Genomic DNA, 55,478 nt, shown 5'->3' on the forward strand with positions numbered 1-55,478 from the left:
GATGCCGCCCGCGTGGTGCAGGGCCCCGAAGGTCACCCATGCCACCGCGCCGTTCAGCGTCACGATCCACACGGTGGAGCGTTCCTGCTGGAGCAGGATCGCGAAGGTGAACACCAGCACCATCGAGGCCGCGATCTGGATCAGCGGCCGTTCGGTGATCTGGAGGACCTCCTCCGGCCTCGGGGAGGCGTCGAACTGGAGCCCGATGTAGAGCACGACCAGGACGCCCATGATGATGCCGATGAAGAGGTACATCACCTCCAGCAGCCGGGCGGACGCCGTGATGTAGTAGCCGGTCAGGCCGTCCTGCACGGCTGCGACCAGGGCCCGCCCCGGGAGCAGCGCGAACAGCCCGCCGGTGATCACGGCGGAGGCGCGTACGTCGATGCCCGTCATGTTCAGCGCGACGCCGATCGCGGCCGGTGGCATCGCGGCGACCACGAACTGGTAGAACTCCGGCAGCCCGCGCCCGGCGCACAGCCACGCCAGCCGGTCGCCGAGGACCGCGCCGAGTGCGGCCGCGAAGAAGACCAGCACCCCGCCGCCGACCAGGACGGACGCGGCCCCGGCGAGCAGCCCGGCAGCGGCCGTGAGGACCCAGGTGGGGTACGGGTGCCGGTTGCGGCGGATCTCCGCCAGGCGCCGGTACGCCTCCTCCAGCGACACGTCGATCTCGTGCGCGCTGATGTCGTCCACCAGCCGGTACACGGCCGCCAGCCGGTTGTAGTCGGTGCCGCGGCGGCGCACGGTCCGGCTCGCCGACACCGGGTCGTCCACCAGCGAGGGCTGGTGGCTGATCGAGAGCATGGTGAAGGTGACGGTGGGCTCGCAGCGGTCCAGCCCGTAGGAGTGCGCCACGGCGAACATCGCGGCCTCCACGTCCTCGGAGCCCTCGCCGCCCGCGAGCAGCAGTTCGCCGATGCGCAGGGTCAGGTCGAGCACGCGGCCCACGGCGGGGCCGGTCTCGCTCTGCCGCTGCACGAGTTCCGGTACGGGGCGCACGTCGACCGGCATGCGCAGCATCGTGCGCATGCGGTCCTGCCAGGGGGATTCCTTCATCCGGGCGACGGGGAAGCCCTGGCCGGGGGTGTGGGCGGGCGGGGAGTGCGCGGCGCTGTAGGTGGCCGGGGTCGCGAAGGCGGATCCCTCGGGCTCGGGCTGCGCCATCTCGGCGCCCGCCGGACGGGCGAACTCGGAGGTCGGCTGGTCCTCCTCCGGAACCTCCGGTTCCATCCCGGGCGGGGGCGTGAAGGCGCTGTGCGCCTCGTCGGACTGGGGCTTGCGGTCCTCTGCCCCGTCGGCCTCCGCCACGCGTCCTCCAGTCCCGTGAGCACCTGCGGTATCAGTATGCGGAACCGTTTCATCCGCGGCGACGGCGGATCCGTTGCCCTCAGGGCAATTCAGCCTCGCCGGCGTTTGAGGCGCGGGGTCCGGGGCGGAGCCCCAGGTCCGGCGCAGCCGGCTCGCCCCGGGAACGCGACAGCGGGCGGTACCCCGCGAAGGGGTACCGCCCGCTGGCGGTGTTCGGGTGGCGGGGGCTCCGCCGGGACCCTGCGGCCAGCGCAGCGTCAGTGGTGGCCGCCCTGCGCCTCGAGGCGCTTGTACGAGGCCTCGATCTCGGCCTCGGCCTCGGTGCGGCCGACCCAGTTCGCGCCCTCGACCGACTTGCCCGGCTCCAGGTCCTTGTAGACCTCGAAGAAGTGCTGGATCTCCAGGCGGTCGAACTCGGACACGTGGTGGATGTCGCGCAGGTGCTCGACCCGCGGGTCGGAGGCCGGCACGCACAGCAGCTTGTCGTCGCCGCCCGCCTCGTCCGTCATGCGGAACATGCCGATGGCGCGGCACTTGATCAGGCAGCCCGGGAAGGTCGGCTCGTCGAGGATGACCAGCGCGTCCAGCGGGTCGCCGTCCTCGCCGAGGGTGTTCTCGACGAAGCCGTAGTCGGCCGGGTAGCTGGTCGAGGTGAAGAGGCGACGGTCCAGACGGATCCGGCCGGTCTCGTGGTCCACCTCGTACTTGTTCCGCGAACCCTTGGGGATCTCGATGGTGACGTCGAACTCCACGTCCTGCTCCTCCATGATCAGCTTCATTGCTTCGAGACTGCGTCGATTCAACTGCGTGCGCGTCCGGCCCAGCCCTGCCGGGTGGGGTGCCATGCTCGCGGCAAGACGCAGTGGTTAAGTGTCCCTCACGCATATGTGTGATCGCGAAAGGGGCTGGTCCGAGGTGCCATTGGTCAAGACGTGGCAGCTCATCGCGGGGTCGGCCGTGACCGGCCTCGCCCTGTCGGTGGCAGCGGTGGCCGCCGCCGGTCCTTGGGACTCCGGCCAGCGTAAGGCCGAGCGGGACGCAGCCGCCTCCTGGGGCCGTACGGGTGGCGCAGATCACGGTGCCGGGGCCGGCTCCGGGGCCCTCCCGCAGGCCGCGCCCAGTGCCCCCGGGGTGCTGGGCGGGATCGGCCCCGGCGCCCCGCGCCCGCAGCAGCCGGCCGTACCCGCCACCTCGGAGGGGCTCGCCGCCGCGCTGAAGCCGCTGCTCGCGGACCCCGCGCTCGGCAGCGTCCGTACCGCCTCCGTCGTCGACACCGCGACCGGGCAGGTGCTCTACGAGTCCGGGGCGCGGGACGCGATGACCCCCGCCTCCACCGTCAAGATCGCCACCGCGGCGGCGGCGCTGGCCGCACTCGGACCCGAGCACCGGATCAGGACCACCGTGATGCCCGGCGCCGCCCCCGGACAGATCGTCCTGGTCGGCGGCGGCGACCCCTCCCTCACCGCGAAGGAGAAGAGCCCCGCCGGATCCGGCGGCAGCCTCGTCGCGCTCGCCGCCGACACCAAGCAGGCCCTCAAGGCCGCCGGCACCGACACCGTGACCCTGGCCTACGACGACAGCCTCTACGCCGGCCCCGCCCGCCACCCGATCGGCGTCAACCCCAACATCGCCCCGGTGACCGCCCTGACGGCCGACGAGGGCCGCCCCGACGACTCCACTGCCGGACCCGTGGAGCGCGCCGAGGACCCGTCCAAGGAGGCCGCCCGCGCCTTCCGCACCCTGCTGGCGGAGCGCGGCATCAAGGTCACGGGCGAACCGGCCAGGGCCAAGCCCGCCGCCGGCGCCCAGCCGCTGGCCGTCACCCTCTCCACCTCGGTGGCCGGGCTCGTCGAGCGGATGCTGACCAACAGCGACAACGACATCGCCGAGGCCCTCGCCCGGCAGACCGCCCTCGCCTCGGGCCGGCCCGCCAGCTTCGAAGGCGCCGAGAAGGCCGTCACCGACCGGCTCGCCGCCCTCGGGGTCGACGTGGGCGGCTCCCGCTTCGCCGACGGCAGCGGCCTGAACCGCGCCGACAAGGTCACCGCCGGCCTGCTCACCGGACTCCTCACCCGGGCCGCCGACCCCCGGCACCCCGAGCTGCGGCCGGTCCTCACCGGACTGCCCGTCGCCGGATTCACCGGGACCCTGCGCACCCGGAACTCCGGCAGCTCCCCGGCCGCGGGCCTGCTCCGGGCCAAGACCGGCACCCTGACCGGCGTGAACTCCCTCTCCGGGACCGTCGTCGACTCCTCCGGCCGGCTCCTCGCCTTCGCCTTCCTGACCGCGAACAGCGCCGACGGCCCGGCCGCCGAGAAGGGCCTCGACAAGCTGGCCGCCGCCGTCGCGAGCGCCTCGTAGGGGGTCCGCGGGACGGCCGGTCCACGTACGGTTGACGCATGACGAGCATCAGTGGTGCGGAGATGGTCGACTGGAACCTCGCGGTGGCGACCGCGACCCGGCTGGTACGCCCCGGCCCGGAGGTCAGCCGGGACGAGGCCCGGGCCGTCGTCGCCGAGCTGCGCGGGCACGCCAGGACCTCGGAACGGCACGTGCGCGAGTTCACCCGGATGATCGCGGAAGGCTCCGCCGTCCCCGACACCCCCGTCCTGGTCGTCGACCGGGCCGGCTGGATCAGGGCCAACGTCGCCGGATTCCGCGAGCTGCTCCAGCCGCTCCTCGGCAGGATGCAGGACCGCCGCGCGAGCGCCCCCGGCGGAGCCGTCCTCGGCGCGTTCGGCGGCAAGGTCACCGGCGTCGAGCTGGGCATGCTGCTGAGCTTCCTGGCCTCCCGGGTCCTGGGCCAGTACGAGACCTTCGCACCGGTCTCCCGCGACCTGCCGGCCTCCGCCGCAGGCGGCCGGCTGCTGCTCGTCGCCCCGAACATCGTGCACGTCGAGCGCGAGCTGGAGGTGAACCCGCACGACTTCCGGCTGTGGGTCTGCCTGCACGAGGAGACGCACCGTACGCAGTTCACGGCCGTCCCGTGGCTCCGCGACCACCTCGAAGGCGAAATCCAGACGTTTCTCGGCGCCACCGAGGTGGACCCCATGACCGTCCTGGAACGCCTCCGGGAGGCCGTCCAGTCCTTCGCCGGCGCCCGCCCCGACGCCGAGCGCGGCGACGAGGGGCGCTCCCTCGTCGAGCTCGTGCAGACCCCCGAACAGCGCGAGATCCTCGGCCGCCTCACCGCCGTCATGTCCCTGCTGGAGGGCCATGCCGACTTCGTGATGGACGGGGTCGGCCCCCAGGTGGTGCCCTCGGTCGCCGAGATCCGCGAGAAGTTCCAGCAGCGCCGGGCCCGCGGAGCGGGCCACCTCGACGCCGCCCTGCGCAAGCTCCTCGGCCTCGACGCCAAGCTGCGCCAGTACCGCGACGGAGAGCGCTTCGTACGCGCCGTCGTCGGCCAGGTGGGCATGGACGGCTTCAACCGCGTCTGGACCTCCCCGAACACACTGCCGACCAAGGCCGAGATCGCCAACCCCGCCGACTGGGTGGCGCGAGTACACCGCAAGGGGAGCGAAGGAAGCGAAGAAAGCTGACGCGGGGCGCGTAAACATGTCTCACTGGGGGAAGCAGCATCACCCGTCCGAGGGACCGTGGGCCGTGCAAGGGCGTGCGATGCTCGGGGAACGGCTCGGTTCTGTCACCATCGACGCACTCTGAGTGACATCCTCCCGTTCCGCGGAAGCAGCCGGGCACCACCCCGGCACCCCCAGCACACACCACCCCAACGCCTCCGAGGCATCCGAACACCATCGAAGGGCACCGGACATGGGTCCCCATCCTGCGGTCGCGGCGATACGCCTGGCGGTCCGCCGCGTTCTCCACGACGTCCTCACCGACCTCACCGACCTCTCCCGGACTCCGTCCGGGGCTGCCTCCTGCGCCGACCCTCGCACCCCCGGGGGCACCCTGCCACTCGTCCTCGTCGCCTGCTCCGGTGGCGCCGACTCCATGGCGCTCGCCTCGGCCCTCGCCTTCGAGGCCCCCAAACTCGGCATCCGGGCCGGCGGCGTCACCGTCGACCACGGGCTCCAGGCCGGCTCCGACCTGCGCGCCGCCGAGGTCGTCACCCGCATGACCGCCCTCGGCCTCGACCCGGTCGAGTCCGTCGCCGTGCGCGTCGGCCGGGACGGCGGCCCCGAGGCCGCGGCCCGCGACGCCCGCTACGGGGCCCTGGACGAGGCCGCCGACCGCCTGGGCGCCGCCGCCGTGCTGCTCGGCCACACCCGGGACGATCAAGCCGAAACCGTCCTGCTGGGTCTGGCCCGCGGCTCCGGCATCCGCTCGCTCTCCGGCATGCCGGAAGTCTCGGGCGGGCCCGGCGGCCCCGGCCGCGGCCACCGCTACCGCCGCCCCTTCCTCCAGATCGACCGGCAGACCGCCCGCAAGGCCTGCATGGTCCAGTCCCTCCCCGTCTGGGACGACCCGCACAACATCGACCCCGCCTACACCCGCTCCCGCCTGCGCCACGAGGGACTGCCCGCCCTGGAGAAGGCGCTGGGCAAGGGGGTCGTCGAGGCACTGGCCCGCACCGCCCAGCTCTCCCGTGACGACGCCGACGCCCTGGACGCCTGGGCCGCCGAAGCGGAGAGCGGCGTACGGGACGAGGACGGCCGTCTGGAGTGCGCCAAGCTGTACGCCCTGCCCCCGGCCGTACGCCGCCGCGTGCTGCGCAGGGCCGTGGTCGCCGCCGGCTCCCCCGCGGGCTCCCTCTTCGCCCGCCACATCGAGGAAGTCGACCGGCTCATCACCGGATGGCGCGGTCAGGGCGCCATCAATCTGCCCGGCCGGGTCGAGGCCCAGCGGCAGGGTGGCAGACTTGTCATCCGGCAGGGCTGATTGGTGCTGAAACACGGCTGAGTCCTCCGGGGGCACCCCCCGGAGCCCCGGCCGACAACGAAAGTGATGCGGGTGGACGAGAAGGACATGGGCGGCGACCTCCAGTCGGTGCTCATCACCAAGGAAGAGATCGACGCGAAGCTGGCCGAGCTGGCCGCGAAGATCGACGCGGAGTACGCGGGCAAGGACCTGCTCATCGTCGGCGTCCTCAAGGGCGCGGTGATGGTGATGGCGGACCTGGCGCGTGCCGTGTCCACCCCGCTCACCATGGACTGGATGGCGGTGTCCTCGTACGGCGCCGGGACCCAGTCCTCCGGCGTGGTGCGGATCCTCAAGGACCTGGACACCGACATCAAGGACAAGCACGTCCTGATCGTCGAGGACATCATCGACTCGGGCCTGACGCTGTCCTGGCTGCTGTCGAACCTGGGCTCGCGCCAGCCGGCCTCCCTGGAGGTCGTCACGCTGCTGCGCAAGCCCGAGGCGGCGAAGGTCGCGATCGACGTGAAGTGGGTCGGCTTCGACATCCCGAACGAGTTCGTCGTGGGCTACGGCCTCGACTACGCGGAGAAGTACCGCAACCTGCCGTTCGTGGGCACGCTCGCCCCGCACGTCTACGGCGGCTGATCCCGCTCCCGCCCCCGGGGAACCCCGCGAGCTCCGGGGAACCTGGGGGCGATTCCCGCCGTTGGAGCAGGGGAAGGCGGGTCTGTCAGCCGTCCCACAGGGCCGCGGGTGACAATACAGGGGTACATTCCGAAGAACAGTCTTTACTCACAGCAGCATTTACCTACGGGCAGGAGGGACGGGGTGCCTGGCGCCCCGTATGGATGGACGTGAAGCGATACTTCCGTGGGCCGGTCATGTGGATCGTGCTGGCCGTCCTCGCCGTGGTCGTGTTGATGAATGTCGTCGGCTCCGGCGGCGGCTACAAGTCGGTGGACACCAGCGAGGTCATCAAGGCGATCAACAGTGGTCAGGTGGAGACAGCCAAGCTGACCACCGGCGACAGCCAGATGATCAAGATCGAGCTGAGCGAAGGCCAGAAGCTCGGCAAGCACGACGGCACCAAGTTCCAGGCCAACTACATCGGGGATCAGGGCGTCCAGCTCGCCCAGAACCTCCAGACCAAGTACGAAGCCGGTCAGATCCAGGACGGGTACTCCGTCACTCCGGACAAGACCAGCCCGTTCCTGAGCGTGCTGCTCTCGCTCCTGCCCTTCGTCCTCATCGTCGTTGTCTTCCTGTTCCTGATGAACCAGATGCAGGGCGGCGGCTCCCGGGTCATGAACTTCGGGAAGTCCAAGGCCAAGCTCATCACCAAGGACACCCCGAAGACGACGTTCGCCGATGTGGCGGGCTCGGACGAGGCCGTCGAGGAGCTCCACGAGATCAAGGAGTTCCTCCAGGAGCCGGCGAAGTTCCAGGCCGTCGGCGCCAAGATCCCCAAGGGTGTGCTGCTGTACGGCCCGCCCGGCACCGGAAAGACCCTGCTCGCGCGCGCCGTCGCGGGCGAGGCCGGTGTGCCCTTCTACTCGATCTCCGGATCCGACTTCGTCGAGATGTTCGTCGGTGTCGGTGCCTCGCGTGTCCGTGACCTGTTCGAGCAGGCCAAGGCCAACGCGCCGGCGATCGTCTTCGTCGACGAGATCGACGCCGTCGGCCGGCACCGCGGTGCGGGTCTCGGCGGCGGTCACGACGAGCGCGAGCAGACCCTCAACCAGCTGCTGGTCGAGATGGACGGCTTCGACGTGAAGGGCGGGGTCATCCTGATCGCCGCCACGAACCGTCCGGACATCCTCGACCCGGCGCTGCTGCGCCCGGGCCGCTTCGACCGGCAGATCGCGGTCGACCGCCCGGACATGCAGGGCCGTCTGGAGATCCTCAAGGTCCACCAGAAGGGCAAGCCGGTCGCTCCGGACGTCGACCTGGGCGCCGTCGCCCGTCGCACGCCCGGCTTCACCGGTGCCGATCTCTCCAACGTCCTGAACGAGGCCGCGTTGCTCACGGCCCGCTCGGACAAGAAGCTGATCGACAACCACTCGCTGGACGAGGCGATCGACCGCGTCGTGGCGGGTCCGCAGAAGCGGACCCGGATCATGTCGGACCGGGAAAAGAAGATCACCGCGTACCACGAGGGCGGACACGCCCTGGTCGCGGCGGCTTCCCCGAACTCCGACCCGGTCCACAAGATCACGATCCTGTCCCGCGGCCGGGCCCTGGGTTACACCATGGTCCTGCCCGACGAGGACAAGTACTCGACCACGCGCAACGAGATGCTCGACCAGCTGGCGTACATGCTGGGCGGGCGCGCGGCCGAGGAGCTGGTCTTCCACGACCCGACGACGGGCGCGGCGAACGACATCGAGAAGGCCACCGCCACGGCGCGGGCCATGGTCACGCAGTACGGCATGACCGAGCGTCTCGGTGCGATCAAGTTCGGCGGCGACAACACCGAGCCGTTCCTGGGGCGCGAGATGGCGCACCCGCGGGACTACTCGGAAGAGGTCGCGGCGCTGGTCGACGAAGAGGTCAAGAAGCTCATCGAGACCGCGCACAACGAGGCCTGGGAGATCCTCGTCGAGAACCGTGACGTTCTCGACAACCTGGTCCTCGCGCTGCTGGAGAAGGAGACGCTGAACAAGGAGCAGATCGCCGAGATCTTCTCGACGATCGTGAAGCGTCCGGCCCGCCCCGCGTGGACCGGCTCCTCCCGCCGCACCCCCTCCACCCGTCCGCCGGTGCTCTCTCCCAAGGAGCTCCAGCTGACGAACTCGGCGAACGGCACGTCGGCCACCGTCGCGCCGGTCTCCACGGAGAAGGGCATCGAGGTGGTCCCGGAGGACCGCGCCGAGTAGTCGGCGGCTCGACCCACCCGGAATGGAAGCCGCGCCCCCCAGGTTCTAGCCTGGGGGGCGCGGCACATTTGTACGACCCGCGCATGCGGACAGGAACGAGGATGAGATGACCGACCCGGTGACCTTGAGCGGTGACGAGGGCACGATCGGCGAGTTCGACGAGAAGCGGGCCGAGGCGGCGGTCCGAGAGCTCCTGATCGCGGTCGGCGAGGATCCGGACCGGGAGGGGCTCCTGGAGACCCCGGCCCGGGTGGCGCGGGCGTACCGGGAGATTCTGGCCGGTCTGTGGCAGAAGCCCGAGGATGTGCTGACCACGGTGTTCGACCTGGGACACGATGAGCTGGTCCTGGTGAAGGACATCGAAATCGTCTCTCTGTGCGAGCACCACCTGCTGCCGTTCCACGGCGTCGCCCACGTCGGCTACATCCCGTCGGACAACGGCAAGATCACCGGACTGTCGAAGCTGGCCCGCCTCGTGGACGTCTACGCCCGCCGACCGCAGGTGCAGGAACGTCTGACCACCCAGATAGCGGACTCCCTGATGGAGATCCTCGACGCGCGCGGCGCGATCGTGGTGATCGAGGCCGAGCACATGTGCATGTCGGTCCGCGGCATCCGCAAGCCGGGTGCCAAGACCACCACGTCCGCGGTCCGCGGCCAGCTCCGTGCCACGGCCACCCGAGCCGAGGCGATGAGCCTCATCATGGCGCGCTAACCGGACGGTCGGTGCTGCCCGCTACGGTCCCCCTCCGTGACCTCACGGAGGGGGACCGATGTTTTGGGGGGCACTCACGCGCGGGCAGAGGCTTCCGGGGTGTCGTCGTCCTCCGGGAGCCTGAGGACGTGCTCCAGGAAGAGGGCGGCGGCGATGACCGCCACGCCCGCCAGGACCGAGAAGCCGGCGTACCAGGCCTGCTCGCGGCGGGCGGCGACGTCGAGGGAGTCGATGAGCAGGAAGACGCCCACACCGCCGTACATGCCCGCCACCAGCGCCGCCACCAGGGCGCTGGCCTGGCCGAAGACCACCGCGCGGGCCGCCATCAGCGGCTCGACGCCCTTGGCCCCGGGCCGGCGCTCGCGCTGGGCCTTCAGGCGGGAACGCAGCGACAGGGCCGTGGCCAGTAGCACCGCCGCGATGACGCCCAGGACGATCGGCGCGGCCAGCGGAACGCCCGGCAGCGTGCCGTACGCGTTCCACAGCCGGGCGCCCGCCCAGGACAGGACCCCGGCGACCACGAAGATGCCCGCCAGGACCGCCGGCCTCAGTTGCTTCACTTGCCCGTTCCCCGCTTTCCGCGCTGATCCGTCAGGCAGTCCACAGGGTAACGATTACTCCGGGAGACGGAGTTCCAGGTCGGGGCGCGGCGTGACGCCGCTCAGGCCGATTCCGGCCAGGAGCGTGGCGACCGGGCCCTGGCCCGGGAGCTGGGCCTCCGGGTCGATGTCGTGCCAGGGGGCCAGCACGAAGGCGCGCTGGTGGGCGCGCGGGTGCGGGAGGGTGAGGACGGGGTCGTCGGAGACCGTGTCGGCGTACGCGACGATGTCGACGTCGATCGTGCGCGGGCCCCACCGCTCCTCGCGGACGCGGTCGAAGGCTTCCTCGATGGCGTGGCCGCGCTCCAGGAGCGAGGACGGGGGCAGGGTGGTCTTCACGGCGACGACCGCGTTGAAGTACGCGGGCTGCGAGCCGGGCTCGACGCCCCAGGGTTCGGTCTCGTAGACCGGCGAGACGGCCTTGACCCGCAGGCCCGGGGTGTCGCCGAGGGCGTCGATGGCGCCCTGGAGGGTCTCCAGCCGGTTGCCGAGGTTCGCGCCGAGCGCGATGACGGCCCATTTCGGGTTGGACAGGGTGACGTCCGCCGCGTCGACCGCCTCGACGACGGAGGCGGGTACCGGCTGGACGGTGGGGTCGCTCTGAGCGTTCAGTCCGTTGTTCATGCGCGGCTCCGGGTGATCGTGATGGTCACGTCGTCGAAGGGGACGGTGATGGGCGCGTCCGGCTTGTGGACGACGACCTCCACCTGTGCCACCGCTTCGTGCTTGAGGCACTGCTGAGCGATCCGCTCGGCCAGGGTCTCGATCAGGTCGACGGGCTCTCCCTGGACCACGTCGACGACCTCCTCGGCGACGACCCCGTAGTGCACGGTCTTCGCCAGGTCGTCTCCGGCCGCCGCGGGGCGGGTGTCGAGGTGCAGCACGAGGTCGACGATGAAGGTCTGGCCTTCCTCGCGTTCCCGGGGGAAGACGCCGTGGTGCCCGCGAGCCTTGAGGCCGCGCAGCGCGACACGATCCACGCGAATCACTCCTGCTTTCGTAGGTGCTTCCGGTCCCGGGACTCCCCGGGGCCATGGGCCTACGCCGAGTGCGGTCGGCGTCGTCCGTCTTCGAATTTACCTGCGAAATACTCCGGATCCCGCCGGAGGGGTCAGGCGGCGTCGTCCTCGTCGTCGTCGTCGGACTCCGTGAGCACGGGAGAACCGTGGTGGGACCAGAGCCGCCAGCCCTCGGATGTGCGTCGGAACACATTCGTGGCGACGACCAGCTGGCCGACCAGTGGGCCGAGCTCCCCGCCGTCCTCGGCGGGTCCCCCGCTGAGGATGTTCTCCGTACAGGTCACCAGGGCGGTGTCGCCTATCACGGCCACCTTGGTGTCGGTGAGGAAGAACTGGATGTAGTCGGTGTGGGACATGATCAGCGCGTACGAGCGCAGCACCTCGCCGCGGCCCGAGAGCACCGGCCAGCCGGGGTGCACGCAGGAGATCTCGTCGTCCAGCCAGAGCGCCGACAGTGAGTCGAAGTCCCCCTGCTCCATTGCCTCGTAGAAGGCCGTGTTGACCTCTTCGACCGCTTCGATGTCGGTTCTGCTCACGGTGCTCCTTGTCGGTCGGTGAGGATCAGAGTGCCCCTTCCACGGCGCGGGCCACCCGAACCGCGTCCGCGGTCGCCCGTACCTCATGGACCCGTACGGCCCAGGCGCCCTGGTGCGCCGCGATCGCGGAGACGGCGGCCGTGGCGGCGTCACGCTCGCGGGCGGGCGGCGGGGCCGCGCCGTCACCGCCGGCCAGGATGCGGCCGAGGAAACGCTTCCTCGACGCGGCGACGAGCAGCGGGAAGCCCAGCGCGCGCAGCTCGGGCAGGTGGGCGACCAGAGCCAGGTCGTGGGCGGCCTTCTTGGCGAAGCCGAGGCCCGGGTCGACGAGGAGCCGCTCGGGGGCGATCCCGCCGGCCACGACGGCGTCGATCCGGGCCCGGAGCTCGGCGGTGACCTCGGCGAGCACGTCCTCGTAGACGGCGAGGCTGTTCATGTCGGCGCTGAAGCCGCGCCAGTGCATCACCACGAAGGGCACCTCGGCGGCGGCGACGGCCGGGATCATCTCCGGGTCGGCGAGTCCGCCGCTGACGTCGTTGACCAGTACGGCGCCGGCGGCGACGGCCCGGGCGGCGACGGTGGCGCGCATGGTGTCCACGGAGACGGCGACGCCCTCGGAGGCCAGGCCGCGCACCACGGGGACGACGCGGCGCAGCTCCTCCTCCTCGTCGACGCGGGAGGCGCCGGGGCGGGTGGACTCGCCGCCGACGTCGATGAGGTCGGCGCCCTGTGCGACGAGGTCGAGGCCGCGCTTGACGGCCGCGGTGGTGTCGAACCAGCGGCCGCCGTCGGAGAAGGAGTCGGGGGTGACGTTGACGACGCCCATGACCGCGCAGCGGTCCCATTCCGGCAGACCTGCGACCCGGCCCCTGCCGGTGGCTCCGCGCTTGATGTTCATAGCTTCCAGGGTAGGGCTGACCTGGACACCGGCCTGCCGGGGCTCCTGGGGCTCCGCCCCAGACCCCGCGCCTCAAACGCCGGCGGGGCTGGGGGTTGTCTCCGGGCTCCGCCCCAGACCCCGCGCCTCAAACGCCGGCGGGGCTGGGGTTCGTCTCCGGGCAGCGCCCCGGGCCCGGTCCGGGCTCAGGCCGCCTGGACCTCGCGTTCGGCCTGCTGCGGCACGGATGCCATGTGGTGGTGCGCACAGGTGCGGACCGGCTTGGGGCGGCGGCGGCTGGCGAAGAGCCGCGGCAGGGCCAGCGTCACGAAGCCCTCGGCCTGCATCGCGGCGAAGCCGATGCGGGGCAGGTCGCGGGTGGTGCGGAAGACCACGAAGCGGGGCTCCCAGCGGGGGCGGAACTTCGCGTTGAACTTGTAGAGGGACTCGATCTGGAACCAGCGGGAGAGGAAGACCAGCAGGTTCCGCCACATCCGCAGCACCGGGCCGGCGCCGATCTTCTCGCCGCGGGCGAGGGCGGAGCGGAACATCGCGAAGTTCAGCGAGACCTTCTCGATCTTCAGCGCGGGGGCGGCCTCCAGGGAGGCCACGATCAGCAGCTCGTTCATGCCGGGGTCGGCGGCGCGGTCGCGGCGCATCAGCTCCAGCGACATGCCGTCGGTGCCCCACGGGACGAAGTGCAGGACGGCCTTCAGGTCGCCGAAGGGGCTGGTGTCGCCCTCCTCCACCCGGTGGGCGGTGGCGATGAAGCAGTCGCCGTCGCCCGGGTCGCCGACCCGGCCCAGCGCCATCGAGAAGCCGCGCTCGGTGTCGGTGCCGCGCCAGGCCTCGGCGGCGCCGCGCACCTGCTCCAGCTCGGTCTCGGTCAGCTCGCTGACCCGGCGGACCTTGGTGGTGTAGCCGTTGCGCTCGATGCGCTTCACCATTTGGCGGACATTGCGCATGGCGCGGCCCGAGAGGGAGAAGTCTTTGACATCGACAATCGCCTCGTCACCCAGCTCCAGGGCGTCGAGACCGGTCTCGCGGGTCCAGACCTCGCCGCCGGTCTCGCTGCAGCCCATGACGGCCGGGGTCCAGGAGTGGGCCTTGGCCTCCTCCATGAACCGCTCGATCGCGCCCGGCCAGGCCTCGACGTCGCCGATGGGGTCGCCGGAGGCCAGCATCACGCCGGAGACGACGCGGTAGGTGACGGCGGCCTTGCCGCTGGGGGAGAAGACGACGGCCTTGTCGCGGCGGAGCGCGAAGTGGCCCAGCGAGTCGCGCCCGCCGTGCTTGGCGAGCAGCCCGCGCAGCTTGGCCTCGTCGTCGGCGGTGAGCCGGGCGGCCGGGTGCTCGGGGCGGAAGGCCAGGTACATGGTGGTGAGGGCGGTCAGCATGCCGAGGGCGCCGAGGGAGTACCCGACGGTCCAGGACACCCGGCCGGCGTAGTCGACGGGGCCCTCGAAGCCGAAGAGGCCGTAGACGACGTGCGTGATCTGCTCGTACAGGCTCGGGTTGCCGACGACCTTGCCCGGGTGGACGTTGACGATGACCAGTCCCAGTCCGATGGAACCGGCGCTCATCAGCACGAAGTTCGCGAGCGCCTTCCAGCGGCTGCGCGGATCGGGCAGCGCCTTGAATTCACCCTGGTGGCGCAGGAGCAGCGCGAGGAGCACCGCCGCGATGACCACACCGGTGATGGAGTGGCGGTACATGAACTGCGCCGCCGCGCCCGCGGGCAGCAGGACGACAGCGGCGCGCCAGGCCCGCCGCTTGTGCCGCTTGAGGCCGTGGGCGAGCAGCAGGAGCAGTACGCCCGCGCTGATGGAGAGGGCCGCCGCGAACGGGCCCAGGGAACCGGGCAGTACCTCCGTGACCGCGTGGATCCGGCTGTGCCGGAAGCGCGGGAAGACACCTGCCGCGATGTCCAGAAGGCCGACGATCATGACGGCCGTACCTACCAGGCCGGGCACCGACTCCGGCTGTGGGCCTCGGAGGATTCGGCGGACCCTGCTCGGAACCTGTCCCGACTTATCGCCATCTATCCTGCTAGACATCGCTTCCCGTTGCTCCGCGAGTGATCATGTGGCCGAAGGCCGCGACAGCCTCCGGTGTGTGGTGCGTCCCTTAGGACGACATCGACGAGGAGCGGGTTCACTCTTTCGTCGGAAAAAAACTGTCCTGCCACCAGAAAGTCGACTGACTGCTCATGGGTCTCACGAGTAATACGGTTCTGGCGTTGGCCATCTTCGCCGGTGTGCTGCTGTTCGCGGCCACGGTCTGGTTCTGGCCGAAGCTCTCGGGCCGCACGTGGCGCGCGTTCGCGGGCCGGATCGGGCTCCTGCTGGCGACCCAGCTGGCGCTGTTCTCGGCTGTGGGTCTGGCGGCTAACAAGTCGTTCCTCTTCTACGGTTCCTGGGCCGACCTGCTCGGTCAGGAGACGTCGATGGGCAAGGTCGTCGACCACTCGATGAGCAGCAAGGACATCAAGGTCGTCGACAAGCAGGAGCTGGACGTCCCCGGCGGCGCCAAGCCCCAGGTCGGCGGTCAGATCCTGAAGGTTGCCATAACCGGGCAGAAGTCGAAGATTTCGAGCCCCGGCTACGTGTGGCTGCCGCCGGAGTACTTCCAGCCGCAGCACAAGGACGAGAACTTTCCGGCGTCCATCGTCCTGACGGGTTACCCGGGCACCGCCGAGAACCTGATCAAAGGGCTCGACTACCCCATGAAGGCCTTCAGCCTGTCCAAGTCGGGCAAGATGAAGCCGATGATCCTGGTCATGCTGCGCCCGACGGTCGCGCCGCCGCGTGACACCGAGTGCGTCGACATACCCGGTGGCCCGCAGACCGAGACCTTCTTCGGCGAGGACCTCCCGCAGGCCATCACCTCCACCTTCCGGGTCGGCAAGAAGCCCGAGAACATGGGCTTCATCGGCAACTCCACCGGCGGATACTGCGCCCTGAAGATCGCCGCGCACTATCCGGAGACCTTCGGCGCCGCCGCGGGTCTGTCCGCGTACTACGACGCCCCGGACGACCCGACGACCGGTGACCTGTTCCACGGGGACGAGAAGCTGAAGAAGCGTGCGAACGTCCTACAGAGCATCGAGAACAAGAAGCCGAGCGGTACGTCCTTCCTCGTCACCAGCAGCGAGCAGGGCGAGCCGAACCTCGGCGACACCAGGAAGTTCATCAAGAAGGTGAAGGGCCCGGACCGGGTCTCCTCGATCATCCTCGACAGCGGTGGCCACAACTTCAACACGTGGCGGCGCGAGATCCCGCCGATGCTGGTGTGGATGAGCGGTCGCATCCAGGCCTGACATCCGCCTGACCATCCGCCAGAGCACCCGTGACCGGCCCTTCGAGGCCGGTCACAGCCTTTTCCGAGACCGGTACCACCGGGGCCGCTACGCCTCCTGTAGTCGGGCCCGCCGCAGCGCGCGGTGGACGCCCTCCGGGGTCAGTACGCCGACCAGCGCGCCGGAATCCGGGTCGGTGACCCCGATCCGGCCCGAGTCCTCCTGCAGCAGGGTGGAGAGGGCCTCGCGCAGCGTCGCCCCCAGCTCCACCGCCGCCTCCGGCGCCTTCCCGTCCGCCGTCGCCAGGTCGGCCGCCTCGACCGCGGTGACCGCGAGCCGTTTGAGCCCCCGGTCGGCGCCGACGAAGGAGGCCACGTACGGGGTGGCCGGCGCCCCGAGCACCACCGCCGGGCGGGCGAACTGCTCGATGGTGCCCGTGCCGTAGACGGCGATCCGGTCGCCGAGCCGGATCGCCTCCTCCAGGTCGTGGGTGACCAGCAGGATCGTTTTGCGCACCGTCTTCTGCAGCGTCAGGAACTCGTTCTGCAACCGCTCGCGCACCACCGGGTCCACCGCCCCGAACGGCTCGTCCATCAGCAGCACCGGCGGATCGGCGGCCAGCGCGCGGGCCACGCCGACGCGCTGGCGCTGCCCGCCCGACAGCTGCTGCGGGTACCGGCCCCCGTACACGGCCGGGTCCAGCCCCACCAGTTCGAGCAGCTCGGCCGCCCGCGCGCGGGCCTTGGCCTTCGGCGTGCCGATCAGCTGCGGCACGGTCGCCGTGTTCTCCAGCACCGTCTTGTGCGGGAACAGCCCGACCTGCTGGATGACGTACCCGATCCGGCGGCGCAGCTCGACGGGGTCGGCGGCCGCGATGTCCTCGCCGTTCAGCAGGATCCGGCCGGACGTCGGGTCGATCAGCCGGTTGACCATCTTCATGGTGGTCGTCTTGCCGCAGCCGGACGGCCCCACGAGCGTGACCAGCTCACCCTCCGCCACCTCGAAGGACAGGTCCTCGACGGCTGTCGTCCCGTCGGGGTAACGCTTGGTCACGTGCTCGAATCGGATCACAAGGCCATCTTTCCGCACGGGCGCCGCCGATATGTGAAGGGCGTGTTGCCCCGCTGCGAAGGATTCCGGCCATCGAGGGTGCCGGGGGTTATGGTCGCTCCTGGCCGTGTGATCGCAAGACGTACGTTCGGTGACGGGGGGTGAGGGGCATGGCCGGGCGCAGCTGTCTCGTGGCGAACGACTGGATCTGCTGGGACTACGTCTCCTCCCGCTCCCGGGAACTGACCGACGCCACCCTCGAACACGTCTGGATCACGGGCGTGTCCGTCCTGATCGGCATCGCCGTGTCCGTGCCGCTCGCCCTGCTGGCCCGCCGCGGCCGCCGCTGGGCGGCGCCCGTGCTGGCCTTCACCACCCTGCTCTACACGATCCCCTCGCTGGCCATGTTCTCCCTGCTGCTGCCCTTCTTCGGCCTCTCGGCGGCGCTGGTGGTGACCGGGCTGGTGCTGTATTCGCTGACGATCCTGGTCCGCAACGTGCTGGCCGGGCTGGAAGCCGTCCCCGAGGACGTACGGGAGGCCGCGCGCGGCATGGGGTACGGCCCGGGGCGGCTGCTGTGGCAGGTCGAACTGCCGCTGGCGCTGCCCGCGCTGCTCGCCGGCGTACGGATCGCCACCGTCTCGACGGTCGCGCTGACCACGGTCGGCTCCATCGTCGGCAAGGGCGGCCTCGGCAATCTCATCGCCCCGGCGGTGAACAGCTCCTTCAAGGCCCAGGTGCTGACCGCCTCGGTGCTGTGCGTGCTGCTCGCACTCGTGGCCGACCTGCTGCTGCTCGGGGTGGAGCGGCTGCTCACGCCGTGGACCCGGGCCGGAGCCCGGCCGGCGGCTTCGGCCTCGGCTTCCGGTTCGACTTCGGCTTCGGCTTCGGCCTCGGCTCCGGCGAAGGAGGTCTGAGGCCGTGGGCGTTCTGGGCGAGGCCTGGGACTGGCTGGCGGACGGCGCCAACTGGTCGGGCGAGAGCGGTGTCTGGCACCGGCTCGGCGAGCACGTCTACGTCAGCGGCGTCGCGCTGGCGATCGCCTGCGCGGTGGCGCTGCCGATCGGGCTGTTCCTCGGCCACCTCGGCAAGGGCGGCACCCTCGCGATCAACATCTCCAACATCGGCCGGGCCGTTCCCGTCTTCGCGGTGCTCGCGCTGTTCATGGTCTCGCCGCTGCGCAACGCGGGCTACCTGCCGACCATCGCCGCGCTCGTGCTCTTCGCCGTCCCGCCGCTGCTGACGAACGCGTACGTCGGCATGCGCCAGGTGGACCGCTCGGTGGTGGAGGCCGCCCGCGGCATGGGCATGTCCGGCGGCCAGCTCTTCCTGCGCGTCGAACTGCCGCTCGCCCGGGGCCTGGTGATGACCGGGCTGCGCTCGGGCGCCGTGCAGGTCATCGCGACGGCCACGATCGCCGCCATGGTCGGCCAGGGCGGCCTCGGCCGGATCATCACCGCCGGCTTCAACACGTACGACACCCCGCAGGTCGTCGCGGGCGCCCTGCTGGTGGCGGCGCTGGCCCTGCTGGTGGAGGGCGTGCTGGTGGCGGCGGACCGGCTGCTGCCGCGGACGGCGGCGTCCCGCTGATGACTGTCCATCGTCTCGAACGGAGTACATCCATGAGCAAGACCACGCGCGTCCTCGGCGCGTCCCTGGGCGTCCTGGCGCTGACGGTGTCGCTGGCCGCGTGCGGCGGCGACAGCCTGGAGAAGAGCAAGGACGGCGGCTCGGCCGCCTCGTCCGGATCCTCCACGGCCCCGGGGGGCGGCAAGGGCAGCCTGGTGATCGGCGCCGCCGGGTTCACCGAGTCGAACGTGCTGGCGGAGCTGTACGCGCAGGTCCTCAAGGACGCGGGCTTCAGCACGTCGGTCAAGACGGTCAACAACCGTGAGCTGTACGAACCGTCGCTGGAGAAGGGCGAGATCGACGTCGTCCCGGAGTACGCGGCCACGCTCGCGGAGTTCCTCAACGCCAAGGTGAACGGCCCGAAGGCGCCCGAGGAGAGGCCGGTCGCGTCGAGCGATGTCGCGGCGACGGTGGCGGCCCTGGAGAAGCTCGCGGCCCCGCTCGGACTGAAGGCGCTGCCCGCGGGCGAGGCGGTCGACCAGAACGCATTCGCGGTGACCAGGGAATTCGCCCAGAAGAACAACCTGAAGACGCTTTCCGATCTTGGAAAGTCCGGACTGAAGGTGAAGATCGCGGCGGGCGACGAATGCGCCGTCCGGCCCTTCTGCGCACCCGGGTTGACGGCAACATACGGAATTCAGGTTTCCGGTATTGACCCGAAGGGCGTCGGCACCCCGCAGGCCAAGCAGGCGGTCAAGGACGGCGCCGACCAGCTCGTGCTGACCACGACCACGGACGCCACGCTCGACAGCTACGGCCTGGTCCTGCTGGAGGACGACAAGAAGCTCCAGAACGCCGACAACGTACTGCCGGTGGTAAATGCCAGGGACGCGGGCGCCCCCGAGGTCGCGGCCGCCCTCGACAAGCTGACCAAGGTCCTCACGACGGCCGATCTGGTCGACCTGAACCGGAAGGTGGACGCGGAGCGCGCCAAGCCGGCGGACGTGGCGAAGGCCTACCTGGAGTCCAAGGGCCTTCTGAAGAAGTAGCGCTTAAGGGTCGATACGGAATTGTGCGGTAACCGCCCGGGAACAGATTGCCGGGCGGGTACCCCACTTGGCCTCTACGCCCTGTAAATTTCGGGCCATGCCCCGTGGACGCCACCGCAATCCCGAACCTCTGCACCGGCTGCTCACGCCGACGGCCGTCGCCGGTGTATCCGTCACCAGCGCCGGCGCGGCCTGGTTGCTGGCGGGCCCCGACGACGGCACCGCGCTGAGGCTGCTCGTGGCCCTCGCCGCGGCCGCCGGGATCGCCGGAGCCGTCGTCATGCGCGCCTGGGACCGTTCGGCGGGCCGCCGCGTCGCGGAGCTCGCGCGCGAGCGGATCAAGGACGAGTGGAGGACGGACGAGCGGATAGCCGAGCTCGAATCCGACCTCGAAGAGGCCCGGATGCTGCGCGCCAAGCTCGACGCCAAGCTGCGCGCCAAGCGCGTCGAACTGGCGGGCCTGCGGGGCGAGCACGCGGCGCTGCTGCGGCGGTACGCGACCGCCGAGACCGAGCGTGCCAGCGCCCTGGAGGGGCGTCGGCTGCTGGCCATCGAGGCCTCGGCGGCTCCGGCCCCGGCGCCGAAGGAACTTCCGGTGGTCTCCGAGGAGCGCACCTCGGCGGGCGCGCCCACCTCGGTGGGCTACGCCCGGGCCCATGCGGCGCTGGGGGCACTGGCCCGCAGGGGGCAGGCGCAGACGCGGGCGCTGCCCGCGGGGGCCCCCTCGGCGACCGCTGCCGTGCCCGCGCGCCGTCAGTCGGCGGCGGTGGCCCCGTACGCGGCCCAGCGGCGTACGGCCTCCCGCGTCGAGGGCGGCTTCGACTTCTTCGGGACGAAGAACGCCGCGCAGGCCCGCGCCGCGATCGAGGCGGTCCAGAACGAGGACCTGGCCGACGTGGTCGGCGCCGAGGCCCTCGCGGTCCACGAGGCGGAGTCCGCCGAGGCCGTGGCCGGGCCGGCGTCCGGTGACGGCACGGCCGAGCCGGAGACCCCCGAGATCCCCGAGGCCTCTGAGACCTCTGAGACCCCGGAGGCCGCCGAGACCCCCGCGGTGAGCCAGGTCATCGACCTGACGGCCCATGACGAGACCGAGCCGATCGAGGTGGTCCGGCTCCGCACGGCGATCTCGTAGGGCCCGTCCGGCTTCCCGCCCGGGCAGGGAGGCTTCGGCCTCAGAACAGCGGGAGCTGTCCGGGGTGTTCGGACAGGACGAAGCCGTCCAGCGTCGGCGCGGAGGCGCCGAGCACCACCCGGGCCCGTGAGCCCGGGCAGGACACCAGGTCACCGCGCCCGCGACCGGCCGGGGGATCGTGGCGGGCGATGCGGCCGGCGGTGACGGCGCAGTCGCGGCCGCAGGCGGGGCAGGCCCGGCGGGGAGAGTGGGACATGCCGTCCAGTCTGCCCTGCCGCACCGACATCAGCCCTGCTGGGAGGCGAGCCACTCCTCGTGGGCCCGGCACACCCGGGCCCACAGTGCCGTCCGGTCCGCCGCCGTCAGATCGTCGAGTTCCCGCCCGAAGACGCCTCCGACGACCTCGTAGAACTCCTCCTCGGTGGTCAGTTCCCGCTTGTTCGGCCCCGTGACCGGATCGAGGTGGAGCAGCACCTTGCCGTGCAGCCGGTGCACGCCGCCGGCGTCGCGCCGCAGCATGAAGAAGGACTGCTGGAAGGGGGAGTCCGCGGCGGTGGACAGCCGCAGGTGCTCGGACTCGAAGTCGGACATGACCGCGGGGGCCGAGCGGAAGTTCATCACCTTGAAGGGGCTGTTCTCGTTGTGGAAGGTCCAGCCCGCATCGGCACCGTCCGCACGCGCCCCGTCCGCGCCGGTCAGCGGCTCCAGGCCGTACCCGAAGCCCTGTTCGTACCGGCCCTCGCGCAGCGGCAGCGGCTCGTGGGGCCCGTCGCCCAGGCCGACGTCGACGAAGTGGGCCCGCCCGTCGATCCGTACGGTCAGGGTGAGGTGGTCGCCGCTCACGCCCTTGGCGTCCGGGCCCTCGTACACGCCCCCGAAGTGACGCGTCACGTCGTATCCGAGCTGCTCCAGCAGCGCCGCGAAGGCACCGTTGAGGTGGAAGCAGTAGCCGCCGCGTCCGGCGGCGAGGCGGCGTACGGACAGTTCGGGGTCGATGCCCGGGGGCCGGCCCAGCTGGATTTCGGTGTTCTCGAAGGGGACCCGCTCGACGTGGGCGCGGTGGAGCGCGAACAGCCCTTCGACGGAGGGGGATCCGGGGTCGGTGATGCCGAGCCGCCGCAGGTAGTCGGCGTATATGCCAGAGATCATCCGGCCAGCCTATGTCGGGACACCTCCCGGCACGGGCTATTTGTCGATGTCTCCGACCACGAAGAACAGCGAGCCCAGGATCGCCACCATGTCCGCGACCAGCTGCCCCGGCAGCAGCACGGCCAGCGCCTGGATGTTGTTGTAGGAGGCGCTGCGCAGCTTCAGCCGGTACGGGGTCTTCTCGCCCTTCGAGACGAGGTAGTAGCCGTTGATGCCGAGCGGGTTCTCGGTCCAGGCGTACGTGTGGCCCTCGGGCGCCTTGAGGACCTTGGGCAGGCGCTGGTTCACCGGCCCCGGCGGGAGCTCGGCCATCCGGTCCAGGCAGGCCACGGCCAGGTCGAGCGCGTTGTGGGTCTGGTCCAGCAGGCACTCGAAGCGGGCCAGGCAGTCGCCCTCGGTGCGGGTGACCACCTTGAGGACGTCCTGGAGCTCGCCGTAGGCCAGGTACGGCTCGTCGCGGCGCAGGTCGAAGTCGACGCCGGAGGCGCGGGCGATCGGGCCGGAGACCCCGTACGCGTGCACCGCCTCGGCGGACAGGACGCCGACGCCGCGCGTGCGGCCGCGGAAGATCTCGTTGCCGTGGACCAGCTTGTCGTAGACGTCCATGCGGGTGTTCACGTCGGCGATCGCGGCGCGGGCCCGGCCGAGCCAGCCGGCCGGGAGGTCCTCCTTGAGGCCGCCGACGCGGTTGAACATGTAGTGCATGCGGCCGCCGGAGATCTCCTCCATGACGGCCTGGAGCTCCTCGCGTTCGCGGAACGCGTGGAAGATCGGGGTGATCCCGCCCAGTTCGAGCGGATAGGAGCCGAGGAACATCAGGTGGTTCAGTACCCGGTTCAGCTCGGCCAGCAGCGTCCGCATCCACACGGCCCGCTCGGGGACCTCCATGCCGAGCATCCGCTCGACCGCCATGACCACGCCGAGCTCGTTCGAGAACGCGGACAGCCAGTCGTGGCGGTTCGCGAGCATCACGATCTGCCGGTAGTCGCGGGCCTCGAAGAGTTTCTCGGCGCCGCGGTGCATGTAGCCGACCACTGGTTCGGCGCTGGCGATCCGCTCGCCGTCCAGGACGAGGCGCAGGCGCAGCACGCCGTGCGTGGAAGGGTGCTGGGGGCCGATGTTGAGCACCATGTCGGTGCTCTCCGCCGCTCCGCCGATGCCGACCGTGGTCTCCGTCATACGGGCATTGTCTCAGCCTTAGTGTGGAGGGATGGATACGGGGACAACGGGTGAGACGGGCCGACCCGGCTGGGTGGGGCTGCCGGGCGGGCTGCTCGCTCTGCGGCGGCTGCTGCTGGTGTTCTGGACGATGCTGTTCGGCGTCGTAACCGCCGCCGTACTGGGGCTCACGGCCGGCCCGGTGTGGGCCGCCCTGGGGGCGCTCTGGTGCGCGGTCCTGGCCTGGGGGTGGGTGCTCCTCGGCCGGAACTGGCGGTCCTGGCGCTACGCCGAGCGCGCGGACGACCTGCTGATCAGCCGGGGCGTGCTGTGGCGCGAGGAGACCGTGGTCCCGTACGGGCGGATGCAGCTGGTCGAGGTCACCTCGGGCCCGCTGGAACGGCGCTTCGGGCTGGCCTCCGTGCAGCTGCACACGGCCGCGGCGGCGACCGACGCCAAGATCCCGGGCCTGGTGCCGGCAGAGGCGGAGCGACTGCGCGACCGGCTCACGGCACTCGGCGAGGCAAGGTCGGCGGGGCTGTGACCCCGGGTCCGGGGCGGGGTGGTGGGCCTGCCGCAGGCGAGGAGCGGCGGCTGCATCCCTTTACGCCGCTGCGCCGCGCCTGGGTGCCGATCGCCGCGACCGTCGGCGTGGTCGCCCAGCAGGGCCACCGGGTCGGGGAGTGGGTGGCGGACCAGTCCGCCCTCGTGCGGGTGGGGGCGCTGGCGGGTCTGATCCTGGTGTTCGGCGGGTACGGATTCCTGAGCTGGTGGTTCACCCGCTACGCCGTGACCGACACCGAACTGCGCATCCGCAGCGGCCTGCTCTTCCGGCGCACCGCGCACATCCGCCTCGACCGGCTCCAGGCCGTGGACGTCACCCGGCCGCTGCTCGCCCGGCTGACCGGCGTGGCCACGCTGCGGCTCGACGTCATCGGCGCCGAGGCGAAGGACCAGCTGTCCTTCCTCAGCGAGAGGGAGGCTGTGGCCCTACGCGCCGAGCTCCTCGCCCGGGCCGCGGGCTTCGCCCCCGAGGAGGCGGTGCGCCTCGGTGAGGCCCCCGAACGGGAGCTGTTGCGCGTGCGCCCGCGGGAGCTCGCCGTGTCGGTGCTGCTCAGCCTCGGCGTGTGGGCGGCGCTGGCCGGGGGGCTCGTCGCGCCGGTGGTCGTGTGGTGGATCAGCTCCAGCCCGTGGGCCGCCGTCTTCACCCTGCTCCCGGTGCTCGGCGCCGTCTGGGCGGGCAGCGCGGGCCGTTTCCTCGCGGAGTACGACTGGCGGGTCGCGGAGTCCCCGGACGGGCTTCGCCTGGACCACGGCATGCTGGACCGGGCCCATGAGACCGTGCCGCCGGGGCGCGTGCAGACCGTACGGATCGTGGAGCCGCTGCTGTGGCGGCGGCGCGGGTGGGTGCGCGTGGAGCTGGCGGTGGCGGGCTCGAAGAACGAGGTCCTGGTCCCGGTCGCCTCCCGGGCCGCCGCCCACGCCGTGATCGCCCGGGTCCTGCCCGGAGTGGATCTGACGGCCCTGGCCTTCTCCGGCTCCCCGGGGACGGGGGCGCGCTGGGTGGTCCCGGTGTGGTGGAAGGGCTACGCCCTGGCCGTCTCCCCCGAAGTCTTCGCCGCCCGGCACGGCCGCCTGTGCCGCCGTACGGAGATCGTCCCGCACGCCAAGGTGCAGAGCGTCCGGCTCGGCCAGGGCCCGTGGGCCCGCGCCCGCGGCGTGGCCGACGTGCACGTGGACACGGGCGCGAACGGCACGGTCACGGCCCGGCTGCGCGCGGCGGCCGAAGCCGCCGAGCTGCTGCACGCCCAGGCCGCGCGCTCCCACACCTCCCGGGCCTCGGCCCGCCCGGACCGCTGGATGACGTAGGGGCCCAAGGGGCAGCCGTACGGGGCGGTTACCTGAGCCACACGAGCTAACTATGAGGTGACCAGAGGACGTGTGCGGTCACTCCGGGTAACGCCAGGAGCGATGGATCCGTGCCTGATGCCGGATCCACCTTCGGAACCGGCGGATCCAGGCAGGATCCGCCTCGGGCAGCCACCGACCAAAGGAAACACCGCGCTCATGAACCCGAACCTGCGCACGCGCCTGCTCGCCCCCGCCGTCGCCGCGCTCGGCCTGACCTTCGCCTTCGCCGGTCCCGCCGCCGCGGACCCCGCGTTCGTCACCCGGTCCGACGGTGAAGTCCGTTTCGCCGCTCTGGCGGGCGAACAGAACACCGTCACCTTCAGTGTCGGCGGCGGCGGCAACATCCGCGTCACCGATTCGACGAGCACGCTCTTCGCGGGCCCGAACTGTCGCCAGGTCAACCCGAACACCGTCACCTGCGGGTCTGCCGCGGGCGTGAACCGGATCCGGGCCAGCCTGGGCAACGCGAACGACTCGGCCATCAACGAGACGTCGATCCCGAGCGACATGGACGGCGGGTACGGGGACGACCGGCTGACCGGCGGGTCCGCCGCCGACCGGCTCACCGACCCCGACGGCTGGAGCACCTCGGGGGCCGCCGGCCTCACCTTCGCCGGCCGGGGCGGCAACGACACCATCGTCTCCCGCAACGGCGGCTTCGACGCGGTCAACTGCGGCGACGGCGGCTTCGACTTCGTGGTCGCGGACTCGGCCACTCTCGACGAGGTCGTGAACTGCGAGTTCGTCACCCGGTCCTGAGCCGGGCCGCCCGATTCAGCGCCCCGTCGGCGAGGTCGTCCGGCGCTTCCGAGCCCGCCGACGGGGCGCGGCGGGTGTACGGCGCCCGCTGCCCCCAGGCGTTACACGCCCGCGCCGCCGCCCGCGCGGACCAGGCCCGTCTCGTACGCCAGGACCACCACCTGGACCCGGTCGCGCAGCCCCAGCTTGGTCAGGATGCGGCCCACGTGGGTCTTCACCGTCGCCTCGGAGAGGACCAGCCGGGCCGCGATCTCGCCGTTCGACAGACCCTGGGCCACCAGCAGCATGACCTCGCGCTCGCGCTCCGTCAGCCGCTCGATCTCCTTGTTCTGCGGCTCCTGCGTGGTCGTCGGCAGCATCGGCGCGAAGCGGTCCAGCAGGCGCCGCGTCGTGGACGGGGCGACCACCGCGTCCCCGCTGTGCACCGAGCGGATGGCCGCGAGCAGTTCGGCCGGCGGGACGTCCTTCAACATGAAGCCGCTCGCGCCGGCCTTCAGACCCGAGAAGGCGTACTCGTCCAGGTCGAAGGTGGTCAGGATGATCACCTTCGGGTGCTCGTCCGGCGCGCAGATCCGCCGCGTGGCCTCGACCCCGTCGAGCCTCGGCATGCGGACGTCCATCAGCACCACGTCCACCTTCGTGGCCCGCAGCACCTCCAGGGCCTCCAGGCCGTCGCCCGCCTCGGCGACGACCTCCATGTCCGGCTGGGCGGCGAGCACCATCCGGAAGCCGGTGCGCAGCAGCACCTGGTCGTCGACCAGCATCACTCGGATGGACATCGGTACCTCGTCCTCTTCGTCTTCATGTCTTCTTCAGGGGGAGCAGTGCGCTGATCCGGAAGCCGCCGCCGGGCCGCGGTCCCGCGTCCAGGGTTCCGCCGACCATACCGATCCGTTCGCGCATGCCGATCAGCCCGTGCCCGGCGCCGTCGGCGCCGCCGTCCTCGTACAGCTCGTGGGCCGCGCCCCGGCCGTCGTCCTCGACCAGCAGGCCGAGCCCGTCGTCGAAGTAGACCAGCCGGACGCTGGCCTTCGCGTCCGGGCCGCCGTGCTTGCGGGTGTTGGTCAGCGCCTCCTGCACGATCCGGTACGCCGTCAGCTCGACGCCGCTGGGCAGCCGCCGCGGCGCGCCCTCGACCTCGAAGTCGACCGCGAGCCCTGCCGCCCGCACCTGCTCGACCAGGACGTCGATCTGCTCGACGTCCGGCTGCGGCACGTAGTCCTCGGACTCCTGCGGCTCGCCGGTGCGCAGCACGCCCAGCAGCCGGCGCATCTCCGCGAGGGCCTGGCGGCCCGTGCCGGAGATGGTCTGGAGGGCTTCCTTGGCCTGCTCGGGGGCCACGTCCATGACGTACGCCGCCCCGTCCGCCTGGACCACCATCACCGAGACGTTGTGCGCGACGACGTCGTGCAGCTCGCGGGCGATCCGGGCGCGCTCGGCGGCCACGGCCACCTTGGCCTGGGCCTCGCGCTCCTTCTCCAGCCGCTGGTTGCGCTCGACCAGCTGGGCGTAATAGGCCCGCCGGGTGCGCAGGGAGTCGCCCAGGACCCAGGCGAGGGCGAAGGGGACGATCATGAAGAGGGTGAACAGGACGTTGTCGACGCTGTTGGCGCCCTTGTCCACGCCGTACCGCAGGAAGTAGAGCGGGGCGGCGGCCAGCCCCCAGCCCAGCGCGGTGCGGGAGACCCAGCGCGGGACCTCGCTCGCGGCGACCGTGAAGAGGATCACGAACATGGCGACGTCGTAGAACCCCGCGACGATGCCCAGGGCCAGCTGGTAGACCCCCGCGCCGAGGGTGAGCCAGAACATCGCCTGCGTCCACTTGCGGCGCAGGGCCACGGCGGTGCTCAGCGCGACGACCACGGGGATCGCGGCGACCTTCATGCGGGTGTCGAAGGCGGTCTCGGCCACGACGTTCAGCATCGAGACCCCGAAGAGGAGGACAGCCCAGAAGCTGTCGACGCCCGTCGGGTGTCTGCGGAGGAAGTCGTAGAGGCGCTGCACGTAACCCAGAGTAGGGAACGGGGATAGGTGCTGGAGTCAACCAGAGGTTCGAACCTGACACCGGGGGCGTACTCCCGAAGGTGGAGGGTGAGCCTAGCCTTGGGGGGATGAGCACCCAGGGTGAATACGCGGCTCCGGTCCGGTGGCGCCATGCGATGGCAGCGGCGCTGTACGGGCCCGGCGGCTTCTACGTGCGGCCCGGGGGCCCCGGCCCCGCCGGACACTTCCGCACCTCGGTGCACGCCTCGGGGCTGTACGCGGGGGCAGTGGCCCGGCTGCTGCGGTGGGTGGACGCGGAGCTCGGGCACCCGCGGGGGCTGGACCTGGTCGACATGGGGGCCGGGCGGGGTGAGCTGCTGGCCGGGGTGCTCGCGGCGCTGCCGCCGGAGGTGGCCGCCCGGGTGCGTCCGTACGCCGTGGAGCGGGCGCAGCGGCCCCCGGGGCTGGACCCGCGGATCCGCTGGGTCGCGGCCCCACCCGAACGGACGACGGGGCTCCTCTTCGCCAACGAGTGGCTGGACAACGTGCCGCTGGACGTCGCGGAGGACGGGCGCTACGTCCTGGTCGCGCGGGACGGTACGGAGAGCCCGGGCGGGCCGCTGGACGGCGCGGACCGGGCCTGGCTGGAGCGGTGGTGGCCCGGCGGGGGCCGGGTGGAGATCGGCCGGGCGCGCGACGAGGCGTGGGCGGGGGCCGTGGCGAGCCTGGAGCGGGGGCTGGCGGTGGCGGTGGACTACGGGCACACGCGGGAGGCGAGGCCGCCGTACGGCACCCTGACGGGCTTCCGCGGGGGGCGGGAGGTGCGGGCGGTGCCGGACGGCAGTTGCGATGTCACCGCCCACGTGGCGCTGGACTCCTGCGCGGGGGCGGGGGCGGTCCTGCTGACGCAGCGCGAGGCCTTGAGCGCACTCGGGGTGTCCGGTGCGCGGCCGGCGCTGGGGCTGGCCTCTGCGGATCCTTTGGCGTACGTGCGGGGGCTGGCGGCGGCGGGGGAGGCGGCCGAGCTCACCGCTCGGGGTGGGCTGGGGGACTTCCTGTGGCTGTGCCAGCCGGTCGGGGTCCGGGGGTGGCCGGGGGCGGCGGGCTGACGCGCCCCTGCGGCGCCGCTGCCGGGGCGCCGCCCCCGCACCCGCGCGCCTCAAACGTCGGCGGGGCTGGATCGCCCGGCTGGGCCGAAAGATCGGGGCTCCGCCCCGGACCCCGCGCCTCAAACGCCGGCGGGGCTGGAGGGTGCTCGGCGGGGCTGGATTGGCCGGCTGGGCTGAAAGATCGGGGCTCCGCCCCGGACCCCGCGCCTCAAACGCCGGCGGGGCTGGATTTGCCGGGCGGGGCTGGGGGGAGCCTCGCCCGGCGGTGGGGTGTTACTGCGTTACCTCGTGGCCGTGGCCCTCGTGGAGGCCGCCGCCGCTGCCCGTGCCCGGGGTGCTCGGCTGCGGGACGACCGGCTTCGACAGCGGGGCCAGGTCGTGCGCGTAGTGGCCGACCGCGTCCGCGATGACGTCGACGTTGATGTCGAGAGCCTTCTGGTCGATGTTGGTGATGTCGTCACCCTTGGCGTGGTAGTTCACGTCGTAGGCGACACCCGCCGTGCCGCCGAACTTCGCGGCCTGGGCCTCCGTCATGATGCCCTCGGCGCCCGTGAAGGTGCCGCCGGACGGGATGCCGACCTCGATGAACGGGCCGTAGTCCGAGCGCCCGGAGAAGTCCGTGCCCTCGTGCGGGATGTTCTTCGAGTCGAGGAAGTCGGTGATGCCCCTCTCGATCTGGGCGGAGCCCTCCGGGCCGGGGCCCGCGCCGGTCGCGTCCGAGTCGTCGCCGTCGTAGACGAAGTACCCGGCGTTCGGCGAGGCGATCATGTCGAAGTTCAGGTAGAGCTTGATCTGCTTCTTCTGCTCGTCCGTCAGCCCGGCGACGTACGCCTCGGAGCCGAGCAGGCCGAACTCCTCCGCCGACCACCAGGCGAACTTGACCTTGTTCTTGACCTTCGTCTGGTTGCTCGCGAGGCGCTGCGCGACCTGGAGGATGCCGGCCGAGCCGGAGCCGTTGTCGTTGATGCCCGGGCCCGCCGCGACCGAGTCGAGGTGGGCGCCGAGGAAGACGGTGTTGTTCTCGTCGCCGCCCTTCGTCTCCGCGATGACGTTGTACGTCTTGCGGTTCTCGCGCAGCTCGCGGATGTCGAGGGTGACCTCGACCGGGCCGGCCGCGGCCTCGGCGGCGAGCTTCTCGCCCTCCGCCTGGGTGACGCCGCCGGTCGGGACCTTGCCCGCGGCCGGGTCGCCTATGGTGCCGTTCAGGGCGCCCGCGGTGTTGTTGTAGATGATCGCGCCGACCGCGCCGGCCGCGGCCGCGTTGGCCTGCTTGGCCGCGAAGGTGCAGCCGCCGCGCTTGACCAGGGCGATCTTGCCGGTGAAGGTGCCGGAGGCGAAGTCGCCGGGCTCGCAGCCGTTCGTACCGTCCGCGTCGACCGGGGCGACGGCGACCGGGGCCGTCACACCGCCCTCGGGGGTGCTCGTCGTGTACGTCATCAGGTGGATCGGGACGTCGCGGCCGTTCGGGCCGTTCACCGTGAGCTTCTCGGCGAGGGTCTCGACGTACACGAAGTCGAACTCGTTCTTCGTGACCTTGTAGCCGGCCGCCCGCATGACGGCCTCGACGTACTGGGCGGACTGCACGTGGCCCTTGGAGCCGGCCACGCGGTTGCCGTTGTTGTAGTCGGCGATCGACTGCAGGACCTTGAGGTGGTTGTAGGCGCCCTTACCGGTCGCGTCCTTGACCAGCTTCCTGGCCAGCGCGTCACCGCGGGCGGCGTCGCTCTGCGGGCTGGTGGCACCGGCCGGTCCGGCGAGCAGCAGCGGTGAGACGAGGGCCGCGGCCGCCAGGGCGGCGGTTGCTGCGGCTATACGGCGTGAGGGCATGAAGGTCCTTCCACGACAAAGGCGAGCAGGTGGGGCGGAGCAGGGCACAGCAAGGCACAACACGGCAGAGCGGGGTGGAGCGGGGTGGAGCGGAAATGCGGAAGCCGTGCGCGTCACGTGCGGAAACGGTGGACGCACGTTAGACAGCAAGTGGCCATCATGGCCAGAGTTTTCGCTGATTCCGGTTCATGAATTCCGTATATCGGTGACTCTGCACCGCTTGAAACCGGCCATCTGCCAGCCGGTTCGCCCTGCCGGAGGATGTCCTCGACGACGTCGGAGCCGGTGCGTGCGACCGTGGCCGGATCCAACTGATGCCGGGCATAGCGCCCTTGACGCCGCGAATGCACCAGACCGGACCTTTTCCGGCGAAGGAGCTGCGCCACATGACCCTGCGAGCGGGGAGGGCGCGAAGGCGATCCGCTCGGTGGGGAGTCCGGCGATGTCGATGGTGACGCTCATCGGCCCATTCTGTCGCTCCGCCCGCTCCGGGGGCGGGCGGCCGGGCGGGCCGAGCCGCCGTACGAGTGATCGGGTGCGGCGCGGCGGCGCTGCCGGGCCGGTCGATCGACGAGGAGCGTCAACTGTCGTGCGCGGTGCCGCCGACGGGGTGAGGGCGGCGGCACGACCGCGATCGAGCAGTACCTCACCGACACCCACCGGGCGTGCCGACCACGGGCGCCCTGGTCCCGTCTCCCGCTGCTCGGCCGAGGGGGAGGGACCAGGGCGTCCGTACGCCGCCCCGACGGAGCGGTCTAGTCGAAGTTGGGCGCGTTGCGCTCGTACACCAGCCGCAGGCCGATCAGCGTCAGCCACGGCTCGTGGTCGTCGATCACCGAGGACTCGCCGAGCACCATCGGGGCCAGCCCGCCGGTGGCGATGACGCGGACGTCGTCCGGATCGCCGTTCGGTCCGGCCAGCTCCTTGGCCATCCGGGCCACGACCCCGTCGACCTGCCCCGCGAAGCCGTAGACCACGCCCGACTGCATCGCCTCGACCGTGGACTTCCCGATCACGTTGCGCGGGCGGGCCAGCTCGATCTTCCGGAGCTGGGCGCCCCGTACGCCGAGCGCCTCCATCGAGATCTCGATGCCCGGGGAGATCACCCCGCCCACGTACTCGCCCTTCGCGGACACCGCGTCGAAGGTGGTCGCCGTACCGAAGTCGACCACGATCGCCGGGCCCCCGTAGAGCTCGACCGCCGCGACCGCGTTGATGATGCGGTCCGCGCCGACCTCCTTCGGGTTGTCCATGAGGATCGGCACGCCCGTCTTGATGCCCGGCTCCACCAGCACCGCCGGCACGTCGCCGTAGTAGCGCCGGGTGACCTCGCGCAGCTCGTGCAGGACCGACGGCACCGTCGAACAGATCGCGATGCCGTGGATCCCGTCGCCCAGCTCGCTGCCGAGCATCGGGTGCATGCCCATCAGGCCCTGCATCAGCACGGCCATCTCGTCGGCGGTGCGCCGCGGGTCGGTCGAGATGCGCCAGTGCTCGACGATCTCGTCACCGTCGAACAGGCCCATGACCGTGTGGGTGTTGCCTACGTCGATGGTGAGGAGCACGGGTTACACCGCCTCGCGCAGATCGAGGCCGATGTCCAGGATCGGCGAGGAGTGGGTCAGGCCGCCGACGGCCAGGTAGTCCACGCCGGTCTCCGCGTACGCCCGGGCGGTGTCCAGGGTCAGGCGGCCCGAGGACTCCAGCACCGCGCGGCCGGCCACCAGGGCCACGGCCCGCGCGGTCTGCTCGACCGTGAAGTTGTCCAGCAGGATCAGGTCGGCGCCCGCCTCCAGCACCTCGCCGATCTGCTCCAGGGTGTCGACCTCGACCTCGATCGGAACGTCCGGGAAGGCCTCGCGCACGGCCGTGAAGGCCTGGGCGACGCCGCCCGCGGCGACCACGTGGTTGTCCTTGACCAGCGCCGCGTCCGACAGCGACATGCGGTGGTTGACGCCGCCGCCGCAGCGCACCGCGTACTTCTCCAGCGCGCGCAGGCCGGGCGTGGTCTTGCGGGTGTCGCGGACCTTCGCCGAGGTGCCCACCAGGACGTCCGCCCAGCGCCGGGTGGCCGTCGCGATGCCGGACAGCCGGCACAGGATGTTCAGCGCGCTGCGCTCCGCCGTCAGCAGGTCGCGGGTGCGGGCGCGGACCGAGAGCAGCACCTGCCCGGCCTTGACGCTGTCGCCGTCCTCCGCGTGCCGCTCCACCTCGAAGGCCTCCGTGCACACCACGGAGAAGACGGCCTCGGCGATGCGCAGACCGGCCACGACGCCGTCCTCGCGCGCGATGAAGTCGGCGACGGCCTCGGCCTCCTCGGGCACCGTGGCCACGGTGGTGACGTCCACCCCGCCGTCCAGGTCCTCGGAGAGCGCCATGTGGGCGATGTCCTCGACCTCGATCGGGTCCAGGCCCGCGTCCGCGAGCAGCTGGGCCAGCGCCGGGTCGAGGCCGCTCTCCTCACCGTCGCCGCAGGCGCAGTCGTCGCCGCAGCCGCCGTCGTTCTGGTCGATCAGGGGAAGTTCGGGGGTGCTCACGGTCACTGCTCCAGGCTCGGGGTGCTCAGGGGGTGCACGGACGGGAAGTCCGCGGAGTCGGTGGGGACGACGACCAGGGCCCGCTTCTCGGTCGCCGAGAGCCGGACGACGAGATGGCGCCGCCACTCGGCATCGTCCCGGTCCGGGTGGTCCTCGCGCCAGTGGCAGCCGCGGGTCTCCACGCGCCGCAGCGCGGCGGCGACCAGGACCCGCGCCACGCACAGCAGGTTCGTGGCCTCCCAGGTGTCCACGCCCGGCTCGGCGGTCTTGCCGTGCGCCTCCAGGTCGTTCAGGGCGGTCGCGTACAGCGCTTCGAGGGATTCGGCCGCCGTACGCAGCGACTCGGCGGAGCGGAGCACGCCCGCCCCCTCCGTCATGATCCGCTGGACCTCGTGCCGGGCCTCGGCGGGCTGCAGCGGGCCCGTCGCGGGGACCGGCACGACCGGGCGGGTGCCGCGGGGCGCGTTCGCGACGATGTCGTCGGCGATCCGCTCGGCGAAGACCAGCCCCTCCAGCAGGGAGTTGGAGGCGAGCCGGTTCGCGCCGTGCACACCGGTGCAGGCGACCTCACCGCAGGCGTACAGGCCGCTGACGGTGGTCCGCCCGTGCAGGTCGGTCCGTACGCCGCCGGACGCGTAGTGCGCGGCGGGCGCCACGGGGATGGGCTCGGTGACCGGGTCGATGCCGTGGGCCCGGCAGGCGGCGAGGATGGTCGGGAAGCGCTGCTCCCACATCTCGGCGCCGAAGTGCCGGGCGTCCAGGTACATGTGCTGCGCGCCCTGCTCCTGCATGCGGCGCATGATGCCCTTGGCGACGATGTCGCGCGGGGCCAGCTCGGCGAGCTCGTGCTGGCCGACCATGAAGCGGACGCCGTCCCCGTCGACGAGGTACGCGCCCTCGCCCCGGACCGCCTCCGACACCAGCGGCTGCTGCCCCTCGGCCTGCGGGCCGAGGAAGAGCACCGTCGGGTGGAACTGCACGAATTCGAGGTCGGAGACCTCGGCACCGGCCCGCAGCGCGAGCGCCACGCCGTCGCCGGTGGACACCGACGGGTTGGTGGTGGCGGAGAAGACCTGGCCCATGCCGCCGGTCGCGAGGATCACGGCGGGCGCGTGGACGGCGCCGACCCCGTCGTGCTGGCCCTCGCCCATGACGTGCAGCGTGACGCCGGCCGTACGGCCCCGCGCGTCCTGGAGCAGGTCCAGTACGAGCGCGTTCTCCACGGTCTCGATGCCCGCGGCATGGACGGCCTCGACGAGCGCCCGCGAGATCTCGGCGCCGGTGGCGTCGCCGCCCGCGTGCGCGATCCGGCGGCGGTGGTGCCCGCCCTCGCGGGTCAGTTCTATCTCGCCGGTCTCCGCGGAGGTGTCGAAGACCGCGCCGGTGGCCATCAGGCGCCGCACCGCGTCCGGCCCTTCGGTGACGAGGAGCCGTACGGCCTCCTCGTCGCACAGGCCCGCGCCCGCGACCAGGGTGTCGTCGAGGTGCTGCTCCGGGGTGTCGCCCTCGCCGAGGGCCGCGGCGATGCCGCCCTGGGCCCAGCGGGTGGAGCCGTCGTCGAGCCGGGCCTTGGTGACCACGACCGTACGGCGGCCGCCGGCGGCGCAGCGCAGCGCGGCGGTCAGACCCGCCACGCCGGAACCGACGACCACGACGTCGGCGTCGAGGGACCAGCCGGGGGCCGGCGCGTGCAGCCGTATGCCCGTGCCGGTGCTCGTGCCGCCGGCGCCGCTGTCTGCGGGGCCTCTGCCTGGGGTGCTCACGCGTGTGCTCCGAATTCCAATGGGATGTTGTCGATCAGCCGGGTCGAGCCCACCTTCGCGGCGACGGCCAGCACGGCCTGCCCGGTGAAGTCGGCACCGGCCTCGGTGAAGTCCTGCGGGTCCACCAGCGCCAGGTAGTCCAGCACGAGCGGCGGCTCGTGGCGGCCCGCCTCCTCCAGGACGTGGCGCGCGGCGGCCCGTACGGCGTCCGGCAGCCCCGCGCCCGCCGCCGAGACGGCGTGCGCGTCGGCGGAGGCACGGATCTCGCCCAGCCGGGCCAGCGCGGTGGCCCGCTCGTCGCTGGCCGGGGCGGCCTCGGCGCGGGCGCGCAGCGCCGCCTGCGCGGCGAGCCGGTCGCGCCCGGCGAACAGGGCGCGGGACAGGGCCAGGGCGGTGTGCCGCTCGGCGGGGGAGAGGTAGCGGTTGCGGGACGACAGCGCGAGCCCGTCCTCCTCGCGGACGGTCGGTACGCCGACCACCTCGACGGGGAAGTTCAGGTCGGTCACCATCCGCCGGATCAGGGCCAGTTGCTGCGCGTCCTTCTGCCCGAAGAGGGCCAGGTCCGGACGGGTGAGGTGGAGCAGCTTGGCGACGACGGTCAGCATCCCGTCGAAGTGGCCGGGGCGGGTGGCCCCTTCCAGGCGCTCGCCCATGGGCCCGGCGCTGATCCGCACCTGCGGGTCGCCACCCGGGTAGACCTCGTCGACGGAGGGCGCGAACACCGCGTCGGCGCCCGCCTCGGCGGCGATCACGAGGTCGGCGTCGAGGGTACGGGGATAGCGGTCGAGGTCCTCGTTCGCCCCGAACTGGAGGGGGTTGACGAAGACGGTCACGACGACCTGGCCCCCGGGACCGGCCTGTTCGCGGGCGGTACGGATCAGGGTGGCGTGGCCCTCGTGGAGGGCGCCCATGGTCATCACCACGGCCCGGCGGCCGGTGCGCGCCAGGTCGTGCAGCTCCTCGGCCGTGTGCAGCAGCTCGGTCACTGGTCGCCCCCGTCAGGGTCCGTGTCGGCGAGCACGCCGAGCAGGTCCTCGGCGAGTTCGGGCTTGAGCAGACCGTGCGCGAGGGCCCGGTCGGCGGTGGTGCGGGCCATCACCAGGTACCCGGCGACCGCGCCGGGTGCGTGCTTGCGCAGCTCCGAGACGTGCGCGGCGACCGTGCCGGCGTCGCCGCGGGCCACCGGCCCGGTCAGGGCGGCGTCGCCGGAGCGCAGGGCGTTGTCGAGGGCCGCGCCGAGCAGCGGGCCGAGCATCCGGTCAGGGTGCTCGACGCCGGCCTTGAGCAGCAGCTCCATGGCCTGGGCGACCAGGGTGACCAGGTGGTTCGCGCCCAGGGCGAGGGCCGCGTGGTAGAGCGGGCGGTTCTCCTCCGCGATCCACTCGGGCTCCCCGCCCATCTCGATGACCAGGGCCTCGGCGGCGAGCCGCAGCTCCTCGGGGGCGGTGACGCCGAAGGAGCATCCGGCCAGCCGCTGCACGTCGACCTCCGTGCCGGTGAAGGTCATCGCGGGGTGCAGGGCCAGCGGCAGGGCGCCCGCGCGGCGCGCCGGGTCGAGCACGGCGGTCCCGTACCGGCCCGAGGTGTGCACGAGGAGCTGGCCGGGCCGGATCGCGCCGGTCCCGGCGAGGCCCTCCACGAGGGACGGCAGCGCGTCGTCGGGGACGGTGAGGAGGACCAGGTCGGCCAGCTCCAGCACCTGCGCGGGCGCTACGAGCGGCACGTCGGGCAGCATCCGGGCGGCGCGGCGCACGGACGCGTCGGAGACTCCGGAGACGGCGACGGGCCGGTGCCCGGCCTGCTGGAGCGCGCGGGCCAGCGCGGGACCGACGCGTCCGGCTCCGACGACGCCGACGGCGAGCCGGGCAGGGCGTGGCTGCTGTGATGGATTCACGCGGGGAGGGCCTTCCGTTCCAGTCCGCGGGGGGTACCGGACGATACGCCGCCATGCTAGGCCCTGGCCGGGCGAGCTACGCAGACAAGCCCGCGGGGCCTGGGCGAGCACCGCAAGGCGGACGATCGCAGCGCGTACTCGATCGTACTCGCGCGATGCGACGGGGCGCCGGGACTCCGTGCGGGGCGCCGAGGCCCCCCAGCAGGCGGGGGCCAGTGGCGGGACGGTGACGCCGGGTACGAGGATCGGGCCCATGAGCGACTGCGAAGAGGACCGCGAAGAGGACCGCGACGAGGGCACGGAACGTACGAAGAGGCTGGTGGCGGCCTGGCGCGGGGCGGGGCGGACGCTGTCCCGCAGCCTGCTGGAGCCCACGGTGGGGGAGCTGCTGGCGACGCTCGCCGAAGCCCCGTACGACCTGGACGGACCTGCCGACGTGTACGGCGACGGGGTCGTCACCGAGCTGGAGCGGCGGGTCGCGGAGCTGCTGGGGACGCAGGACGCGGCCTTCTTCCCCAGCGGCACGATGGCGCAGCAGATCGCGCTGCGGTGCTGGGCGGGGCGGACCGGGAACCAGGTGGTCGCGCTGCACCCGATGAGCCATCCCGAGCGGTGGGAGGGGGACGCGCTGTCGGCCGTCTCCGGGCTGCGGGTCGTCCACCCGACGACGGAGGCGCGCCAGCCGACGCCCGCCGAGGTCGCCTCGCTCCGGGAGCCCTTCGGCACGCTGATGCTGGAGCTGCCGCTGCGGGACGCGGGCTTCCTGCTGCCCGCCTGGGAGGAACTGGAGGCCCTGGTCGACGCGGCCCGGGAGCGGGAGGCGGTGGTCCACTTCGACGGGGCCCGGCTGTGGGAGTCCACCGTCCACTTCGGGCGCCCGCTGCCGGAGATCGCCGCGCTGGCGGACTCGGTGTACGTGTCGTTCTACAAGTCGCTGGGCGGCCTGAGCGGGGCGGCGCTGGCGGGGCCGCGGGAGTTCGTGGAGGAGACCAGGGTCTGGCGCCACCGGTACGGCGGCCAGATCTTCCGGCAGTTCCCGCAGGCCCTGTCCGCGCTGGCCGGGCTGGAGCGCGAACTGCCCCGGCTGCCGTCGTACGTGGCCCAGGCGCGGATGGTCGCCGGGGCGCTGCGCTCGGCCTTCGCGGAGTCGGGCGTGCCGTGGTCCCGGATCCACCCGCAGGAGCCGCACACGCACCAGTTCCAGGTGTGGCTCCCGTACGAGGCGGAGCGCCTGACGGAGGCGGGCCTGCGCCAGGCGGAGGAGACGGGCACGGTCCTCTTCCGCCGCTGGTCTCCCGACGGGCCGCCGGGTCTCGCCGTGACCGAACTGGACATCACGCAGCCGGGCCTCTCCTGGACGGAGTCCGACGTACACGAAGCCGTCGCGGCCTTCGTATCCCGCCTCTGACCACCGCCGCCACAGCCCGTGGCTCCGCCCCGCACCCCGCGCCTCAAACGCCGGCGAGGCTGAAAGACCGGGGCTCCGCCCCGGACCCCGCGCCTCAAACGCCGGCGAGGCTGGGTTTGCGCTCCGCGCAGCGGCACCCCGCGCCCCGGAGGGAACCGGCGAAACACCGAATTACCCGAAAGTCACCGACCCGGGCCGACCACGGCGTTACCGTCTTACGGCAATTACCGGCCACCGCGCCCGTAGGAGAGACCCATGACCACCCAGCCCGCGTGGCAGAAGTCCTCGTTCTGCAGTGAGGGAGACGCCTGCGTCTACGTCTCGGCCGCGCCCGGCACCCTCGTGCGCGTCGCCGACCGAGTCGACCCGGCCCACCTCGTCCTCGCCACCACCCAGGCCGCCTGGACCGATTTCCTCCGCGCGGTCAAAGAGACCGGCTGAGCAGAGCTCCGCTCTGCGCCGCGCCGCACCCCTCACCTCAGGGGATTTTGTCCGATTAGCGCGTATCTTCGGCCCATGCCCACGCCCTACGGATCCCGCGGCGGCATGGCGTTCAGCGCCGCCGAGCTGCACGTGCTCAGGCGTTCGCTCGCCCACGCCCTTCAGCCCTCCCCGGCCCCCCTGACGGCCGGGGAGGTCCAGGACTGCCTATGCCTCGCGCGGTCGGTGGACGACGCGGTCCAGGAGGCGGGGCGGCTCAGAGCGTTCCTCCTCGAGGACCTCGCCCGCTACCGGGGCGCCCTGCCCGGCAGCCTCTCCGGCTACCTGGAGCTGCTCCAGGACGCCCTGGCCGCCGGGTACGAGCCGGCGGCCGACGACCTCGCCGCCCTGCGCGCGCTCCGCGCCAATCCGGTCGCGGCCGCGCTGCTGGACCGGGCCCGGACCGCGGCGGAGCGCTCCGTACGCCGGCGGCTGTCGACCGCCCGCGCGCCCCGGACCCGGCTCCTGGCCCTGGCCGGCGGGAAGGGCGCGCGGGACGCGAACGACGCGAACGACGCGAAGGACCCGCACGACGCGAACGACGCGAAGGACCCGCACGACGCCAAGGACGGCAAGGACGGCAGGGACAGGAGCGAGGAGCAGCCCCGCCCGGCCCCGCAGCCCAAGGAGCCGCCGCGCCCCGAACGCCCGATCCCGACCCCCGGCGAGGTGTTCCCGCCGCGCCGCAAGCCCACCCCGCCCCCGTCGGCGGGACGGGCTTGCGGGTAGCTACGCTGTGGGGCATGGACTACGTCTCCGCGCTCGTGCCCCCCATCGCGATGGCCGCTTTCTTCATCGCTCTCGTCGTGACGATCGTGAAGTCCCAGGGTGGTTCCAACAAGGCCAAGGAAGACGCGGCGGTCGATGCGGTGATCGCCCGCGCCGAGGCCGCCCAGCAGCAGAAGAAGTAGCGCCCGGGGCGCGTTGCCGAGCGAATAGTCGGGCAATTCAGTACAACTCGCACTATCGTGCTGTTGTGCCTCGCCCCTTGGGAGAACTCGAAGACGCCGTCATGACGCGGGTGTGGCAGTGGAACCGCCCGGTCACCGTCCGAGAAGTACTGGAAGACCTCCAGCAGGAACGGTCCATCGCGTACACCACGGTCATGACCGTTATGGACAATCTTCATCAGAAGGGCTGGGTCCGCCGGGAAGCCGAAGGCCGCGCCTATCGATATACGGCGGTCTCCACCCGCGCCGCCTACTCGGCCGCACTGATGAACGAAGCCTGGTCGACGAGCGACAACCCCGCGGCCGCCCTCGTCGCCTTCTTCGGCATGATGTCCGCGGAACAGCGGGAAGCCCTCCGGGACGCCGTACGGGTCGTCCAGCACGACGACGAGTCGGGTGCCGAAGCCCCCGCCGAAGCCCCTGCCGAAGTCCCTGCCGAAGCCCCCGCTCCGCCGGAAGCCGAAGGGGACTCCGCCGAGCGCCCGCAGGGCCCGGGGCGATAGCGTCCGGAGGCATGGGAGAGTTTTCCACTGCACATGCAGAAACAGTGACGATCCGCCGTGCCCGCACCCGTGATGTTCCCGCGCTGCGTCGCCTCCTCGACCAGTACGTGCAGCAGCGGATCCTGCTCGACAAAGCCCCGGTCGTCCTTTACGAGGACATCCAGGAGTTCTGGGTCGCGGAACGCGACTCCGACGGCCAGGTGGTCGGCTGCGGCGCTCTCCACGTGATGTGGGAAGACCTCGCCGAAGTGCGCACTCTCGCCGTCGACCGCGAGTTGAAGGGCGCCGGCGTCGGTCATCTGGTGCTGGAGCAGTTGTTGCGCACCGCCCGCACGCTCGGGGTGAGCCGGGTTTTCTGCCTGACCTTCGAAGTGGAGTTCTTCGCGAAGCACGGCTTCGTCGAGATCGGCGAGACCCCGGTCAAGACCGATGTCTACATGGAGCTCCTGCGTTCCTATGACGAGGGTGTCGCCGAGTTCCTCGGTCTCGAACGAGTGAAGCCGAACACCTTGGGCAACAGTCGGATGCTTCTGCACCTCTGATCGATGGCCTCAGCTTTTCCGGCGCTCCGCACGCCTGAGGCCTATGTCCGAATCGCGCACGTTTCCCGCCCCGTTGCGGTCTCGAACCTCTCCCCGGGGGTTTGTGTTTTCCAGGCAAAAGCGGTTTCCTTTCCGCGTACTGCTTTTCGATGAAAGGAAATCCCGGTGGCACAGAAGGTTCAGGTCCTTCTTGTCGACGACCTCGACGGTGGCGAGGCGGACGAGACGGTGACGTTCGCTCTGGATGGCAAGACCTACGAGATCGACCTCACCACCGCCAACGCTGAAAAGCTCCGCGGTCTGCTCGACCCGTACACCAAGGGCGGCCGCCGTACCGGTGGGCGCGCGACCGCGGCCCGTGCCAAGGGCCGCGCCTCCGCGACGACCGGTCACCCGGACACCGCCGAGATCCGCGCATGGGCCAAGGAGAACGGCTACAACGTGAACGACCGCGGCCGCGTCCCGGCCGAGATCCGCGAGGCCTACGAGAAGGCCAAGGGCTGACAGGCCCCAGCCGTACGCCGTCCCAGGCGAGCCCGGTGGCATTCCGTCGCCGCGGCCGCCACCAGGCGTACGAGATCGGACCCGCGAGCGGGTCCGGCGGCCTGCCCGGGACCGGGCAGGCCCGGCAGTAGTGCCTCACACCCCTGCTCGGGGGGTCGCAGCCATACGGCGGCCCCCCGAGGGCTTTCCGCGAGGGGCGACCCCGGGGGAGCCGGGGCGGTGATCCGGCCACCCGCACCCAGGGCGGTGAGATCGAGGGCGACCCCGCCCCATTCCAGCCAGTCGAGCAGCCCGTCCAGCTCCTCTGCGCTGCCCGCGGCCACCAGGAACCGCATCCGGCGCCCCATCAGCGCCACCGGGCCCGTGGCGACCGGCCTGCGCAGCAGCGCCGCCCCCGCATCGGACGGCAGCTCCAGTACGTCGAACCGGATCCCGGTCGCGAGCTGGGCCGGCGGCCCGCCCAGGACGGTCCAGCCGAGCACCCTCTCGTACCAGGAGGCGGAGGCGTACGCGCCCTCCTCGGGCGCCACGCGGGGCATCGGAACGGTCAGCGGGACGGTCGGCGGGGCGGTTACGGCCATGTCCGGAGCAACTTCCCAAACGCTCCGGGGTTACGGTCGATGTGACAGAGCGCACCCGTTCCCCTGCGGAACGTAAACATCCGCGAGGTCGCAGTCCCACATTCGGGACGGAACTGTGTTCGCCCTTAGCGGAGGGATCCGGGGTCACAGGGCGTGCGCTGCCAGTCCTTACGGGTAAGACATTCCTAGTGGATCGGGGCGACACGCTGATTTGCGCGGCTTCCGTTCGCCATCGGCGTACACGCATGACGGGTATCTGCCTGGCCTGCGGGAACATCGTCTCGCACCATCGAGTTGGAGCAGTTGTCGGCTCTTCAAGCCGGTTTTCCCCACCGATGCAGGGGTGAGCCACAGACGGATGTCGGCAGTTGGAATGAGCTGTCCCGCCCCGCGGGACTAGCATGCGGAAGGACAGGGCGGGGACCGACCCCGAACTGCCCGACCGCTCTGAGGAGCGATAAACGATGTTCGAGAGGTTCACCGACCGCGCGCGGCGGGTTGTCGTCCTGGCTCAGGAAGAAGCCCGGATGCTCAACCACAACTACATCGGCACCGAGCACATCCTCCTGGGCTTGATCCACGAGGGTGAGGGTGTCGCCGCTAAGGCCCTGGAGAGCCTCGGGATTTCGCTCGAGGCTGTTCGCCAGCAGGTTGAGGAGATCATCGGTCAGGGGCAGCAGGCCCCGTCCGGCCACATCCCCTTCACCCCGCGGGCGAAGAAGGTCCTGGAGCTTTCGCTCCGAGAGGCCCTCCAGCTCGGCCACAACTACATCGGCACCGAGCACATCCTGCTCGGCCTGATCCGCGAGGGTGAGGGCGTCGCCGCCCAGGTCCTCGTGAAGCTGGGCGCCGATCTCAACCGAGTCCGGCAGCAGGTCATCCAGCTGCTCTCCGGCTACACCGGCGGAGGCAAGGAGTCGGCCACGGCAGGCGGCCCGGCCGAGGGCACTCCCTCGACCTCGCTCGTCCTGGACCAGTTCGGCCGCAACCTCACCCAGGCGGCCCGCGAATCCAAGCTCGACCCGGTCATCGGGCGCGAGAAGGAGATCGAGCGGGTCATGCAGGTGCTGTCCCGCCGTACCAAGAACAACCCGGTCCTCATCGGCGAGCCCGGCGTCGGCAAGACCGCCGTGGTCGAGGGCCTGGCCCAGGCGATCGTCAAGGGCGAGGTCCCCGAGACCCTCAAGGACAAGCACCTCTACACGCTTGACCTGGGTGCCCTGGTCGCCGGTTCCCGCTACCGCGGTGACTTCGAGGAGCGCCTGAAGAAGGTGCTCAAGGAGATCCGCACCCGCGGCGACATCATCCTGTTCATCGACGAGCTCCACACCCTCGTGGGTGCGGGTGCCGCCGAGGGCGCGATCGACGCCGCCAGCATCCTCAAGCCCATGCTGGCCCGTGGTGAGCTCCAGACCATCGGTGCCACGACGCTGGACGAGTACCGCAAGCACCTCGAGAAGGACGCGGCCCTCGAGCGCCGCTTCCAGCCGATCCAGGTGGCGGAGCCTTCCCTCCCCCACACGATCGAGATCCTCAAGGGCCTGCGGGACCGCTACGAGGCCCACCATCGCGTCTCCATCACGGACGAGGCCCTCGTCCAGGCGGCGACGCTGGCGGACCGGTACATCTCGGACCGCTTCCTGCCGGACAAGGCGATCGACCTGATCGACGAGGCCGGCTCCCGGATGCGCATCCGCCGGATGACCGCGCCGCCGGACCTCCGCGAGTTCGACGAGAAGATCGCGGCCGTGCGCCGCGACAAGGAGTCGGCCATCGACTCCCAGGACTTCGAGAAGGCAGCTTCTCTCCGTGACAAGGAGAAGCAGCTGCTGGCGGCGAAGACCAAGCGCGAGAAGGAATGGAAGGCCGGCGACATGGACGTCGTCGCCGAGGTCGACGGCGAGCTCATCGCCGAAGTCCTCGCGACCGCGACCGGCATTCCCGTCTTCAAGCTCACCGAGGAGGAGTCCTCGCGACTGCTCCGCATGGAGGACGAGCTCCACCGTCGGGTCATCGGCCAGAAGGACGCCATCAAGGCGCTCTCCCAGGCGATCCGCCGTACCCGTGCCGGTCTGAAGGACCCGAAGCGCCCGGGTGGCTCGTTCATCTTCGCCGGTCCGTCCGGTGTCGGTAAGACCGAGCTCTCCAAGACGCTCGCCGAATTCCTCTTCGGCGACGAGGACGCGCTGATCTCCCTCGACATGTCGGAGTTCAGCGAGAAGCACACGGTTTCCCGTCTCTTCGGTTCGCCCCCCGGCTACGTGGGCTACGAAGAGGGCGGCCAGCTCACCGAGAAGGTGCGCCGGAAGCCGTTCTCCGTCGTCCTCTTCGACGAGGTCGAGAAGGCCCACCCGGATATCTTCAATTCCCTTCTCCAGATCCTGGAGGACGGTCGCCTGACCGACTCCCAGGGCCGGGTCGTGGACTTCAAGAACACGGTCATCATCATGACGACCAACCTGGGTACCCGGGACATCTCGAAGGGCTTCAACCTGGGCTTCGCGGCCCAGGGCGACACCAAGACCGGCTACGACCGGATGAAGGCGAAGGTCAACGAAGAGCTCAAGCAGCACTTCCGGCCCGAGTTCCTCAACCGCGTCGACGACACGGTCGTCTTCCACCAGCTCACCGAGGAAGACATCATCCAGATCGTCGACCTGATGATCGCGAAGGTCGACGAGCGCCTCAAGGACCGCGACATGGGCATCGAGCTGAGCGGCGACGCGAAGCTCCTGCTCGCCAAGCGCGGCTACGACCCGATCATGGGTGCCCGGCCGCTGCGCCGGACCATCCAGCGCGAGATCGAGGACATGCTCTCGGAGAAGATCCTCTTCGGCGAGCTCCGCCCCGGTCAGATCGTGGTCGTCGGCAAGGAGGGCGAAGGCGACGACGCCAAGTTCACCTTCCGCGGCGAGGAGAAGTCGGCCCTGCCCGACCTGCCCCCGATCGAGGCCACGGGCTCCGGCCCGGACCTCTCCAAGGGTGCGTAAGCGGTAGGCGCTGAACACAGCGGTACGAAGGGGCGGCCCGGAACCCAAGAGGTTCCGGGCCGCCCCTTTTTCATGCGCCGGGACGGCTCGGTTCCGGCTCGGTTCCTGCTCGGTTCCGGCTCGCGCCGGTGACAAGCCGCACAGAACAAAACGGACGTACTAGGCAGATTCGTAGATCAATGGACCCCTGGACCAAGCCTTCGTCCCAGTAGGAGGCCGTCAACCGGACGCGTCACACCGCCCCTGCTACGAGCCCCGGTAGTAATCGGGACATTTGGGGAAGTCCGGGGGCGCGGGTTACCAAAGATGGGCCAACCCGGCACGTGCCGCATCGTGCCGGGTCACTTCATGCCCGTATCGGGCATGGCCCTTCCTCGTCCCCGGCCCCGGAGGTCTGCTACATGTCCGCGAAGCGCGTCAACACCCGTCGTACCCGTATCGCCGTCGGCGCCACCGCTCTCGGTGCGGTGCTGGCTCTTGGGGCCGGGACGACCGCCGCCTTCGCCGACACCCAGCAGACGGCCCCCGCCCGGACCGCCGAGCTGGTGGCCCAGCAGGCCTCCGCCCCGGCGGCCGGCTCCGCGGCCGGCACGACGACCGGCCTGTGGGACAAGCCGCTGGAGAAGTACACGCTGTCCGCGACCTTCGGCAAGGGCGGCAGCATGTGGTCCAGCAAGCACTCCGGCCAGGACTTCGCCGTCCCGGTCGGCACCCCGGTCAAGGCCGCGGCCGCCGGCGTCGTCGTCAAGGCGGGCCCGAACGGTGGCGGCGACGGCCCCGCGTACGGTAACGCCATCGTGATCAAGCACGCGAACAACACGTACTCGCAGTACGCGCACCTCTCGAAGATCCAGGTCAAGATCGGCCAGAAGGTCTCCGTCGAGCAGCGCATCGCCCTGTCGGGCAACACCGGCAACTCCAGCGGCCCGCACCTGCACTTCGAGATCCGCACCACCCCGAACTACGGCTCGGCCGTGAACCCGGTGGCCTTCCTGCGCAAGGCCGGCGTCACGATCTGACCGGACGGTCCGACCTGTCACTCGGAGCGGCCGACCATCCAGGCGTTCGTCTGGGCGTTGCGTCCCGCGGCGTCGAGCGTGCCGGCCTCGTAGGCGGCGGCCTGCTCCGGTGAGAAGGCCGCCTTGTAGAACCGGACGTCGTAGATCGATCCCTTCCAGGCGCCCGCCCAGGCGTTCTGGTGACGGGCCCGGCCGAGCTGCGACGGGCCGTCGCTCTTGTGGATGCCCGGGATCGGCGCCTCACCGGCCTTCTTGCCCTGCACGTAGAGGGCGATCGTCTTCTTCTTCGCGTCGTGCACGGCCGTCAGCAGCGTCGGGATCTTGACGTTGTCGACCCCTTCGGCGGCGACCGTCACCACGGTCGGCGTGGCCCCCTTGTCGGTGGTCCGTACCCGGAACACCCAGGCCTGCTTGCCGTTCACCATGTCCGAGCCCAGCTCGAAGGTGAATGAATCCCCGCCGCCCTGGCTGAGCGCGATCTGGGGGCCCGGCGCCGTGGACGTGTTGTGGACGCGGGCCGACAAGGAGAAGCTCTTGGCCGTGTCCACGGCCGCCTTGGTGGCCTGCGCGTACGAGCTCGGGCTGCCGGTGAGGCGCAGTTCGTAGTGCGAGTCGACCTTGGGGACGGTCGCGTCCGGGCCCATGCGGATGTGGACCTTGCCGTTGCTGTCGCGGAGCAGCGAGGGATCGGTGGCGACGACGGGCGAGTAGCCCTTCGGGGACTCCGGCGCCCCGGACACGGACGGCGCGTCGGTCGCGAGGTCCTTCCCCTCTCCTCCGGGCCCCTCGCCCTTCAGGAGCAGGAACGCTCCGCCACCGGCGAGCAGGGCCATGGCCACCGCGCTCCCCACGATCGTCCACAGCCGCTTGCGGCGCCGCTCGGCGCCGGCCCGGTCGGCCATGGCCTCCCAGTCCGGCTGGTTGCCCGGGGTGAAGGCCGCCGGCTCCGGCGGGCCCGAGGGATCGGGTTGCCCCAGGTGCGGGACCGGCTGCGTCGACCGGTGGAGGTCCGGCCCCTGCTGGTACGGGCCGGCCGGGCCGCCCTGCGGGTAACCGTAGCCGTCGGGCCCGGTCGGAGCGGGTCCGAAGCCGCCGGATATCGGGGGCCCGGGCGGGAAGCCGTAGCCGCCCTGGGCGGGCTGGCCGGGCGGGGGGCCGTAGCCGCCCTGCTGGGGCTGGCCGGGCGGGAACCCGTAGCCGCCGCCCTGTGCGGGCGGTCCCGGCGGGAACCCGTATCCGCCGCTCCCGGCGGCGGGCTCGGGCTGCGGGTTGCTCGGGGGATTCGTGCCGTCGGTCATGCCACGGATGCTAAGTCACGGCCCCGTGGGCGGTACGGCCCGGTACCCGTCCCGTCGCTCCCGCGCTCCTCCCGGCCCCTCCCGGCCATCCCCCCCCGCACCCGTTAGCCCTGCGGCAGCTTGAGCACCGGGAAGCTGCCCGTCGCCGTCGGCGCGTGCTCCGGCAGCCACAGCACCGCCACCGCACCCGCCGCCGCGCCCTCGCGGTCCGTGCCGCCCGGGGCGGCCACGTTGCGGAAGGTCAGCCGGGCGCCCAGCACCCGCGCCTGGCCCTCCGCGATGGTCAGTCCCAGCCCGTGCCCGACACCCGCGCGGTCCGTCGACCCGGTCCGGAAACGGCTGGGCCCCTCGCGCAGCAGTGCCTCCGGGAAGCCCGGCCCGTGGTCGCGGACCCGTACGACCCGGCCCTCGACGTCGACCTGGACCGGCGGCTGCCCGTAGCGCGCGGCATTGGCGAGGAGGTTGCCCAGGATCCGCTCCAGGCGCCGCGGGTCGGTGCTGACGATCTCGTCCGCGACGACCCGTACGGTCGCCTCCGGCATCAGTGCCCTCACCCGCCGGCTCACGAACTCGCCCAGCGCCACGTCCTGGAGCTCCGCCCGCTCCGACGCGCTGTCCAGCCGGGCCACCTCCAGTACGTCCTCGACCAGGGCGCGCAGGGCCTGCGCCCGGTCCCGGACCAGCTCGGTCGGACGCCCCGGAGGCAGCAGTTCCGCCGCCGTGAGCAGGCCCGTCACCGGCGTGCGCAGCTCGTGCGCGATGTCCGCGGTCACCCGCCGCTCGGCCTCCAGCCGCTGCTGGAGGGCGTCGGCCATGGCGTCCACGGCCCGCGCGAGGTCGTCCGTCTCGTCCCGGACGACGCCGCCGACCGCGTCCCGCACCCGTACGTCGGGATCGCCGTGCGCCACCCGCTGCGCGGCGGCCGCGGCCTTGCGCAGCCTGCGCGAGATCTGCCCGCCGATGAGCACGCCGAGCGCCGAGCCGCCGATCACGGCGGCGAGGCCGCCGACGACCAGGGCGCGGTCCAGGTCGGGGAGCAGGTTGGCGCTCTCCCGGAAGGGGGTGTGCAGCGACAGCACCTGCCCGTTGACGAGCGGTACGGCGGCCCACACCTCGGGCATCCCGTGCGGCTTCTCCTGGATGTACGTCCCGCGCCGCCCCGACTGCACCTTGCGGCGCAGTTCGGCGGGCAGCTCCGGGTCGTTGAGCTTGGCGCCCATCGGCGGCTTGCGCCCGGCCTCGGCGTTGCGGGAGATGAACTGCACGCGGTCCAGCTGCACCTCGCGGGCGCTCTCCAGCATCGACACGCGGGCAGCGCTGTGCACCACAAGGCTCAGCGCGATCGTGACGAGGGCGCCCACGGAGGCGACGGCGACGGCGATCTTCCAGCGGATCCCCGTGCGCAGGGTGAACCGTCTCATGCCTTGAGCTTGTAGCCGAAGCCCCGGACCGTTTCGATCCGGTCCTGGCCGATCTTGGTGCGCAGTCGCTGGACGTGGACGTCGACAACGCGGGTGTCGCCGCCCCAGTCGTAGTCCCAGACCCGCTCCAGCAGGCGGTCGCGCGACAGTACGGTGCCGGGCGCCGAGGAGAACTCCAGCAGCAGCCGCATCTCGGTCGGCGTCAGCGCCACGGCGGCGCCAGCCTTGCGCACCTCCATGCCCTCGGTGTCGACCTCCAGGTCGCCGAAGGAGAGCACCCCGCGCTCGCCGTCCGGACCGTTGTGGGCGGAGGCCGGTCCGGCGTTCTGCGAGCCGCCGGAGTGGTCGAAGCGGCGCAGCACGGCGCGGATCCGGGCGACGAGGACGGAGCCGTCGAAGGGCTTGGTGACGTAGTCGTCGGCGCCGGCCTCCAGGCCCAGCACCACGTCGATGGAGTCGGCGCGCGCCGACAGCATGATGACGGGGACGGTGGACTCGTCCCGGATGCGGCGGCACAGGCTCACCCCGTCCATGCCGGGGACCATCACGTCCAGCAGGGCGATGTCGGGCCGGTCGGCGCGGAAGGACTCCAGGCCGGACAGGCCGTCGGGCATGGCCGTGACCACGAACCCGTCGCGTTCCAGCGCCAGGGTCGTGGCCTCGCGGATGACGTCGTCGTCCTCCACGAACAGGACATGGGTCTCGGCCATGCGGAAGCCTCGCCTCGGTTCCTTCTGTGCTCAGTTCTGTTGACTCGTGGCCGGGGCGGGCTGGGCACCGCCGTCGACCACGTTGCTGTACTCCGAGTGCACTCGGTCCTGCTCGGTGAACGTCTCCCCGTTCCAGCGGTACGTGATCACGTCCTCGCCCGACGGATAGGCGAGCGCGTCGCTCTTTCCGTAGACCTGCTTCGTGACCACCAGGTCGCCCCGGTCGATCTCCGCGTAGACGGGGGGTTGTTCGTCCGAGAACACATTCTCGTACGTCGCGCCGTCCGCGCGGTACACGTACGAGCCGCGGCCCAGGGCGTCGGCGCAGGACAGGACGTTGACGATGATGTCGACGACCGCGCTGCCCGTGACCTTCCCGTAGGTCACGTCCACGGGGTACTCCTTGCCGCACGGCTTGAGGTCCCGCTTCACCTCGGCGCTGACCTTGGGATCCTTCATCAGCAGCCCGACCGGGTCGACCTTCTTGAGGGGCCGGCCGGAGGCGCTGGCGGAGGCCTGGGAGGGAGCGGTCGGCGCGGCCTTGGACACTGGGTCGGTGCGGGCGGGGCCGCCGTCGCGCAGGCCCGTGCCACCGGTGGCGCAACCGACCACGAACACGGCAGTGCCGACGAGGACGACCGTCCCCGCCGACATCAGCACCAGCGAACTCCTGCTGCTCAGACCTTGGCCGTTCAGGCCGCGCACCGCTCCCGCCCCTCGTACCGCATGGTGTTGTGCTCACCGCGTTCCAGCGCGCGCATGTCCAGGTCCCGGCTCTCCAGTTCCTGCCGGAGGCGGGCCAGCGCGCGGTGCAGCGTGCTCTTCACGGTACCCGTCGACATCCCGAGCGCCGCGGCCGTCTCCTCGGTGCTCATCTGCTCCCAGTGTCGCAGCACGACCACGCTGCGCTGCTTCGGCGCGAGCACCTTGAGGATGTCCATCAGCAGGGCCCGGTCGGCGCGCTGGTCGGAGCCGTCCTCGACGGAGGCGTCGGGGAGCTGCTCGGTGGGGACCTCGTCGAGCTTGCGGGCGCGCCACCACTCGGTGCGGGTGTTGATCATGACCCGGCGGAGGTAGGCGTCGGCCAGGGACTTGTCGGCGATGCCGTCCCAGCGGCCGTAGGTCCGCACGAGCGCGGTCTGCAGGAGGTCCTGGGCGTCGGTGGGGTCCGGGACCAGGCGCCGGGCACTGCGCAGCAGCGCGTCCTGCCGGGTGCGTACGTACTCTTCGAATTCGAGTACCTCGCCGTGCGCCATCTCAGACCGCCTCCGCTGCCGTCCACCTGCTCATCCGCCTGTCTTACGGACTCGAAGGTACGGAGGGGTTGTCACGGGCCTGTGCGGGCCAGCCTTCGGTGGACGCACGGACACCCATAGGTTCTGTAACAGCGCCCGTGAGCTGCGGTTTCCCGGCGAAAAGCGGAATCGTCGAGTCAGCTTCGATCAGGTGGCGCCGGGGCCTGCGGGAGCCTGCGGGAGCCGGTAGAGACCGCCGTCGAGGGGTTCCACCAGCCCGTCGGAGACCAGCCCGTCCAGTGCCCGGGCCCGCTGCACCGGCTCGTCCCAGACCGTGTCGAGCACGGCCCCCGGAACGGCGCCCACCGCCTCCCGGAGCACGGCGAGCAGCTTGCCGCGCACCTGCCGGTCGGTCCCGGCGTACGTCTGCCCGCGCCGCGGCGGCCCCTCGTGCGCCGGCTTCCCGGCGAGGCGCCACGCGCACAGCCGGGCCACCGGGCAGCGGGCGCAGTCGGGGCTCTTGGCGGTGCACACCAGCGCGCCGAGCTCCATCGAGGCCGCCGCCCAGCGGGCCGCGGTGTCCTCGTCCTGCGGCAGCAGGGCCCGGGCCAGGCGCCGCTCGGCGGCGGTGGTGGCGTTCGGCGGGTACTCGACCCCGGTGGCGGCGCGCGCGAAGACCCGCCGGACGTTTGTGTCGAGGACGGCGTGCCGCTGCCCGTACGCGAAGGAGGCCACGGCGGCCGCCGTGTACTCGCCGATCCCGGGCAGCGCGAGGAGCTGCGCGTGCTCCTGCGGTACGTCGCCCCCGTGCCGCTCCGTTATCGCGACGGCCGCGCCGTGCAGCCGCAGGGCCCGGCGCGGGTAACCGAGCCGCCCCCAGGCCCGTACGGCCTCGCCGGGGGCCTCGGCGGCCAGGTCGGCGGGCCGGGGCCAGCGGGCGAGCCACTGCTCGTAGACCGGCAGGACCCGGCTGACGGGGGTCTGCTGGAGCATGAACTCGCTGACCATGACCCCCCAGGGGCCGGCCTCGGGGCGGCGCCAGGGCAGGTCACGGGCGTGCTCGTCGAACCACGCGATGACGGGGGAGTGCAGCGCGTGGGAGACGTCGGGGGACACGGCGGCGGACCCGTCGGTGGACACGGCGGCGGAGGAAGCGGCGGATTCGGGGGATTCGGAGGATTCGAGGGATGCAGTCATGGCAGACGGCATCCTGGCACGTTTCGCGACGCCCGCGCCGGGCCCCGGCCCGTGAACCGGACGCCGGCTCGGGCTGCGCTCGCCCGTATGGCGGCGTAGAGGCAGGCGTCCGGGTTACGCCCCCAGGATGATCATCGGCAAATCGAGTCCACCCCGCGGCATGTGGGGCACTGATCGGGCCGCGAACTCTCGTAAAGTTCCGTCCGTGGGATCTCTGCGCAATCCGGTCGGGCCGCTCCCCTCCTCCATCTACTGGCGACGGAGGGCTGTGCTGGCGTCCGTTGTCGCGCTCCTGGCGCTCCTCGCCGTATGGACCGTCAGCTCGGGCGGAGGGAAGTCGAGTACGAACGGAAAGGGCCAGAGCCGCCCCGATCCCGTCGCGTCGATCACCCCCGGGCCGGCCGGAACCGGGCCGGCGATCAGTGCGGCCCCCGGCGGGCGCGCGGAGTCGGGCGGCGCAATCACCGGGTCCGAGGGCGGCGGCTCCACGGGCGGCGGGGGCAAGAACGGCGAACCGGGCGGTGGCGCGGGCTCCGGCGGTGGCCCGGGCTCCGGCTCCGGCTCCGGTGGTCCCGAGACCGGTCCGGCGTCGCCGGTCCCGGCGGACTCGCCGCTCCCCACCTGCGCGCCCGGTGCGCTGCAGTGGGAGGTCAAGAGCGCGAAGAACGAGTACGAGGCGAACGAGAAGCCCCGCCTCGAACTCGTCGCCCGCAACATCTCCGGGACCACCTGCAAGATCGACCTCGGTCCCAAGCAGGCGGTCGTGACCATCCTTCAGGCGAGCAGCAGCAAGGCGGTGTGGTCCTCGGCGGACTGCCCGACGGGCCCGGGCAACGCCTTCTTCCGCCTCCCGGCGCAGGGCGAGACGAAGCAGTCGCTGGAATGGGACCGCAGGTCCAGCGCCGCCGACCAGTGCGCCACGCCTCCCGCGGGGTCGGCCGCTCCGGACACGTACGTGGTCGAGGTCAAAGCCCCCGGCATGCCGGTGGCCCGCACGTCGTTCGTCCTGAAGCAGGACTAGCAGCTGCCGCTGCGGCGCCGTTGCCGGGGGCGGAGCCCCAGGAGCGGCGCGAGCTAGACGTACCGCTCCAGGATCGAAGACTCCGCGAGCCGCGACAGCCCCTCGCGCACGCTCCGCGCCCGCGCCTCGCCCACCCCGTCCACCGTCTGCAGGTCGTCCACGCTCGCGGCGAGCAGCTTCTGCAGCCCCCCGAAGTGCTCCACGAGCCGCTCGATGATCGCGCCCGGCAGCCTCGGCACCTTCGCCAGCAGCCGGTACCCGCGGGGCGACACCGCCGAGTCCAGGGTCTCGGGCGAGCCCGTGTACCCCAGCGCCTTCGCCACGATCGCCAGCTCCAGCAGCTCCGGATGCGTCAGCGCGTCCAGCTCGGCCAGCGCCTCGTCCACCGTGCGGGAACGCTTCGCCGTCGGCTCCGGCACGTAGTCCCGGATGACCAGCTCCCGTTCCTGCTCGATGCCGACCGTCAGCTCGTCCAGCTGCAGCGACAGCAGCCGCCCGTCCGTGCCCAGTTCGACCACGTACTCGGCGATCTCGGTCGCGATCCTGCGGACCATCTCCAGCCGCTGCGCGACCGCCGTCACATCGCGGACGGTGACGAGGTCCTCGATCTCCAGCGCCGACAGCGTGCCCGCGACCTCGTCGAGGCGCAGCTTGTACCGCTCCAGCGTGGCCAGCGCCTGGTTCGCCCGCGACAGGATCGCCCCGGACTCCTCCAGGACCCGCCGCTCGCCGTCCACGTACAGGGCGATCAGCCGCATCGACTGCGACACCGACACGACCGGGAAGCCGCACTGCTTGGAGACGCGGTCGGCGGTGCGGTGCCGCGTACCCGTCTCCTCCGTGGGGATCGACGCGTCCGGCACCAGCTGCACGCCGGCCCGCAGGATCTTGGTGATGTCCTTGTCGAGGATGAGCGCGCCGTCGAGCTTGCACAGCTCGCGCAGCCGGGTCGCGGTGAACTCCACGTCCAGGACGAAGCCGCCCGTGCACATCGCTTCGACGCTCTTGTCCATCCCGAGGACGATGAGCCCGCCGGTGTTGCCGCGGACGATCCGCTCCAAGCCGTCACGCAGCGGCTGACCAGGTGCGACCGCGCTCAGCGAGGCGCGCATCATGGCCTCCTGCTTGGAGCTCGCGCCCGACTTGCCGGATGCTGCTGCCCCGTCCTTGGCTGCCACTGCACTCCTCGGGTCGCGGGTTGCGCCGCCTGCGTACGGCCGGGCGGACCATCCAGAAGTCTACCGGCGCCCGCTGTGAGCCCGCCGTGGCTTGGCAGGTCCGGCACGCGAGGACCCCGCGCGGACCGCGGACCGACCCCTCGCGGACCCCGGACGGAACCCCGCGCGGACCCCCTTACGCGCTCTCCGACGGGGGCTCGGCGGCTACTCGGCGGCCCGCTCCTTGGCCGGCGTACGGGACCGCCCGCGCGGCAGCACCCGGAGCGCGTCGCCCATGTCGGCGACCTCGATGACCTTCATCCCCGCCGGCACCTTGCCCGGATCCGACGGCACCAGCGCGTGCGTGAAGCCCAGCCGGTGCGCCTCGGCGAGCCGCCGCTGCACGCCGGTCACCCGCCGCACCTCGCCGGCCAGCCCGACCTCGCCGATCGCGACGAGGTTCTTCGGGAGCGGGACGTCACTGGCCGCGGAGGCCAGGGCGAGCGCGATCGCCAGGTCGGCGGCCGGCTCGGTGAGCTTCACGCCGCCCACCGTCGCGCTGTAGATGTCGCGCTTGCCGAGCGCGGTGATCCGGCCGCGCTGCTCCAGCACCGCCAGCATCATCGAGACGCGCGAGGTCTCCAGGCCCGAGGTGGTGCGCCGGGGGGAGGGGATCTGCGAGTCGACGGTCAGCGCCTGCACCTCGGCGACCAGCGGACGCTTCCCCTCCAGGGTCACGGTCAGGCAGGTCCCGGGAACGGCCTCGGCGCGCCGCGTCAGGAACAGCCCGCTCGGGTCGGCGAGCCCGGTGATCCCCTCGTCGTGCAGCTCGAAGCAGCCGACCTCGTCGGTCGCCCCGTACCGGTTCTTGACGCCGCGCACGAGCCGGAGGCGCGCGTGCCGGTCGCCCTCGAAGCTCAGCACCACGTCGACGAGGTGCTCCAGCAGCCGCGGCCCGGCGATCGCCCCGTCCTTGGTCACGTGGCCGACGAGGAGGGTGGACATCCCGCGCTCCTTGGAGGCCCGGATCAGCGCACCGGCCACCTCCCGCACCTGGGCCATGCCGCCGGGCGCGCCGTCGATCTCGGGGGAGGCGACGGTCTGTACGGAGTCCAGGATCAGCAGGGCGGGCTTCACGGCGTCGAGATGCCCGAGCACGGCGGAGAGATCGGTCTCGGCGGCCAGGTAGAGGTGATCGCTGAGGGCGTTGATCCGGTCGGCCCGCAGCCGCACCTGGCTCGCCGACTCCTCGCCCGTGACGTACAGCGTGCGGTGCTCGTCGCTGGCCGCCTTCGCCGCGACGTCCAGCAGCAGCGTCGACTTCCCGACGCCGGGCTCGCCGGCGAGCAGCACCACGGCGCCGGGCACGAGCCCGCCGCCGAGGACGCGGTCCAGCTCGTCCACGCCGGTGCTGCGCGCCGTCGCCGTGCGCCCGTCGACCTGCGCGATCGGCACCGCGGCGGTCGACACCCGGCCGGCGGCGGTGGTGCGCACGGCGGGGGCGCCCATCTCCT

General features: G+C 71.8%; 54 protein-coding genes (2 of these 54 running past the window's edge). 25 read left to right on the forward strand and 29 right to left on the reverse strand.

What is annotated here, in order from left to right; genetic code table 11:
- Positions 1-1,311, reverse strand: the 5' portion of a protein-coding gene (locus ACZ4TV_RS12510) for a threonine/serine exporter family protein (protein ID WP_468133601.1). It extends 330 nt beyond the left edge of the window; the window shows 1,311 of its 1,641 coding nt (coding positions 1-1,311); it begins with the start codon at positions 1,309-1,311; its stop codon lies beyond the left edge, outside the window.
- A 257-nt stretch (positions 1,312-1,568) separates the two neighbouring features.
- Entirely contained in the window at positions 1,569-2,063 is a 495-nt protein-coding gene (locus ACZ4TV_RS12515) for an inorganic diphosphatase (RefSeq protein ID WP_008742522.1), read from the reverse strand.
- A 133-nt stretch (positions 2,064-2,196) separates the two neighbouring features.
- Here ACZ4TV_RS12515 and dacB point away from each other — a divergent pair, with 133 nt between their 5' ends.
- From dacB to folE, 6 genes are all read left to right on the forward strand, one after another.
- Complete coding sequence (dacB, locus tag ACZ4TV_RS12520; RefSeq protein WP_468133603.1) at positions 2,197-3,672, forward strand: D-alanyl-D-alanine carboxypeptidase/D-alanyl-D-alanine endopeptidase; 1,476 nt, start codon at positions 2,197-2,199, stop codon at positions 3,670-3,672.
- Positions 3,673-3,710: 38 nt separating this feature from the next.
- On the forward strand, positions 3,711-4,853 hold the full coding sequence (locus ACZ4TV_RS12525) for a zinc-dependent metalloprotease (protein ID WP_468133605.1): 1,143 nt from the start codon (positions 3,711-3,713) through the stop codon (positions 4,851-4,853).
- A 232-nt stretch (positions 4,854-5,085) separates the two neighbouring features.
- The gene (gene tilS, locus ACZ4TV_RS12530; protein WP_468133607.1) at positions 5,086-6,156 is read left to right on the forward strand and encodes a tRNA lysidine(34) synthetase TilS; all 1,071 of its coding nucleotides are present in this window, start codon (positions 5,086-5,088) and stop codon (positions 6,154-6,156) included.
- Between the two features lie 66 nt (positions 6,157-6,222).
- A complete protein-coding gene (gene hpt, locus ACZ4TV_RS12535) occupies positions 6,223-6,783 on the forward strand; it encodes a hypoxanthine phosphoribosyltransferase (protein WP_468133609.1) in 561 nt (186 codons plus the stop codon).
- Positions 6,784-6,986: 203 nt separating this feature from the next.
- A complete protein-coding gene (gene ftsH, locus ACZ4TV_RS12540) occupies positions 6,987-9,014 on the forward strand; it encodes an ATP-dependent zinc metalloprotease FtsH (RefSeq protein WP_468133611.1) in 2,028 nt (675 codons plus the stop codon).
- A gap of 106 nt (positions 9,015-9,120) precedes the next feature.
- Positions 9,121-9,729: a GTP cyclohydrolase I FolE gene (folE, locus tag ACZ4TV_RS12545; RefSeq protein WP_468133613.1), complete on the forward strand. Its 609-nt coding sequence runs from the start codon at positions 9,121-9,123 to the stop codon at positions 9,727-9,729.
- Between the two features lie 74 nt (positions 9,730-9,803).
- Here folE and ACZ4TV_RS12550 read toward each other — a convergent pair whose 3' ends face one another.
- The 6 genes from ACZ4TV_RS12550 to ACZ4TV_RS12575 all read right to left on the reverse strand — a co-directional run bounded on the left by ACZ4TV_RS12550 (position 9,804) and on the right by ACZ4TV_RS12575 (position 14,817).
- Complete coding sequence (locus ACZ4TV_RS12550) at positions 9,804-10,289, reverse strand: DUF3180 domain-containing protein (protein WP_468133615.1); 486 nt, start codon at positions 10,287-10,289, stop codon at positions 9,804-9,806.
- 54 nt (positions 10,290-10,343) lie between these two features.
- On the reverse strand, positions 10,344-10,952 hold the full coding sequence (folK, locus tag ACZ4TV_RS12555) for a 2-amino-4-hydroxy-6-hydroxymethyldihydropteridine diphosphokinase (RefSeq protein ID WP_468133617.1): 609 nt from the start codon (positions 10,950-10,952) through the stop codon (positions 10,344-10,346).
- Positions 10,949-11,308 (reverse strand): dihydroneopterin aldolase, encoded by a 360-nt coding sequence (gene folB, locus ACZ4TV_RS12560; protein ID WP_030010912.1) that lies wholly within the window; start codon positions 11,306-11,308, stop codon positions 10,949-10,951. Before folB ends, folK begins: the two co-directional genes overlap by 4 nt.
- A gap of 131 nt (positions 11,309-11,439) precedes the next feature.
- The gene (locus ACZ4TV_RS12565) at positions 11,440-11,883 is read right to left on the reverse strand and encodes a nuclear transport factor 2 family protein (RefSeq protein WP_468133619.1); all 444 of its coding nucleotides are present in this window, start codon (positions 11,881-11,883) and stop codon (positions 11,440-11,442) included.
- Between the two features lie 25 nt (positions 11,884-11,908).
- Positions 11,909-12,781, reverse strand: a complete 873-nt coding sequence (folP, locus tag ACZ4TV_RS12570) for a dihydropteroate synthase (protein ID WP_468133620.1) — start codon at positions 12,779-12,781, stop codon at positions 11,909-11,911.
- Positions 12,782-12,966: 185 nt separating this feature from the next.
- The gene (locus tag ACZ4TV_RS12575) at positions 12,967-14,817 is read right to left on the reverse strand and encodes a phosphatidylglycerol lysyltransferase domain-containing protein (RefSeq protein WP_468133622.1); all 1,851 of its coding nucleotides are present in this window, start codon (positions 14,815-14,817) and stop codon (positions 12,967-12,969) included.
- Between the two features lie 152 nt (positions 14,818-14,969).
- Between ACZ4TV_RS12575 and ACZ4TV_RS12580 the strand changes: the two genes are divergently transcribed.
- Positions 14,970-16,079 carry an alpha/beta hydrolase gene (locus ACZ4TV_RS12580; RefSeq protein ID WP_468133624.1) on the forward strand — a complete coding sequence of 370 codons (1,110 nt, stop codon included), beginning with the start codon at positions 14,970-14,972 and terminating at the stop codon, positions 16,077-16,079.
- 87 nt (positions 16,080-16,166) lie between these two features.
- Here the strand turns inward: ACZ4TV_RS12580 and ACZ4TV_RS12585 are convergent, their stop codons facing one another.
- A complete protein-coding gene (locus ACZ4TV_RS12585) occupies positions 16,167-17,129 on the reverse strand; it encodes an ABC transporter ATP-binding protein (RefSeq protein WP_468133626.1) in 963 nt (320 codons plus the stop codon).
- Between the two features lie 149 nt (positions 17,130-17,278).
- On the opposite strand from ACZ4TV_RS12585, the gene ACZ4TV_RS12590 reads away from it, so the two are divergent.
- The 4 genes from ACZ4TV_RS12590 (at position 17,279) to ACZ4TV_RS12605 (ending at position 20,858) form a co-directional block, all read left to right on the forward strand.
- A complete protein-coding gene (locus tag ACZ4TV_RS12590) occupies positions 17,279-18,025 on the forward strand; it encodes an ABC transporter permease (RefSeq protein ID WP_468133628.1) in 747 nt (248 codons plus the stop codon).
- 4 nt (positions 18,026-18,029) lie between these two features.
- Positions 18,030-18,698, forward strand: coding sequence for an ABC transporter permease (locus ACZ4TV_RS12595; RefSeq protein WP_468133631.1), 669 nt, complete (start codon positions 18,030-18,032; stop codon positions 18,696-18,698).
- 32 nt (positions 18,699-18,730) lie between these two features.
- Positions 18,731-19,726, forward strand: a complete 996-nt coding sequence (locus tag ACZ4TV_RS12600; RefSeq protein ID WP_468133633.1) for an ABC transporter substrate-binding protein — start codon at positions 18,731-18,733, stop codon at positions 19,724-19,726.
- 97 nt (positions 19,727-19,823) lie between these two features.
- A complete protein-coding gene (locus tag ACZ4TV_RS12605; RefSeq protein WP_468133635.1) occupies positions 19,824-20,858 on the forward strand; it encodes a hypothetical protein in 1,035 nt (344 codons plus the stop codon).
- Between the two features lie 40 nt (positions 20,859-20,898).
- Here ACZ4TV_RS12605 and ACZ4TV_RS12610 read toward each other — a convergent pair whose 3' ends face one another.
- The 3 genes from ACZ4TV_RS12610 to ACZ4TV_RS12620 are packed head-to-tail and all read right to left on the reverse strand — an operon-like array spanning position 20,899 to position 23,186.
- Positions 20,899-21,114: a hypothetical protein gene (locus ACZ4TV_RS12610; RefSeq protein ID WP_383798489.1), complete on the reverse strand. Its 216-nt coding sequence runs from the start codon at positions 21,112-21,114 to the stop codon at positions 20,899-20,901.
- Between the two features lie 29 nt (positions 21,115-21,143).
- Complete coding sequence (locus ACZ4TV_RS12615; protein WP_468133637.1) at positions 21,144-22,007, reverse strand: arylamine N-acetyltransferase family protein; 864 nt, start codon at positions 22,005-22,007, stop codon at positions 21,144-21,146.
- Positions 22,008-22,043: 36 nt separating this feature from the next.
- On the reverse strand, positions 22,044-23,186 hold the full coding sequence (locus tag ACZ4TV_RS12620) for an NADH-quinone oxidoreductase subunit D (protein ID WP_468133639.1): 1,143 nt from the start codon (positions 23,184-23,186) through the stop codon (positions 22,044-22,046).
- A 31-nt stretch (positions 23,187-23,217) separates the two neighbouring features.
- Here ACZ4TV_RS12620 and ACZ4TV_RS12625 point away from each other — a divergent pair, with 31 nt between their 5' ends.
- From ACZ4TV_RS12625 to ACZ4TV_RS12635, 3 genes are all read left to right on the forward strand, one after another.
- The gene (locus tag ACZ4TV_RS12625) at positions 23,218-23,709 is read left to right on the forward strand and encodes a PH domain-containing protein (protein WP_468133642.1); all 492 of its coding nucleotides are present in this window, start codon (positions 23,218-23,220) and stop codon (positions 23,707-23,709) included.
- Positions 23,706-25,034, forward strand: a complete 1,329-nt coding sequence (locus tag ACZ4TV_RS12630) for a PH domain-containing protein (protein WP_468133644.1) — start codon at positions 23,706-23,708, stop codon at positions 25,032-25,034. The genes ACZ4TV_RS12625 and ACZ4TV_RS12630 overlap by 4 nt, the downstream gene beginning before the upstream one ends.
- Before the next feature lie 198 nt (positions 25,035-25,232).
- Positions 25,233-25,835 carry a hypothetical protein gene (locus tag ACZ4TV_RS12635; protein ID WP_468133646.1) on the forward strand — a complete coding sequence of 201 codons (603 nt, stop codon included), beginning with the start codon at positions 25,233-25,235 and terminating at the stop codon, positions 25,833-25,835.
- 101 nt (positions 25,836-25,936) lie between these two features.
- Here ACZ4TV_RS12635 and ACZ4TV_RS12640 read toward each other — a convergent pair whose 3' ends face one another.
- Positions 25,937-26,614, reverse strand: a complete 678-nt coding sequence (locus ACZ4TV_RS12640) for a response regulator transcription factor (RefSeq protein WP_468133648.1) — start codon at positions 26,612-26,614, stop codon at positions 25,937-25,939.
- A gap of 22 nt (positions 26,615-26,636) precedes the next feature.
- On the reverse strand, positions 26,637-27,839 hold the full coding sequence (locus ACZ4TV_RS12645) for a sensor histidine kinase (protein WP_468133650.1): 1,203 nt from the start codon (positions 27,837-27,839) through the stop codon (positions 26,637-26,639).
- A 107-nt stretch (positions 27,840-27,946) separates the two neighbouring features.
- Between ACZ4TV_RS12645 and ACZ4TV_RS12650 the strand changes: the two genes are divergently transcribed.
- On the forward strand, positions 27,947-28,927 hold the full coding sequence (locus tag ACZ4TV_RS12650) for an SAM-dependent methyltransferase (RefSeq protein ID WP_468133652.1): 981 nt from the start codon (positions 27,947-27,949) through the stop codon (positions 28,925-28,927).
- A 273-nt stretch (positions 28,928-29,200) separates the two neighbouring features.
- Here ACZ4TV_RS12650 and ACZ4TV_RS12655 read toward each other — a convergent pair whose 3' ends face one another.
- The 6 genes from ACZ4TV_RS12655 to ACZ4TV_RS12680 all read right to left on the reverse strand — a co-directional run bounded on the left by ACZ4TV_RS12655 (position 29,201) and on the right by ACZ4TV_RS12680 (position 36,948).
- A complete protein-coding gene (locus ACZ4TV_RS12655; RefSeq protein WP_468133654.1) occupies positions 29,201-30,754 on the reverse strand; it encodes a M28 family metallopeptidase in 1,554 nt (517 codons plus the stop codon).
- 755 nt (positions 30,755-31,509) lie between these two features.
- A complete protein-coding gene (locus tag ACZ4TV_RS12660; protein WP_468133656.1) occupies positions 31,510-32,319 on the reverse strand; it encodes a type III pantothenate kinase in 810 nt (269 codons plus the stop codon).
- Positions 32,320-32,322: 3 nt separating this feature from the next.
- The gene (gene nadC, locus ACZ4TV_RS12665) at positions 32,323-33,291 is read right to left on the reverse strand and encodes a carboxylating nicotinate-nucleotide diphosphorylase (RefSeq protein WP_468133658.1); all 969 of its coding nucleotides are present in this window, start codon (positions 33,289-33,291) and stop codon (positions 32,323-32,325) included.
- A gap of 2 nt (positions 33,292-33,293) precedes the next feature.
- Positions 33,294-35,054: an L-aspartate oxidase gene (locus ACZ4TV_RS12670; RefSeq protein ID WP_468133660.1), complete on the reverse strand. Its 1,761-nt coding sequence runs from the start codon at positions 35,052-35,054 to the stop codon at positions 33,294-33,296.
- Complete coding sequence (gene panC, locus ACZ4TV_RS12675; protein ID WP_468133662.1) at positions 35,051-36,040, reverse strand: pantoate--beta-alanine ligase; 990 nt, start codon at positions 36,038-36,040, stop codon at positions 35,051-35,053. Before panC ends, ACZ4TV_RS12670 begins: the two co-directional genes overlap by 4 nt.
- The gene (locus ACZ4TV_RS12680; RefSeq protein ID WP_468133664.1) at positions 36,037-36,948 is read right to left on the reverse strand and encodes a Rossmann-like and DUF2520 domain-containing protein; all 912 of its coding nucleotides are present in this window, start codon (positions 36,946-36,948) and stop codon (positions 36,037-36,039) included. The genes panC and ACZ4TV_RS12680 overlap by 4 nt, the downstream gene beginning before the upstream one ends.
- A gap of 253 nt (positions 36,949-37,201) precedes the next feature.
- Here ACZ4TV_RS12680 and ACZ4TV_RS12685 point away from each other — a divergent pair, with 253 nt between their 5' ends.
- The 7 genes from ACZ4TV_RS12685 (at position 37,202) to ACZ4TV_RS12715 (ending at position 41,335) form a co-directional block, all read left to right on the forward strand.
- The gene (locus ACZ4TV_RS12685) at positions 37,202-38,356 is read left to right on the forward strand and encodes a threonine aldolase family protein (protein WP_468133666.1); all 1,155 of its coding nucleotides are present in this window, start codon (positions 37,202-37,204) and stop codon (positions 38,354-38,356) included.
- Between the two features lie 255 nt (positions 38,357-38,611).
- Positions 38,612-38,797: a DUF397 domain-containing protein gene (locus ACZ4TV_RS12690; RefSeq protein ID WP_468133668.1), complete on the forward strand. Its 186-nt coding sequence runs from the start codon at positions 38,612-38,614 to the stop codon at positions 38,795-38,797.
- Positions 38,798-38,872: 75 nt separating this feature from the next.
- The gene (locus ACZ4TV_RS12695) at positions 38,873-39,565 is read left to right on the forward strand and encodes a hypothetical protein (RefSeq protein WP_468133670.1); all 693 of its coding nucleotides are present in this window, start codon (positions 38,873-38,875) and stop codon (positions 39,563-39,565) included.
- A gap of 14 nt (positions 39,566-39,579) precedes the next feature.
- Positions 39,580-39,747, forward strand: coding sequence for a hypothetical protein (locus tag ACZ4TV_RS12700; RefSeq protein WP_468133672.1), 168 nt, complete (start codon positions 39,580-39,582; stop codon positions 39,745-39,747).
- A gap of 65 nt (positions 39,748-39,812) precedes the next feature.
- Positions 39,813-40,289: a BlaI/MecI/CopY family transcriptional regulator gene (locus ACZ4TV_RS12705; protein ID WP_468133674.1), complete on the forward strand. Its 477-nt coding sequence runs from the start codon at positions 39,813-39,815 to the stop codon at positions 40,287-40,289.
- Positions 40,290-40,300: 11 nt separating this feature from the next.
- A complete protein-coding gene (locus ACZ4TV_RS12710) occupies positions 40,301-40,831 on the forward strand; it encodes an amino-acid N-acetyltransferase (protein WP_468133676.1) in 531 nt (176 codons plus the stop codon).
- Between the two features lie 165 nt (positions 40,832-40,996).
- A complete protein-coding gene (locus ACZ4TV_RS12715; protein WP_468133678.1) occupies positions 40,997-41,335 on the forward strand; it encodes a histone-like nucleoid-structuring protein Lsr2 in 339 nt (112 codons plus the stop codon).
- Here the strand turns inward: ACZ4TV_RS12715 and ACZ4TV_RS12720 are convergent.
- Positions 41,314-41,916 carry an SCO3374 family protein gene (locus tag ACZ4TV_RS12720; RefSeq protein WP_468133680.1) on the reverse strand — a complete coding sequence of 201 codons (603 nt, stop codon included), beginning with the start codon at positions 41,914-41,916 and terminating at the stop codon, positions 41,314-41,316. The two genes, ACZ4TV_RS12715 and ACZ4TV_RS12720, sit on opposite strands and share 22 nt — an antisense overlap.
- 464 nt (positions 41,917-42,380) lie before the next feature.
- Between ACZ4TV_RS12720 and ACZ4TV_RS12725 the strand changes: the two genes are divergently transcribed.
- Together ACZ4TV_RS12725 and ACZ4TV_RS12730 are read left to right on the forward strand one after the other, a co-directional pair.
- On the forward strand, positions 42,381-44,906 hold the full coding sequence (locus tag ACZ4TV_RS12725; protein ID WP_468133682.1) for an ATP-dependent Clp protease ATP-binding subunit: 2,526 nt from the start codon (positions 42,381-42,383) through the stop codon (positions 44,904-44,906).
- A 401-nt stretch (positions 44,907-45,307) separates the two neighbouring features.
- On the forward strand, positions 45,308-45,925 hold the full coding sequence (locus ACZ4TV_RS12730) for a M23 family metallopeptidase (protein WP_468133684.1): 618 nt from the start codon (positions 45,308-45,310) through the stop codon (positions 45,923-45,925).
- A 17-nt stretch (positions 45,926-45,942) separates the two neighbouring features.
- On the opposite strand, the gene ACZ4TV_RS12735 is transcribed toward ACZ4TV_RS12730, so the two are convergent.
- The 6 genes from ACZ4TV_RS12735 to ACZ4TV_RS12760 all read right to left on the reverse strand — a co-directional run bounded on the left by ACZ4TV_RS12735 (position 45,943) and on the right by ACZ4TV_RS12760 (position 51,786).
- Positions 45,943-47,223, reverse strand: a complete 1,281-nt coding sequence (locus ACZ4TV_RS12735) for a LamG-like jellyroll fold domain-containing protein (RefSeq protein WP_468133686.1) — start codon at positions 47,221-47,223, stop codon at positions 45,943-45,945.
- Positions 47,224-47,327: 104 nt separating this feature from the next.
- Positions 47,328-48,644, reverse strand: coding sequence for a two-component system sensor histidine kinase CseC (gene cseC / locus ACZ4TV_RS12740; RefSeq protein ID WP_468133688.1), 1,317 nt, complete (start codon positions 48,642-48,644; stop codon positions 47,328-47,330).
- Complete coding sequence (gene cseB / locus ACZ4TV_RS12745) at positions 48,641-49,354, reverse strand: two-component system response regulator CseB (protein ID WP_468133690.1); 714 nt, start codon at positions 49,352-49,354, stop codon at positions 48,641-48,643. The genes cseC and cseB overlap by 4 nt, the downstream gene beginning before the upstream one ends.
- A gap of 30 nt (positions 49,355-49,384) precedes the next feature.
- The gene (locus ACZ4TV_RS12750; RefSeq protein WP_468133740.1) at positions 49,385-50,008 is read right to left on the reverse strand and encodes a hypothetical protein; all 624 of its coding nucleotides are present in this window, start codon (positions 50,006-50,008) and stop codon (positions 49,385-49,387) included.
- Positions 50,009-50,046: 38 nt separating this feature from the next.
- Complete coding sequence (locus ACZ4TV_RS12755) at positions 50,047-50,610, reverse strand: SigE family RNA polymerase sigma factor (protein ID WP_468133692.1); 564 nt, start codon at positions 50,608-50,610, stop codon at positions 50,047-50,049.
- 186 nt (positions 50,611-50,796) lie between these two features.
- Complete coding sequence (locus ACZ4TV_RS12760; protein WP_468133694.1) at positions 50,797-51,786, reverse strand: HhH-GPD family protein; 990 nt, start codon at positions 51,784-51,786, stop codon at positions 50,797-50,799.
- A 205-nt stretch (positions 51,787-51,991) separates the two neighbouring features.
- Here ACZ4TV_RS12760 and ACZ4TV_RS12765 point away from each other — a divergent pair, with 205 nt between their 5' ends.
- Entirely contained in the window at positions 51,992-52,807 is an 816-nt protein-coding gene (locus ACZ4TV_RS12765) for a hypothetical protein (protein WP_468133696.1), read from the forward strand.
- A 53-nt stretch (positions 52,808-52,860) separates the two neighbouring features.
- Here ACZ4TV_RS12765 and disA read toward each other — a convergent pair whose 3' ends face one another.
- Together disA and radA are read right to left on the reverse strand one after the other, a co-directional pair.
- Positions 52,861-53,985 (reverse strand): DNA integrity scanning diadenylate cyclase DisA, encoded by a 1,125-nt coding sequence (gene disA, locus ACZ4TV_RS12770; protein WP_361769502.1) that lies wholly within the window; start codon positions 53,983-53,985, stop codon positions 52,861-52,863.
- Between the two features lie 204 nt (positions 53,986-54,189).
- Positions 54,190-55,478: the 3' portion of a DNA repair protein RadA gene (radA, locus tag ACZ4TV_RS12775; RefSeq protein ID WP_468133699.1), read on the reverse strand. Its footprint extends 124 nt past the window's final position; the window shows 1,289 of its 1,413 coding nt (coding positions 125-1,413); its start codon lies beyond the right edge, outside the window; the stop codon is at positions 54,190-54,192.

Source organism: Streptomyces sp. NPDC028910, from assembly GCF_055564955.1.

Excerpts from the sequence above, each read along its gene's own strand:
- ACZ4TV_RS12685 (WP_468133666.1), top strand. The coding sequence starts at position 37,202 with ATGAGCGACTGCGAAGAGGACCGCGAAGAGGACCGCGACGAGGGCACG.
- ACZ4TV_RS12725 (WP_468133682.1), top strand. The coding sequence starts at position 42,381 with ATGTTCGAGAGGTTCACCGACCGCGCGCGGCGGGTTGTCGTCCTGGCT.
- ACZ4TV_RS12730 (WP_468133684.1), top strand. The coding sequence starts at position 45,308 with ATGTCCGCGAAGCGCGTCAACACCCGTCGTACCCGTATCGCCGTCGGC.
- ACZ4TV_RS12580 (WP_468133624.1), top strand. The coding sequence starts at position 14,970 with ATGGGTCTCACGAGTAATACGGTTCTGGCGTTGGCCATCTTCGCCGGT.
- ACZ4TV_RS12620 (WP_468133639.1), bottom strand. The coding sequence starts at position 23,186 with ATGACGGAGACCACGGTCGGCATCGGCGGAGCGGCGGAGAGCACCGAC.
- ACZ4TV_RS12600 (WP_468133633.1), top strand. The coding sequence starts at position 18,731 with ATGAGCAAGACCACGCGCGTCCTCGGCGCGTCCCTGGGCGTCCTGGCG.
- ACZ4TV_RS12760 (WP_468133694.1), bottom strand. The coding sequence starts at position 51,786 with ATGACTGCATCCCTCGAATCCTCCGAATCCCCCGAATCCGCCGCTTCC.
- cseB (WP_468133690.1), bottom strand. The coding sequence starts at position 49,354 with ATGGCCGAGACCCATGTCCTGTTCGTGGAGGACGACGACGTCATCCGC.
- ACZ4TV_RS12625 (WP_468133642.1), top strand. The coding sequence starts at position 23,218 with ATGGATACGGGGACAACGGGTGAGACGGGCCGACCCGGCTGGGTGGGG.
- ftsH (WP_468133611.1), top strand. The coding sequence starts at position 6,987 with ATGGACGTGAAGCGATACTTCCGTGGGCCGGTCATGTGGATCGTGCTG.
- ACZ4TV_RS12720 (WP_468133680.1), bottom strand. The coding sequence starts at position 41,916 with ATGGCCGTAACCGCCCCGCCGACCGTCCCGCTGACCGTTCCGATGCCC.
- dacB (WP_468133603.1), top strand. The coding sequence starts at position 2,197 with ATGTGTGATCGCGAAAGGGGCTGGTCCGAGGTGCCATTGGTCAAGACG.
- ACZ4TV_RS12750 (WP_468133740.1), bottom strand. The coding sequence starts at position 50,008 with ATGTCGGCGGGGACGGTCGTCCTCGTCGGCACTGCCGTGTTCGTGGTC.
- ACZ4TV_RS12650 (WP_468133652.1), top strand. The coding sequence starts at position 27,947 with ATGAGCACCCAGGGTGAATACGCGGCTCCGGTCCGGTGGCGCCATGCG.
- ACZ4TV_RS12590 (WP_468133628.1), top strand. The coding sequence starts at position 17,279 with ATGGCCGGGCGCAGCTGTCTCGTGGCGAACGACTGGATCTGCTGGGAC.
- ACZ4TV_RS12755 (WP_468133692.1), bottom strand. The coding sequence starts at position 50,610 with ATGGCGCACGGCGAGGTACTCGAATTCGAAGAGTACGTACGCACCCGG.
- ACZ4TV_RS12655 (WP_468133654.1), bottom strand. The coding sequence starts at position 30,754 with ATGCCCTCACGCCGTATAGCCGCAGCAACCGCCGCCCTGGCGGCCGCG.
- hpt (WP_468133609.1), top strand. The coding sequence starts at position 6,223 with ATGCGGGTGGACGAGAAGGACATGGGCGGCGACCTCCAGTCGGTGCTC.
- ACZ4TV_RS12695 (WP_468133670.1), top strand. The coding sequence starts at position 38,873 with ATGCCCACGCCCTACGGATCCCGCGGCGGCATGGCGTTCAGCGCCGCC.
- ACZ4TV_RS12610 (WP_383798489.1), bottom strand. The coding sequence starts at position 21,114 with ATGTCCCACTCTCCCCGCCGGGCCTGCCCCGCCTGCGGCCGCGACTGC.
- ACZ4TV_RS12605 (WP_468133635.1), top strand. The coding sequence starts at position 19,824 with ATGCCCCGTGGACGCCACCGCAATCCCGAACCTCTGCACCGGCTGCTC.
- tilS (WP_468133607.1), top strand. The coding sequence starts at position 5,086 with ATGGGTCCCCATCCTGCGGTCGCGGCGATACGCCTGGCGGTCCGCCGC.
- ACZ4TV_RS12525 (WP_468133605.1), top strand. The coding sequence starts at position 3,711 with ATGACGAGCATCAGTGGTGCGGAGATGGTCGACTGGAACCTCGCGGTG.
- cseC (WP_468133688.1), bottom strand. The coding sequence starts at position 48,644 with ATGAGACGGTTCACCCTGCGCACGGGGATCCGCTGGAAGATCGCCGTC.
- ACZ4TV_RS12710 (WP_468133676.1), top strand. The coding sequence starts at position 40,301 with ATGGGAGAGTTTTCCACTGCACATGCAGAAACAGTGACGATCCGCCGT.
- ACZ4TV_RS12635 (WP_468133646.1), top strand. The coding sequence starts at position 25,233 with ATGAACCCGAACCTGCGCACGCGCCTGCTCGCCCCCGCCGTCGCCGCG.
- folK (WP_468133617.1), bottom strand. The coding sequence starts at position 10,952 with ATGAACAACGGACTGAACGCTCAGAGCGACCCCACCGTCCAGCCGGTA.
- ACZ4TV_RS12615 (WP_468133637.1), bottom strand. The coding sequence starts at position 22,007 with ATGATCTCTGGCATATACGCCGACTACCTGCGGCGGCTCGGCATCACC.
- ACZ4TV_RS12640 (WP_468133648.1), bottom strand. The coding sequence starts at position 26,614 with ATGTCCATCCGAGTGATGCTGGTCGACGACCAGGTGCTGCTGCGCACC.
- ACZ4TV_RS12575 (WP_468133622.1), bottom strand. The coding sequence starts at position 14,817 with ATGTCTAGCAGGATAGATGGCGATAAGTCGGGACAGGTTCCGAGCAGG.
- ACZ4TV_RS12735 (WP_468133686.1), bottom strand. The coding sequence starts at position 47,223 with ATGACCGACGGCACGAATCCCCCGAGCAACCCGCAGCCCGAGCCCGCC.
- folP (WP_468133620.1), bottom strand. The coding sequence starts at position 12,781 with ATGAACATCAAGCGCGGAGCCACCGGCAGGGGCCGGGTCGCAGGTCTG.
- ACZ4TV_RS12700 (WP_468133672.1), top strand. The coding sequence starts at position 39,580 with ATGGACTACGTCTCCGCGCTCGTGCCCCCCATCGCGATGGCCGCTTTC.
- ACZ4TV_RS12690 (WP_468133668.1), top strand. The coding sequence starts at position 38,612 with ATGACCACCCAGCCCGCGTGGCAGAAGTCCTCGTTCTGCAGTGAGGGA.
- folE (WP_468133613.1), top strand. The coding sequence starts at position 9,121 with ATGACCGACCCGGTGACCTTGAGCGGTGACGAGGGCACGATCGGCGAG.